The following is a 56679-nucleotide window of genomic DNA, read 5'->3' on the forward strand; positions in this document are numbered from 1 at the left end:
TTTGACAAGCCTGGACTGCATCTGAATCGGTGCGAAGACAGCGACATCAGCGACGAATCGAGCGCGGGCAGAAACACCGACTCACGCATCTACATGTTTGCGCATCGCCCGCTCGACCACATCCAGATAATGATCGATACCCGGCGTCGCGCGACTCTGTTCTTTCGCGCGGTCGTCCCATTTCCGCAAACGCAGCGCATCTTCCGCATAGGGCTTCCGTAGAAACGCCTCGGTTTCCTCCGTGCTGAAGATGCCGCCCTGCAATTCCAGACTCCGAACCGAATCGGCGGAGAGCTGCCCAAAATACGTCTCGTCGATCGCGCACAGGCAGCGCTTCGCGTCGACGTGCAAGCGGATCGGCTCCAGCACCGCATCCGGCAGCACCGGCCGCAAGAACGGCAGCGCGAAATACTGATGCAGATCGTCGATGCCCCGTTCGGTCGGCGTATCGCCTTGCAGATTGAGCAGATGCCCGAGGTCGTGCAAAAATGCGGCGGCGACCAGCTCGTCGGTGGCGCCCTCCCCCTCGGCCAGTGCACCGCTCTGCAACGCATGCTCGAGTTGCGTCACCGGTTCGCCGCTATAGGCCAGATTTCCGTACCGCTCGAACAGCGAACGGATGTCGTTCAAACTCAATGCCACGCTCTCACTCCTAAGGTAATGAAAGGGTCTTCAGATTGGCGAAGCTCTTCATCGCTTCCTGAACGCCTTCCTTGTAGCCAAGCCCTAAGGCCTTTATGCCGCCGAACGGCGTGAGCTCGATCCGATAGCCGGCACTTCCCCCAACGTTGAGCGTCCCCACGCGCAATTCGTTGATGAGGCGCGTGACCGCCGAGAAGCAAATACCGTTCAGTTGCCAGCCGAGCAGGCCGCGCACCTTGTCCTTCGTGGTGTCCACGGCCACCGCGGCGCCCGCCTCGGCGACGGCAACGGCAACGGCGATGGCGAGCAACGTGCCCGCGCGCAGGTAGCGAGGTCGTTCATCATCACCGTCGCGCCCGCGCCGCCGTTCGCCTGCGGGTCCCAGAAGTCATTACCGCAGATGCCGTGCACCGACGGCGGCACGCCACACACGATCGACAGGTGGTTCGGGTCGGTGAACGACGGGATCACACAGTCGCCCTTGAAGGCCGCGCCGCCTGCGAGCATCTTGCCGATGGACGGCGCGACGCCGGCCACGACCGCGGCGTCGAGATAAGCGAACTCGCAGCCGTCGACGCGCACCACGACCGTCGCTTGCAAAGGCAGCCGGTAGCGGCGGCCGTCGACTTCGATCGTGCGTTCGCCAGAGCTTGCCATCGTTGCCTTCCATGCGTGCGCGGCACGCGTGCTGTCGTCATCCGTTGCAGCCGCACCTGAGCAATCAGTCTTTCAATTGTTCAGAAGCGGAGCGGGCGGCAATTTCGCCGGTGCTGCGGCAACCGCTTTACTCGCCGCTCTACCGGCCATCTCGCACGCCGCATGCGCACGCTGCAAACCACCGTTCACATGCGCGCGCATCAGCGTCGCGGCAAGCTCGGCGTCACGCGACGCGAGCGCCGTCAGAATCGTGCGATGCTCGGCCAGCGAGCGCTCCATTGCGCCGGCATGCACCGCCAGCGTGGCGCGACGAAAGAGGCTCAACTCGCTCACCAGCCTGCGATACGTCTCATACAACTTCAGGTTCCCCGACGCCGCCACGAGCGCGTCGTGAAACGCCATGTTCGCGCGCGTGTACGCTTCGTGATCGCGCGCGTCGGCTGCGGCGCGCATCGCGTCGAGCCAGTCACGCAACCCCGCGAGCTGGCCCGCGTCGATGCTCGCAGCCAGCATCCGGCACGCGGCTTCTTCGAGCACCGCGCGCACCGCGTAGATCTCTCCCGCTTCCGCCAGCGACACCGTGCGCACGAACACGCCACGGTTCTTCTCGATGCGCACGAGGCCGGCCTGCTCCAGCGCGCGAAACGCCTCGCGCACCGGCCCGCGCGACACCCGCAGACGCGCAGCCCAATCGGCTTCGTTGAGCTTGTCGCCGGGCGCAAGCAGGCCTTCGACGATGTGCCGCTCGATCTCGTCGCGCACCAGGGTGGTCAGCGAGTGCCTACGCACCACTTCGATCGGATCGGCGGAAACCGTTCGCATATATTCGGTCATTTCGACAAATTTTGCCACATCGATCGATAGATGCCGACGCGCCGCCACGGCGCACCACCCAGGCATGGAGCGGGCGTCAGTCCGCCCGACGACGCGGGACGCGCGCGGCGATCAACACCAGCGCGGCCAGCGAGACCAGCAGCAGAATCAGCGACAGCGCGGAAGCCGGCAGGTAATAGCCGCGCTCCACCTGCCCGACGACGACGATCGGCACCGTCGCGAAACCCGGCGGATACACGGTGAGCGTGGCGCCGAGTTCGCCGAGCGAGAGCGCGAAACCGAGCGCGAGACTCGCGCGGATCGCCGGCACCAGTTGCGGCAGCACCACGCGGCGCAACACCATCGACGGCGGCGCACCGAGGCTCGCCGCCGCTTCGCGCAGCACCGTCAGCTCCGGGCGCAACGCAGCGGCCGCGCAGCGGTAGCAGAACGGCAGCACCAGCGCGAGCTGCACGAACACGACGATCGCCGCCGAGCTCGACAGATCCACCGGCCGCTTGTGATAGGCGATCAGCACGGCGAGACCGAGCACCACGCTCGGCACGCCGTTGGGCATCATCGCGATGGTGTCGACGATGGCGCCGAGCCCCCGCCGGTCGCGTCCTTCGAGTGCGAGCGCGAGCCACAGGCCGAGGATCGTGCCGAGCACCGCGACGCCCATGCCGACTTCGAGGCTGGTCGTCAGCGCGTCGAAGTCGCTCGAACCGAGACGCTCGAACCAGCGCATGCTGAAACCGTCGGGCAGGATCGTACCGGACCAGTGCGCGGCCACGCTCGACAGCGCGACCACCAGCACCGGCAGCACAAATAGCCAGAAGCACAGCAGCGCGGCGAAGCCGAGAAACAGGCCGCCGAGCATGCGCACCAGCAGACTGTGGCGCACCGGCCGCGCCTTCTTGTGCATGACCGGCAACACGGTCGGGTCGAGTTCAACGGCCATGGCCCGCTCCTTTCGCCTTGCGACGATTGACCTGGCGATACAACGCATATAGAGACAAAGACATCATCAGCATCACGACCGCGCCGGCGGCGGCGGTCGGCAGATCGAGGTCGACGGTAGCGGCGCTGTAGATCGCCACCGGCAGCGTGATCAGATGCGCGCTGCCGAGCACGAGCAGAATGCCGAACTCATTCAGTGTCAGCAGGAAACAGAGGATCGTGCCCGCCGCGATGCCCGGCCACGCGAGCGGCAGGATCACCTTGAACGCGACCATCAGGCCGTTCGCGCCGAGGCTGCGGGCGGCTTCGATCAGACGCCGGTCGAGCATCGCGAACGAGGCGAGCGTCGGACGCACGACGAACGGCGCGTAGAACACCACTTCCGCGAGAATCACGCCGCCGATGCCGAACAGGAAGTCGAGCGGCGGCGCCTGCAGATTGAAGAGCCGCTGCAAGCCGATGCTGACCGAGCCCTGCGAGCCGTACAGAAAGATCAGCGTGAAGGCGACCAGAAACGACGGGAACGCGACGAACAGTTCGAGAAAACGGGTGATCAGCCGCGCGCCGGGGAACGGCTTGAAGAACAGGATCGACGCGATCGCCACGCCGAGCAGCGACGCGAGACCCGCGCTCGCGAACAGGATCCACAGCGTCGTGCCGATCACGCCGCGCGTTTCGGGGTTGCCGAAGAAGCTGGCGTAAGCCTGCACACTCGGACCGTGCGCGCCGGTCAGGCTGAGCATCACCAGCCGCACGAGCGGATAGATGACCAGCGGTCCGAGCACGACTACTGCGATGAAAAGCAGATGCCATTGCGCCGCGCGCTCGCGCCGCTTCACCGCGGCCGTATGCGCGGCAGCGCTGGCGCTGCGGCGCGCGGCGGCGGCAGCGTCGGCCTCAGACGCGCCGAGCGCAGCGGACGTATCAGGGGTTGATAAGGACGACATCGTCAGCCTCGTAACGCAGGGAAACACGCGCGCCCTTCTCCGGCATCATGCCGTGGCCGCGCTGCATGGTGACGAGCACCGGCTCGTTGGGCAACGCGTCGAGCACGACCGAGACCGACAGCACCGCGCCGTACCATTCGACCGATGCGATCGCGCCATGCAACTGCCCCTCGCCGAGCGGCACGATGCGCAGCGCCTCGGGACGCAAACATGCGACGCGGTCGCGCACGTTATGGCGCACGTCGTCCATGCCGAACGCGATCTGCGGCGGCAACAGATTGGCCGCGCCCAGATAACGCGCGACGAAACCATCGGCCGGTGTGTCGTACAGCTGCTGCGGCGTGCCCAGTTGCGCGATGCGGCCGTCGCGCATCAGCAGCGTGCGGTCGGATAGCACCAGCGCGTCGTCCTGATCGTGCGTCACGCAGACGATCGTCAGATTCGGCAAACGCTCATGCAGCGACTTGAGTTCGGAGCGCACCGACGCGCGCAGATTGGCGTCGAGTGCGGACAGGGGTTCGTCGAGCAGCAGCACGTCGGGCTCGATCACGAGCGCGCGAGCGAGCGCCACCCGCTGCTGCATGCCGCCCGACAGTTGCGCGGGCATCACGTGGCCGGCATCGCCCAGTTGCACGAGCTTCAACGCGTCGGCGACGCGCCGCGCGATGTCGCGCGCCGGCGTGCGGCGCGCGCGCAACCCGAAGGCCACGTTATCGAACACCGACAGATGCGGGAACAGCGCATAACTCTGAAACAGCAAGCCGAGATTGCGCTTATGCGGCGGCACGTGCGTGAGATCCTGACCGGCCACGGTCAGCGTGCCGGCGAGGCCGTCCGCTTCGATGAACCCGGCGATGAAACGCAGCAACGTCGTCTTGCCGCAACCGCTGCGGCCGAGCACGGTAAGCAGTTCGCCGCGCTGGATGGTCAACGACAGATCGTCGAGCACCGTGCGCGACCCGAAGCGCACCGTCAGATGATCGATCTGCACGCCGCCCGGCGCGTCCGAATGGGCGGCATCGAGCGCGTCCGGTGAGGCGTCGAGCGCGCCGGGGTGAGCAAGACTGGCCGTATTCACCGGGTTGATCCTCCAACAAGATTGATGCTGACGCGGCACCTCGCGTTTTTTCCTGCAAGGCGCCGCCTGACTCTTTACGTCACGCAGCTTGCATCGCTGCGTGACGTCACTCCATGACGTGCAAACCGCCGGGTCCGACGGCTTACTTCGGCTTGACCACTTCGATCTGCTTGCCCGACGAACCGATCACCTCGTTCTTCCAGCGTGCCGTCCAGTCGGCCTTCTTCGCCATCACCTGGTTCCAGTCCACCGGAATCAGCTTCACGCCAGAAATGGCCTGCTTGACGGTTTCGCCGTTCTTGCCGGCGAGCGGCACGTCGGTGCGGCCCGGAATGCCGAAGATGTCCGGCACCTTGGCCTGCACTTCCGTCGACATCAGATAGTCGACCAGCTTCTTGCCTGCGTCCTGGTTCGGACCGTTCTTGATCAGGCCGATCGCGTACGGCAGCTGAAAGGTAGTCGGCTGGCCGCCGGGCGCGGCGGCAAGGAACACCGGCTTGAGCGACAGGCCGCCGTTGGCCGCGTCGTCCAGATCCATCTGCAGGTCGCCGTTGGCAACGGCAATTTCGTTGCGCGAGAGCAGCACGTCGAGGTAGCCGGTGCCCTTGGTGTGGAACTTGGCGCTCTGCTCGAGCTTCTTCAGATAATCGAACGCCTTGTCTTCACCCATCAGCGACGTGGTCAGGATGATCACCGCCATGCCGTCGCCCGCCGTGGCCGGGTTCGAGTACGCGACCTTGCCGCTGTAATCCGGGTGCAGCAGATCGGCGAAGGTCTTCGGCTGGTTCTTCGTGACCTCGGGGTTGATCGCGAACGAGAAGTAGTTGTTCACGAAAGTCGCCCACGCCCCGTTCGACGCCTTGGCGATCGCGGGCACATTCTTGTAGTTGGCGCTCTGGTAAGCCTGCAGCAGGCCGGCTTGATCGGCTTGCTGGATGAACGGCGGCAGCGTGACGAGCACGTCGGCCTTCGGCTGATCCTTTTCGATGGTCGCGCGGTTCACCACTTCACCACTGCCCGCCGTGACGATGTTGACCCTCACGCCTTCCTTCTTTTCGAAGGCCGGCAGCACGTCCTTGTAGAGGTTTTCCAGGCCGTCGGCGGTGTACAGCACCACGGCGCCGGCTGCGTGCGCCTGCATGGCCGCGCCGCCGAATGCCGCCGCGGCGACCAGCGCCGGCAGCAGTTTGCGAACGAGGCCGGCGCTCGCGTGAAGGGAATTCGTTTTTGTCATGTCGCTTTTCTCCGAAAGGCAAAGAACCAGACGGTCGGGAAGTCCCGATACCTGTTGTGATTGAACGGCGCCGCGCGCCGTGCCGCTTGCGTGTTGCCCGCGACCAGTTGTCGTGCCGGTCTGCGACGATTGCAGATTGCCGACAACTTTGCCGCTTCTTCCCCAGCCTGCCTTACAGCCCACCTACGAGCCCACCTACGACACTCGCGCTGCCGGCCATGCCTGAACGGGCACGGCAAGAATCACAGGTTTCAATGACAACGCCATGACTATTGTGGTGAATTCCAAAAAACGACACAATTCGCCAATAAAGTCCAAGCGCCGCGGCCGTTACCCTTGCTGACGCGGCGAACGGTCGAGGTCGAAGGAGGCTTTGCTCTGCCTTTGAACACCGCGCGATCGGGTCGAGCATCGAAGAGCCGCGCGGCGCTTCTTCGCGGACGCGCGAAGAAGCGGCATGGCCCCAGCCTGGTTCGTCGGACGCCGCGTTCGATCGCATGCTTCGGCGCCTCTGTGGCGGGCTCGCGAAATCGTACACGGTGAAAATGACGCTGTATGCATCCTGCTTCAAACGCAGCGGCATTGGCGCGCCCGGAACGGCTGCGATTGACTCGCGCCTCGCCCTGGCTGTGCGCTGGTTCTGGACGACGGCGCGTATTGTGCCCGCCCGCTGGGGATCTTGCAGCGAGTGAGGGTTCATATCGACGAGGCGCTTGGCGCAAGGAGCCAAAGCAATCCCGCATCCGCATGACAACAGCACCGTCCCACTCCGACGCCTTCAGGCAATCAGAATTTCCGGCCCATGCGCGGTAATCGCCTTGCCGAGCGCACGCTCGGGCGCGAGCTCGGTCACCAGATAGCGCGCCGATTCGATACCGTTGATCCGCACCGGCGTCACGCGGCCGAACTTCGAATGGTCGGCGACGATCACCACCATGTCGGCGGCGGCGATCATGCGGCTGCGCACCTCGGCGGCCATGCGGCTGTAGTCGCTCAGATAGCCGTCCGGTGAAATCCCGCCCGCGCCGATGAACGCGAAGTCCGCGTGGTATTGCGTGAGCTGGTGGACCGTGTCGAGCCCGAAGGTGGCGTCTTCGATATCCGACAGTTCGCCGCCGAGCAGCGTGACGCGGTTCTCGTTGCGCCGACCGAGCAGCAGCGCGATGCGCCAGTCGTTCGTATAGACCACCAGCCGATGCCGGTCGAGCAGCGCACGCGCCACCGCCTGCGTGGTGCTGCCCGAATCGATGATCAGCGATGCGCCATCCGGCACGAACTCGGCCGCACGCTCGCCGATCGCCCGCTTCGCCCCCGCGTTGGCGGCTTCGCGCGTGTCGAGGTCGGGCTCGCGCCGGTCGCTCGACAATGCGCCGCCGTGTGTCGTGACCAGCAGGCCGCGCCCGGCCAGCGCATTCAGATCGCGGCGGATGGTCTCGCGCGACACGTTCAGTTCGCGCACCAGCTCGGCGACCGAGAGCGCGCCGGTTTTGGCGACTTGCGCCAGGATGTATTGGTGACGTTGTTCTGCGAGCATCTATGGAAGGCCGGCAAGCCGGCACGCTTGAGGTTTCGCCACGGTTGGAGAAGGCCGGCGTATTGTAGTACGCGATGCGCGACGATGCGTCTGCAGGCGCGCTCATCCGCGACTTACCTGCTAACCTTGGTGCCCCGGCCGCGCGCCGGCGTCAGGCCGATGCCTGCCGATACCGCTGGTCCGTCAACCGAACTACCGATGCCGCCACTGTTTCGCCGTCTACTTCTGCTGTTCCATGCGTTGCGTTACGGCGCGCGGCTGATCTGGCTCGCCGCGCCGCCCGAACACAAACTGCACTGGATGATCCAGCTGGTCGGCCGCGTGCACGCGTCGGGACGCAGCGGCCAAAGCCTGCACAACGTGCTGCCCGCGCTCGGGCCGCTCGCGAGCCGGTTCGCGCAAACGCTCGCCGAACGGCCCGAACTCGCGGGCGCAACCCTGCATGACGCAATCGACGCGATCGATCATCTGGAAACCCCGCTGCCGCCCCACGAATCCGCCGAGGCGCTGGCGCGCGCGTTCGGTCAGCCGCTCGCCACGCTCTTCAGCGCGGTCGACCTCACGCCGATGCGCCTCGGCTTTGCCGAGCAAACGCATCTGGCGCGGCTCGTCGTGCCGGTGAAAGGTCATCGCGAAGTGGCGATCAAACTGGTGCGCGCCGATCAGTTGCAACAAATCGGCGACGAACTCGCGCTGCTGCGCTGGGTCGCGCGCTGGCTCGAAAAGCTCTCCGGCACGGCGCGCCGCCTGAAATTGCGCGTGCTTGCGCAAAGCTTCACCGACGACATCCTGCGCCGCTTCGATCTGCGCGCCGAAGCCGCCAACCTGAGCCAGACCGGCCATCATTTCGACGGCGACAAGCGCATCGTCGTGCCGGACGTGATCTGGGAACTGTGCACCGCGCACACGCTGACGATGCAGCGCATCAGCACCTTGACGACGAGCGACCTGCCGGGCCTGCACGCGCATCACATCAAGCTCGCGCCGCTCGCCGCGCATATTGTTGAAGTCGTGTCCGAGCAGGCGTTCGAGCATGGCTTCTTTCACGCCACGCTCGATGCGCGCCGCGTGCGCGTGAGCATCGAGCCGGACACGCTGGGCCGCCTCGTGCTGGCGGAGTTTTCGATCATGTCGACCCTCTCCACCGGCGAGCGCGAGTTCTTCGTGCACGGCGCGAGCGCACTGTTCGCGCAGGACTACGGCCGCCTCGCCGACCTGCACCGCGATGCCGGACACGTGCCGCCCGATACGCGCGCGGAAATGCTCGAAGCCGAGCTGCGCACGCGCGCCGAAGCGCACTTCGCGGCGGCGCCGGAAGACCGTTCGGCGGGTTCGCTGTTTCATTATCTGCTGCATGCGGTGCAGCCGTTCGCCGGCGCGGTGCCCGCGCGCCTCGCCACCGCGCAGCGCTCGTTCCATCAGGCGGAGATGCTGGCGCGCGCGTTGCATCCCGGTGTCGATACGTGGAATATCACGCGCGGCGTGATCGCGGACATCGCGCGGCGCGACGTCGATCATCGCGGCTGGATCAAGCGCATCTCGCGCGAACTGCCGCATCTCGCGCATATGCTGCCGCGCATGCCGCAACTGGCGGTCCGCTATCTTCAGCATGAGCATGCCCGCGCGCGCACGCCGCAGCAGAACGCGCAGCTGATCGCGGATATCGGGCGCGAATACCGGCACACGCGAGTGCTGCTGTGGGCGTGCGTGCTGTGCGGCGGAGCGCTCGGCGCCGGAACGATCCTGCTGATGTGGTGATGAGGCCGAGACGCGACATCCGCGTGAGACGTGCAACACGCGGCCGGATCGCCCGAACCGATTGCAGCTTCGAACAAGACACGCCGTCCGTTTGCCGACAAGATGACGGCTTTTCCCCCTAGCCGTTGCCATGCTCGCTTCCTTCATTGCCGCTGTGTTCGTCGTGCTGTGGTCGACCGGTTTCGTGGTCGCCCGCGCGATCACGCCGTATGCCGACCCCAATCTCTTTCTGCTCGCGCGCTTCGGCGGCACCGCGCTGATCTTCGCGCTCGCCGCCGTGCTCGCGCGCGCGGCATGGCCGACCGGCCGCGACTTCGGCAAGCATCTGGCAGCGGGCGCACTGCTGCAAGGCGTCTATCTCGGCGCCGGTTATTGGGCTGTCGCGCAAGGTCTGAGCGCCGGCGTGATGGCCTTGCTCGGTGCGCTGCAGCCGCTCGCGACGGCCGCCGTCGCGGCGCCGCTGTTCGGCGAGCGGCTGTCGCGGCGCGGCTGGAGCGGCATGGCGCTGGGGCTCGCCGGCGTCGTGCTGGTGCTCGAACCGAAGCTCGCATCGGCCACGCCGCCAACGCATGGCAATGCGCCTGGGTGGCTCGTCGTATTCATCTCGATCGTTGCGGTCGCCGCGATCACGGCGGGCACGCTGTTTCAGAAAACCTCGCTGGCAAAGGCCGATATTCGCAGCGCGAGCGCGGTGCAGAATCTCGGCGCAGCGTTCGTCGCGGTGATGCTGGCGCTCGCGCTCGGCGAGCATCGCTGGATTGCGTCGACCACCTTATGGGTCTCTCTGGCTTGGGGCATCGTGATGCTCTCGGGCATCAGCGTCACCTTGCTGGTGTGGATGGTCAGACGCGGCGACGCGGCACGCGCCACCGCGCTGATGTTCCTCGCTCCGCCGCTCGCTGCGCTCGAAGGGTTTGTCGGCTTTGGGGAGACGTTGATGCCGTTGCAGATCGCCGGATTTGCCGTCGCGTTGGTGGGAGTATTGCTGGCGCGCTCGTGAAGGTGGTTTGGGGTGTTGGGGCGCTAGGGCGGCGGGCCTTGTGCTGGGGGGGGGCGGGGCTGGTGGGTCGGGGCTGGTGGGTCGGTGCCGGTGGGTCGGTGCCGGTGGGTCGGTGCCGGCGGGTTGGGGCTGGTGGGTCGGTGCTGAAGGTTGGTGCTGGTGCTCCTGCGCTGGCGGCACTTATGTCGATGCTCTTGCGTAGACGCCGTTGCCTTGCCCCTCGTCGAGCACTCGCCGGCACGCCTCAGTCAGCCGTGTCCACGCCCACCGGCACTTTGGCGCGCGCCTTCTCCCCTGGCAAGGGGGCCCACGCCGGTCGGCTCTTGCGCGCGGAATCCACCACGACGATGTAGCGCCCGGCCCAGGGCGTGATCTGCCGGTCGCTTTTCAACACCCACAGCGATTTACCCGAGTCGATCAGCGCCGCGTATTCGGCATCGAGAACGCCATAGTGGTCGAGAAATGCATTGAGCGACGCGGGCATCCGCACGCAGCCCTTCGAATGGCGAATTCCGAGCAACGGTTCGAGCCGGTCGGGATCGGTGGAATGCATCTGGAAGCGCATCTGCGACACGCCGCCCTTGCCCCACCCACGCTCGCCCTGCGCCCAGCCGAGGTCGAAGATCCGCATATCCCGCCTGCCGTAGCCACGGATGTGGTTTTCGTTCTGCGTGCCCTCGGAGCGGAAATCCATGTTGGCGGGCGTATGTTCGAACACGCCGAGCGGCGTGATGAAATGGTCGAATTCGCCGGGCCGGCCGGTCGCAACCGGCGACGCGCCAATCATCTGCCAGGCGTCGGCCGGGACCGCGCGAAAGTAGATCAGCAGCGCCTGAATATTGGCGTTGCGATCGACCAGCACGACGTACTCGCCCGACAGATTGCCCAACGTGTTCGCTTCGAGCGCTGTTTCCAGGCGGTCGGCATAAGCGCGCTGCTCGGCGGCAGGCACCTTCAGGCGGCGTGTCACATTACGCGCGAACACGTCGCGCAGCAGAAACGCCCGGCGTGGATCGACGACGCCGGCGGCATCGGGTGCGGCAAGCGCGGCCGCATTGATGTCGAGTGACGGACCGTTTGCCTCGATCGGTGCCGGCGCCGAGGCCAATGTCAGTGCCGCTGGCGATACCGTCCCGTGAACCGGCGCAGCCATCGCGGCGACACACGACAGTGCGCACACGACGGCACCCAATGTGCGCGTCAGAATCCGGCAGGCTTGCGTGACGGAAACAACGTGGGAAATCACGTAAGAAATAACGTGAGAAGCGACGTGAGAAAAGACCTGAGAAGCAGGCGTGCCGCGGTTGATGCACGCCGCGAACCCCGTGCGCGCCGCACGCGGCATACCACGCCGATGCACGACCGACGCGAAAGTCAGGCGGTCCAATACAGGCTGGCCAGGCCGATCTGGATGGTTCATCGCGTATTAGGGCAAACCTGATTATTATTGACTGCTCGCCGGGTCACGCGGCGCTCGGAACGAGGATGTTACTCAGCACATTGCATTTTGTCGATGAAGATACCGTCAATTCTTCAATTCAATCGAAATAGGCCGAGCCTCTTTAACAAGCTGCGCGACAGTTTAGAAATAAACGCAATAGGGATTTAAAGCCAAAATCAGCGATAAAACCGAGACCGATCCATCACTTCATTGCAGCAGCAACTGTGCCACGGTCGCCCGTTCGTCGTTTCGTTATTTATCTTACTGGCGCGCGAGCGTTCATGGCCGACACCATGTCAGCACGGAAGGAACCCGGAAAATCATGACACAAGACGACAAGAAGGCCCGCCAGGCGGGCATCACAGCCGAACTGCACGTCCCTGCCGAGTTTGACGCCGAGCAGGAAATCGAGCGCCGGGTCGCTTTTCTGGCGAACTACCTGAGCAGCAGCCGCCTGAAAACTTATGTACTCGGCATTAGCGGCGGCGTCGATTCGACTACTGCCGGTCGCCTTGCACAACTCGCAGTCGAACGATTACGCGCCGATCATTACGACGCGCATTTCGTCGCAATACGTTTGCCTTACGGCGAGCAGAAAGATGAAGCCGACGCGCAACAGGCATTGCGCTTCATTCGTGCGGAGGAAAATCTCACCATCGACATCAAACCCGCGGCCGATGCCATGCTTGCCGCACTGGATAAAGGCGGCGTGCCATTTAATGACGAATCGCACCAGGATTTCGTGCACGGCAATATCAAAGCCCGCCAACGCATGATTGCGCAATACGCGGTGGCCGGCGCGCGCTCCGGCGTGGTGATCGGCACGGACCACGCAGCCGAGTCGGTGATGGGCTTCTTCACCAAGTTCGGCGACGGCGGCGCCGACGTGCTGCCGCTCGCCGGGCTGAGCAAGCGCCGGGTGCGGGCGGTGGCCAAGGCGCTGGGCGCGCCCGAAGCGTTGGCGCACAAGGTGCCGACCGCCGACCTCGAAATGTTGCGGCCGCTGCGCCCCGACGAAGACGCATACGGCATCCCCTACGACACGATCGACGACTTCCTGGAAGGCAAACCCGTCAGCGATGCGGCGCGCGACATCATCCTGCGATTCTACGACGCGACGCTTCACAAGCGCGCGTTGCCGTACACGCCGTTCGACTGGCCGGCACAGGGTGGTGGGCAATAAAAGCGGGGGGAAGTGACGGCGGGAAACCGCGGCGTCAACCTGAACCGGCGCGCGTTCCTGCCGCGCGCCGCATTCAAAAGTTCAACCGCGGAGGATTACTGCGCGGGCGGCTCGTCAGTGAACAGGTCGGCACTCGCTTCGAGCGTCTGGCCGCCCAACTGCTTGCCGTGAATCTGCCGCGCGATCACATCGCCGACATAGGGCACGTTCGCGTCAAGTTCGACCGTGGCGTACGCGCCGGGTGTGCCGGCGTCGGTCACCTCGACGTTTTTCGCATAGTGCCCAAGTTCGCGCGTGAGGAATTCCCGCACTTCCTGCTCGCTGCACGATTGGGCAATGTTGCGCACGATCAGATTCATACGGCCTACCCGCGACGCGCCTGACGCTCGGTATGTCGATCCGCGTCCCGTATGCGCACGGGGCGCAGCGCAGCGCGCTGTTTCGCCTGAGCGGCGGCGAATTCGCGGATCACTGCAACACCGGCGGCGCCCAGGGCGACCAATGACAGATAGAAGGCAATCATTTAAATCTCCTCTGCGAAATTCGTCCTGCAATCTGGATAGCCACAGTCGATAGTCGAAAACACGGCGATGCGACACGGTACTTAAAAAACGGACTGAAACTCTCCGTCAATGCACTGTACCTGAATAAGCAGACTCGGAAATAGCAAAACATCTGTTCATTTGACGCAGTGCGGGGTCGGGACGACGCCTCGGCACCAACGCGGCGACCGCAAAAAACGGGCCGCGGCATCCTGCGGGGGACGTGCGCGAGAGGCGGACTGATCGCGGGAATCAGTCCGCCGCTTCCACATTGGCCGCACTCACCCACCAGGCGTTCTTGCCCTGCGGCAGTTGAACCAGCACCGCGGACGGGTCGTCGACACCGTCGTCGGCAATCTCACAAACGGGCAGGCCATCGGGCAGGTGCTTCACTTCGCCGGCCGCCTGGAACAACGCGATGCGCTGCGCGCTCAGCGGCCGCAGTTGGCGGTACACATCGAAGCTGATTGCCGCGGGTACATCGCCGCGAATCTGCAACGCGTCGGCTTTGCCACAGTGGATCGGCTCGGCCGCGAGCGCGGCGGCGCTGCCGGCGAGGCAGCCGAAAGCGAGCGCCACTGCGGCAAGACGTGAATGGGTCATGGTGATTCTCCGAAAAAATGAGGACAGCAGGCTGCGGGAGCGGCAAGCAGCACGCCTGAATAGCGCGAATGAACAACGAACGCAATTGGGCCGCAGAGGTCGAGGTGCGGCCTCAGCGCGCGCCGTCGTGTTCGGCGCCCTGCCCGTCGTCGCCACCGGCGGCGACGTCGAGCCGGCTCACGTCGCAGGAGGTCTGGCCGAAGCCAGAATAAACCATCGACCAGTTACCGACGATCGTGGCTTGCGCCTGGGCGAGACTCAGCTTGCCTTCGCAGACGCAACGCTTGAGCATGACCGCCGCGCGCGCCTTGCGACGTTCGCCCTCGCGGCCCGCCCACGGCAGAAGATCGAGGTTGGCTGGAGCGTCCGGCGAACCGCCGAGTACGAGCGGCACACGCCGGTCGAGCGCGAAAGCGACGCCGTCGTCCGTATCGATGCCACGCTCGGCCAGCATCTGATCCTTGCGCGCCATCCATTCGTCGAAAGGCGGCGCGACGGCGTCCGCATAGCCGGGCCGGCAGATCGTTTCGCGGATCGATTGCTGTGTCACGCGTTCATCGAGCATCTCGCTGTCCTGCGCGTAGGCATGCGTGATACGCAGAGCTAACGTCGTGGCGAGGCCCAGCAGAAGCACCGCGCGCCGAGTTTTGCGAACGGGACGCGTCCAGCCGCGCTGGTCCACGCGTGCCGGCGGCGTCGCCCCATTCGCACTGCGGGTTGGGTGGCCGAAAAAGTGAGTAAAACGCGTGTGTGTAAGGCCTGCGTTCATTCGTCGGCGCGCCGGCTGCGGCGCGCAATAGTTCAATTCGCAGACCAATTAAAACACATTCAATATACGTATGTACAAAAGCGCCGCCATGGCAGGCGGGTCGCGCGAGGCTTCCGGGGCGGGTCGTGGAGGTCGCTGGGAGCGCATCGTCGTAGTTGCGTGAGGTACGTCGGGCGAGATCGCAGCCGTCTTGCCCGACTCCCCGCACCGCTTCACCCCGGCGGACGCGACACTTTGTCCCGCTACGACTTCGCCACCCGCGCCTGCAGAGCGCGAATCCGTCCAAGCGCCTGCTCATTGGACACCGTTGCGTCATACATCTGCGCGAGGTCCGCCTTTAGCGCGGTGCGCGAGCCGCCGTCTAGATAAATCATGTGCCCCGACGGATAGAACCGCGCCGACAGATTCTGCCGGACCTGCTGACTGAGCAGCGGCATCTGCTGCAGATCGAGCACGGTCTGATAGAACGGCGTCACGTAATCGAAGAAACCGTTCGCCGACAGCACCTTCAGATCGGGATTGAGCGCCATCACCGCGGCAAGATCGCCGGCGGTGTACAGAACGATGTTGCCCTTCGAGTCGAGCCCCTTCTGCGCGCCGGTTGGATCGATGTGGCCGAAATCCCAATACTTGAAGGCCTGATCGTTCAGGTCGGTGAACGACGAATTCGACGTGTACTTCAACTGCTCGTTCAGATACACGTTCCACATCGTCGTATAGACGCCGGTGACCGCCGTCATGGTCGGATCGTTGCCGCCGGAGTTCGGATCGATCTTGCCCGCAATGCCCGTGTCGATCGCCGTCACGCGGCCGTCGTACTCACCGAGTGCAAGCCCTTGCGACTTCAGCAGCGTGGTCAGGAAAAGCGAATTGCCCCGGCTGTCATACGCGGCGATATCCAGGCTCCACGCGAGCAGCGTCGTTTTGTCGATGCCGGTGTATTCACTCAGTTTCTCGACCGTCGCCGTGTCAGTGGTCGGAAACTTGCGCAATGCGGCCAGGTAATCGGTGCGCGCGAATTGCGCGACTTCCTCGGCGAACACGCCGAGATCGGTCGGCCGCGGCGCGAGCCCGAGCTTCTTGTGGTACCACGCGTCCGCGGCGGCCGTGGGCAGCGTGCCGACCGGATTGCCGGATTGCGTGTAATCGAGAATCGACGATTGCAGCGTGATGCCGTTCAGATCCACGCCGTCTTCGTGCAAGCGGTACGCCAGCACGCAACTGCGTGCCGTGCCATAGGATTCGCCGAACAGGTACTTCGGCGAATTCCAGCGGTTGTTCTTCGTCAGAAAACGCTTGATGAACTGCTTGATCGAGTCCGCGTCCTGATCGACGCCCCAGAAGTCGCGGTTCTTCTTCGGCGCGATCGCCGCCGAATAGCCGGTGCCGACCGGATTGATGAACACGAGGTCGCTACGGTCCAGCAGACTGTCCGGATTGTCTTCCATCGAGTACGGCGCGGGCGGCGTGAAATTCGGCATCGACGTCTTGATGCGGCGCGGCGCGAACGAGCCCAGCAGCACGAATACGGACGACGACCCCGGCCCGCCGTTATAGAAGAACGTCAGCGGACGGGCTTCTTCCTTCTGGTGGTCCTGCGTGAACGCCACGTAGAACATCCGGGCTTCCGGCTGCGAACTGCTCGGGTCGACGATCACCAGATGACCCGCCGTCGCCGTGTAGTTGATCTTGCGCCCGCCGAGCGTCACCGAGTGATGCGTCACCGCCGCGGTTTCGGCGACTTCGGTGACGGAATCGTCCGGCCCGTTGCCATAGGCGACCGGATCGAAGAACGGCTGATCGCCGGTTTTGCGCGCGGCGGCGGACGCCGAGGTGGTCGAAGCAGAAGAATTGTGCGGCGACTGCGGACTAACGGAAGCTGACTCTGTGTTCGTCATGATCGCTCCATGGGTTCGTTCACGCCTGGTTATACGTCGCCCTTTGACGGGCGCTTTCTTCGGGACGTCTCTACAGGGACTTCCTTTCAGCGGCCCTCGACGACGAAGCATCCTCCGGGTGCGTTCCCTGAGGATGCTTCATCATGTGTCCCGAAGCGGACTGCCTCCGAGCCCCCGAGGGACGCGCAAGGGGCCATTCATCGGGACCCAGCAATTTGCAGACTATAGTGCGGCCGCCACCTTCTGACCATTGGGACTGCCGAGGCCCGTGCAGGCATCCCAGCCGGTGGCCGCCGCAAAGCTGCCGTTGTTGCCTTGCGTGATGTCGTTGCATGCACCCGGCGCCTTATACAGCTTCGGATTGACGAAGCCGGCCGGCTGCCCTTTCGCCGCGTTGATCCGCGCAATCAGCGCAGCCCACAGCGGCGCGACCGCGCTGGTGCCGCCAACCACCGTCTGCGTGCCGTCGATCAACACGCTGTAGCCCGTGACCGGCGACGCGTCGCCCGCCACGTCGGGCACGCCGCGCCCGCTGAGCGGCTTACTCCCGCCGCCAGAAGACTTCGCCGACAAACCCTTCTGCCACACCGGGACCGGGAACGCCCGGCTCACCCCGCCGCCGCCCGCGCCGCCTTGCGCGCCGTCGTTCCACACCACCTCGTGCGAGATCGACGTGCCCGCCGCGGTCAGGCTCGTGCCGCCGCAGGCCAGCACATAGGGGCTCGACGCCGGGAAGTCGACCTGATCGCCGCCGCTCGCGCCGTCGCTCGAGCCGCTGTCGCCGGAGGCCGCGCAGACCGTCACACCGAGCGCCGCCGCATTCTGCAGCACGCTGTTGAACGCCTTCAGGGACTGGCTGGTCCAGATCGATTCCGGGCCGCCCCAACTGATCGAGATCACCGACGGCTTGTTGGCCGTGTCGTGCACCGCGCGGCTCACGGCGTCGATGAAACCCGCGTCGCTGTTCTGCGTGAAATACACGGCGATGGTCGCGCCAGGTACGATCGCGCCGACGATTTCGATATCGAGCGTGACCTCGCCGTCCGGCCCATTCGGGTCGCCGCTCGGATGATTGCCGCCTTGATCGACACCGACCGATTTCACCGTGGGCGAAGCCACGCCGAGGCTCGCGAAATAAGTGTTGAGATCGGTGGTGTTATAGCCTCCGCCGAGTTCGATGATGCCGACGCACTGCCCTGCGCCATCGCCTTGCGGAAACTGATAAAGCGATGCGAGTTGCGGCGGCGTGAAAGACGCCTGGTGCGCCTTGGCCGGCACGAATGGCGGCCGGATGCGAAAGTGCGGCCGCGCCTGCGGCCGGTTGTCGAGCCCGAGCACCGCTTCGACCACGCCATGCAGATCGTCCGGCAAGCTGATCGCGCCGGTGCGCCCGCGGAACTGGCCGGCCGTGTGGTGTGCGTAATGTTCCAGCTTGACCTCGAACGCGCTCTGGAATTGCGCGATCGTGCCGCTCAACAGAACCGAGCGCGCCGCCGGATCCTCGCGCACGACCGTCAAGCCGTGCGCGGTGGCGAAAGTCTTCACCTTCGCGACGTCGTCCGGCGCAGCGCCGTAATCTTTGGCGAGCGTCTCGCGCGACAGCGGCTGGACGCCGGGGTCGCCGGCTTCGATCCGGCTCATCAGCGCATCGAACTGCGCCTGCTGCTGACGGCGCAGCATCACGAAAACCTCGATCCGCTCCGCCGGATCGCATTGCCCAACGACCTTCGAACCGAGTTCTTCTGTTCGCTCGCTTCCCGGCAACGGGTGCTTGTTGACCATGATGTCGACTCTCCTGTAAGCGTGACGGCCCGGGCCGCAAAGTGGACCCGAGCACGGCGCGCGCCTGCCCGGCTCGATGGCATGGCGCTCGGCGGCCGCTTGCTGATTCAACGGCTTCCTCAAACCGTCCGACCCGAGCATTCGAACACAGTTCCGGCGCGAACGGCAGTTATCCGGATGGCCAATGCGCGCTGCGGCAATGCGCATCCCGCGCCGCTCGCGCTATGATGCTGCATCGGCGATCCAGCCGTTGCATTGCCTCGCGCGCCGTCCGCGCGCCCGATCGAAGAATCAGAGGAACCCCATGTCAATTTCGATGTATCAAGCATCCCTGCCCGTGCTGATTCGCGGCCTGACGAACCTGCAAGGCATCCTGGGCAAAGCCGAAGTGCACGCTGCCGAGAAGCAGATCGAACCTTCGGTGTTCACGAACGCCCGGCTCGCGCCGGACATGCTGCCGCTGGTGCGTCAGGTCTATATCGCGAGCGATACCGCCAAGGGTTGCGCCGCGCGTCTGGCCGGCGTCGAAGCGCCGAAATACGAAGACGTCGAACAGACCTTCGACGAGCTGCAAGCCCGCCTTCAGAAGACGATCGATTACCTGAAGGAATTCACTGCGGCGCAGATCGACGGCTCGGAAGAGCGTCCCATCACGCTGAAGATGCGCACGGGTCCGATCGAGTTCACGGGGCTGTCGTATCTGCTCGGGTTCGTGCTGCCGAACTTCTATTTTCACGTGACGACCGCGTACGACATTCTTCGTCACAACGGTGTCGAACTCGGCAAGCTGGATTACCTGGGCGGCATCAAGTAAAGCGAGCACCGGCGTGCGGCGCGGCACGCGTTTGACGCGACTCCCGCGATGCGTCATGCCGCGATGCTAGATGCGTGGCTGGAACGCGATGACCGCCATGCCGGCCAGCGTCAGCGCAACGCCGGCCGCGTCCCACGGCGTGGGCCGCACCTTGTCGACGCACCACAGCCACACAATCGCCACCGCCACGTACACACCGCCGTAAGCCGCATACACGCGGCCTGCAGCGGTGCCGTGCAGCGTCAGCAGCCACGCGAACAGAGCGAGGCTCAGCGCGCCGGGCAATAGCAGCCACGCGGAGCCGCCCTCTTTGAGCCAGCGCCACGGCAAATAACAACCGACAATCTCGGCAACGGCGGTCACGGCATACAGCAGGAAAGTTTTCATCGAAGGTGGCAAGCGGGTGGTCGTGTCGCCGCGTACGGATGCGCGGCGCCCTATCGGCTTTATTAACACAATCACCTGGCGAAGCGGGCATGCCGCGTGCGACAGTTCTCGCTCCCAGTTCCCTGTGGGCTATCGGTCATGAGCGTCGCGTCACCCTGTATCGACATCTGCAAGTTCGACAGCAAAACCGGCTTTTGTATCGGCTGCCTGCGCACGCGCGACGAATGCAAGACCTGGAAGAAGATGAAGGACAAGCATCGCCGGAAGATCATCGAAGACCGTCCGCGCCGCGAGCATAAGCTGAAGAAGTGAGCGCCTCGCGGGACCATTGCAACGAACCGTTCGAGGCATCGCCGAGCGGGTCTCGTCAGTCGATTGAAAGCCGTAGCGCGAAGCCGATCAATGCCGATGAAAATGCCCAGCGCTGCAAGGTCTGCGCAAGCGGATGGGCGCGCATCCAACCGGCAATCCGTGCTGCGCCGATTGCGTAAAGCACATCGAAACACGCGCCGATGGCCAGTAGCACCGCTCCCAGTTCGATCATCTGCCAGACGACCGGCCCCGCTTCCGGACGCACGAATTGCGGCAACAGCACCGAGCAGAACAGCAACGCTTTCGGGTTCAGCAGATTCGTCAGCAAGCCTTTGATAAACGCGGCCCGCAGCGGATGCGCCACGGCATTCGCGCTCTGCGCAGCGCTGCCGTCATGGCCGCCCTCGGGCAGAGCGAACACCGGCGAGCGGAAAATCTGAATCCCCACCCAGGCGAGATACACCGCGCCGCCATAGCGCACGACGTCATACAGCCACGGCGCGCTGCGCAATAGCGCCGCGACGCCGCACGCCGAGAGCGTCACGTGTGTGGCGCGCGCCAAACCCAGCCCGGCGGCGGCCGCGAAACCGCTGCGCACGCCGCGTCCAATGCTGGTTTGCAGGACCAGCGCCATGTCCGGCCCTGGCACCGCGTAGACCACGACCAACGCTGCGATATAGACCGCCAGCAGGTGTGCGGAAATCATCTGAGCCTCCTGTTTTCAAGGGCTCTATCTTGCTATCGGCGGCGGAGGGTTTGCTGGCGAATTTCTGTCTTCCTGGTCACGTCTTTGGAGGATTGCGCTAATATTGCGTCTTCAAGCCCAGCTTTCCCCTATTTCAGCGCAGCCCCGCTCCAAGCCATGACCTCCGAGCTCGACAAGACAGACCGCGCGATCCTCGCCGCGCTGCAGAATGACGGCCGCATGTCGAATGCGCGGCTCGCCGAAACGGTCGGGCTGAGCGAGACGCCCTGCGCGCGCCGTCTCAAGCGCCTCGAGAGCGACGGCTATATCGAACAGTACCGCGCGATGCTCTCGCGCTCCGCGCTCGGCTTCGGCGTCGTCGCGTTCGTCTATGTGCGCTTCGCGGTGCACGACCGCGCGGTGGCGACCCGCTTCGAGCGCGAGGTGCAGGCCATCCCGCGCATTCTCACGTGCCACAACGTGTCGGGCAGTGCCGATTACATCCTGCAAGTGGTGGCGCGCGACCTCGACGATTACGGCAGCTTCATGCGCGACGAGATGCGCAGCCTGCCAGGCGTGACATCGGTGGAGTCGGCGTTGTCGTTGCGGGAAGTAAAGGCCAACGGCGGTTTGCCGCTGTCCTGAGCACGAACGTGGCATAGTCACCCCTTTGAAACGGCGTGAGCCGACCAGACGAACACGGAGTTTTCATGGACCACGAAAAGGCGCGAGCCGAAGAATCAGCCGCGATGGAGCGTGTATTGACCGCGACCCAACGGGTGCAGTCGGCCTTTGCGTCGCTGCAATCACAATTCCCGCCCGCTGGCAGCGGCAAGCCTTCACAGTTCGCGTTGCAAACGTTCGACGCCGCGTTGCAGGAACTCGAAGACGCCCAGGCGGCATTCGACGAATTGCTCGGCGATCTGCTCGACGGCAATCGCTGAACGGGAAAACCAGCCGCCTGTTTCGCCGTGGGCGCAGCGCTCATCGAGCGGCGCGTTGCTCGTGCGTTTCCATCGCGGCCCTTTGCGCCAGCGTCGACGAAAAAATGCTTCGTTTAACGAAGCATTCCGATGTCTGACTGCGCATGCACCGCGCTATCGCGGCTTACGGAACAGCACAGCGTGAGTTGCACATACCCGCGTTAACGCGCGTGCGTTTCGACAACCGGCTCACAAAGAATCGGGAAGTTGACCGAATTCGCGATATAGCACTTCTCGTGCGCCACGTGATGCAAATGCGTGGCCTGTTCGATATCGCCCCCCGCCCGAATCACGACGTGCGGCCGCAGAACGATTTCTGAAAAGCGGCCTTGCTGCGCGCTGTCGAGCATGGTGCCTTCGGCGTCGTCGCGATACTCGAGCACCACGATGCCGGCATCCGCGCAAAGATGCAGATACCAGAGTTTGTGACACGCGCAAGCCGAAGCGACCAGCAGGTCCTCCGGATTCCATCGGTTGGCGTCGCCGAGAAAAGCCGCATCCGACGACCCCGGGATGGCCGGCTTGCCGCCCGCCGTAATCAGATGATCGCGGCCGTAATCGCGGTACCCCGAGGTGCCGCTGCCGCGGTTGCCCGTCCATTGCACCGTTACTTTGTATTTGTGCTGGCCGTATGCCATGCCTTGCTCCTTGTCGTCGGAAAACCGCTTGCCGGATGGGCATTTTATACGCGGTATTCACAACAATCGGCGCGACCTCCGCGAACGTGACGAAACCGGTCTAGCGAAGCGGCGCCGCCTTGCCGGTCACGTTCGGCGCGCGCGGGTCGGGGTTCATATCGAGGCTCGTGCCGTTTGCCCGCATATTGTTGAGCGCCGGACCCGAACTGCTACGGCCTGTTACGCCCGCGGACATTCCAACGCCCGGCGTCGGGCTCAGGCCCGTTCCTGCGCCCGCCCCTATCCCCGCGGCGGCGCCCGTGTTGTTCGTGCCGCCCGGCTGCGCACCGCTCATACCGGCGCTGGCGTTACCTGACTGCTGCGCATCGGCGGCGCCCGCGATACCGACCAACAGCGCTGTCAACGTCACCGCAATACTGCCCGTTACGATCTTCATAGCTCACTCCGTCACATCATCGAATTGTCGCGAGCGCAATGCCGCGCAAAACGGCGCGCTCGATACGTATGACGACGCGCGCGCTGCTTCGTTCAAGTGCGCACAATCACGGGCCAACCCGCGATGCGCGATAATCGACACCTTTTTTCACCCGCCACGCCGATGACGACCCCCGCCTTCGCCCCCTTCCAGGATCTGGCCCGCACCCTGCTGCCGCACGCCTTCGACAAGGACAACGGCGACGGCTCGCACGACACCTCGCATCTGCAGCGGGTCTGGAAGAACGCGGCGGCGATCCACGCCGAGGAAGGCGGCGACGCGCAGGTGCTGTTCGCATCGACGTTGCTGCACGACTGCGTCGCCGTGGAGAAGAGTTCGCCGTTGCGCGCCCAGGCGTCGCGCCTGTCCGCCGACAAGGCAGCCGGCGTGCTGAGGTCGCTCGGCTGGCCGGACGCGAAAGTCGAGGCCGCCGCGCATGCCATCGCGGCGCACAGTTTTTCTGCGGGCATCGCGCCGGCTACGCTCGAAGCGAAGACGTTGCAGGATGCCGACCGGCTCGACGCGATCGGCATGTTGGGCGTGGCGCGCTGCTTCTACGTGGCGGGGCGGCTGGGCCGCGCGCTGTACGACCCGGGCGATCCGCTCGCGCTGCAACGTCCGCTGGACGACGCGCGCTATACCCTCGACCATTTCCATACCAAACTGCTGAAGCTCGCGTCCGGTTTCCAGACAGCGACCGGCGCACGCATGGCTGCCGTTCGCCACGCACGGCTAAAGCGTTTCGTAGACGAATTCACGGAAGAGATCTGAGCGTGAAAGGCCGCGTGGGCAACGGATGAACCGTTTCGCTGCGCGGACCCTGAGGGCTCCCAGGCCTGCGGCAAACCAGGCATCGGCAAGATCGTCCGGCAAGTCGCATGAAAGGGCAAAGTTCCCGCGACCTGGAACGCGCAAGCATCCAGTCCCGCGACCACGAGCGCCCCTCGCCGTCGCCCCCCTCGCCGAGCGCTTCAGGCATCTCCATCCGCCTTTCACGTACCGCCCGCCGAAAAGCAATAACGCCATCCTCCCGAGCGTTATGATCGATCGTTACGCCAGCACGGCCGATCGCGCACGATGGAGCATGCCTACATCCACCTTCTGCACCAGCTAGCCGGCCACTCGGCCTGGATGCTCACGGTCGTCTTTCTCGCGGCCTTTCTCGAAGCCCTCGCCGTCGTCGGCACGTTCGTCCCCGGCAGTACCGCGATGTTTCTCGCCGGCGCGCTGACCGGCACCGGTTCGCTGAGCCTCGGCTGGGTATTCGTGTGGGCATTGGCCGGCGCGATTGCCGGCGACGGCATGAGCTTCTGGCTCGGCAGCCGCTACAAGGAACGGATCGTCCGGCTGTGGCCGTTCCGCAGACACCCCGAACTGCTCGACGCGGGCCACCGCTTCTTTCGCAAGCATGGCGCGAAAAGCGTCGTGCTCGCGCGCTTCATCGGGCCGTTGCGGGCCATCGTGCCGGTCGTCGCGGGCATGCTCGGCATGCCGCCGCTGCGCTTCTACGCGATGAACGTGCTATCCGCGTTGCTGTGGGCACCCGCCCATATCCTGCCGGGCGTGGTGTTCGGCGCATCGGTGCTGCTGGCCGGCGCGGTGTCGTTCCGGCTCGTCGTGATTCTCGCGCTGCTCGTGTGCATCGTCTGGCTCAGCTTTCGCGGCGCGGGCTTCCTGCTCTCGCACGCGAATGCATGGTCGAGCGCGGCGGGCCGCCATCTCGGCGACTGGGCGTGCCGGCATCCGGGGCCGCTCGGCCGCGTCGCGCGCAAGATGCTCGATCCCCGCACGCCGGACGCGACCTACATCCTCGTGACCTCGCTGATCGTGCTGGTGGCCGGCGCGCTTTTTATCGGCGTGCTGGGCGACGTCGTCAGCGGCGATCCGCTGACGACCGTCGATCTGTCCGTCTATCACTTTCTGCAATCGGTGCGCACGCCATGGAGCGACAGCGTTCTCGCCGGTCTCGAGACGCTCGGCAGCGGCGTCACGCTGATGGCGCTGATCGCGATGGTCGTGGTGTGGATGCTGTGGGAGCGGCGCTGGCACACCATCGGCTACTGGCTCGCGGCGGTGGTGTTTTCCCAATTGCTGATCTTTGGGCTGCAGTTCGCGATGCATCGCGCGCCGCCCAATGAACTGATGACCGCTCACTACGTGTTTCCGAGCAACCACGTCGCCGCGACGGTCATCGTGTATGGCTTTCTCGCGTTCCTGCTGGCGCGGCGGGTCGGCATGCTGACGGGCGTGCTGGTGGCCGCCGGCAGCACGATCGTGGTGATCGTGGTCGCGCTCGCCGGCGTGTACTTCGGCCGCTACTGGCTCTCCGATGCGATCGGCGGCGCCGCGCTCGCGTACGCGTGGGTGGCGCTCGTCGCGCTGACGGCGATGTGGCGGCATCCGCAGGCGCCGCCGCCGCGCACCTTCATGCCCGCGGTGGTGCTGGCGGTCATACTGCTCAGCGTGGGGGTGCAGTTCGGCATCAATCCGCCGGCGCCGCCTGCCAGTGCGCAGCACGCGGCGCCCGTGCTGGTCACGCAGTCCGAGTGGACGCTCTCCCTGTGGAAGCGCCTGCCGTGTTATCGCTCGGATATGGGCGGCGACCGCAAGGAGCCGCTCACGCTGCAGTGGGTGTCGGACCTCGATTCGATCCGTGGACAACTGCGCGCCCGGGGATGGGTCGAGGGCACCGACGTGTCCGCGCACAGCCTGCTCTCGCTCGCATCGCCCGATGTCGCCGCGGTCTCGCTGCCGGTCTTGCCCAAGCTCAACAACGGGGTGCCTTCGTCGCTGGTCTTCATGCGGCCCGGCGATACGCGCGCCGAACGCGACGTGCTGCGCTTGTGGCCGAGCGGTTATGCCGTGACGAGCGGCAACACCGCCACGCCGCTGTGGGTCGGCGCGCTGGCGCACGAGCGGCTTTCGCGGCCGACGTGGCCCATCAACATTCTGCGGGTGGACAGGCAGGCGGCCGCTTTCGATGCGCGCGGGAAACCGGGCGCCGGATTCGGCGCCGCGATTCTGGCCAAGGTGGATTGTCACGGCGTGCCGGTGTCGTTGCTGGCGTCGCCCGTGGAATGAGCCGCGGGAGGGCGGCCGTTTGGTGCGGGCGCGCACAGTGCGCACGTTCGTTGGACCACCTGACAATTCGTCTTGCGCTCAAGGAGTTAGAGCGATTGGCCAGGACTTGTCCACAAGGATATGAACATTTTCTGTGGATAAGCCTGGCAGTGCGGATGGCATTCTTCCGTGGCGTCGTTTTGTGCCCTTGCCCTATGTCTCCATGGTCTGCAGCATGCCGAAGCGTTCGGACTGCGCACGTCCCGCACGCTCCACAAGGCCCCCACCGAAGTCCATTCCTGTCGAATGGCTGTCAATCGCGAGCCCCTCGCCAAACCCGCCCGACCAGCCGACCGTCGAGCCATCCCGCGTCAGCTTCACGCCACCGTCGACCGGTATGCCGGGACCCGTGCGATTCCGAGGAGCGAGACGTGGCGTCGTTCCCGCTGTTCCTCGTTGGCTCGCCCAGGTCAGGCACGACCTGTCTGTGCGGCGTCCTCAATGTGCGCCCGCTGAGTCAACCGACCAACGAGTGCCGGGTCTTTGCACGGCTCAAAGACACACTGAAAATTGGCAGCAACCGGCCGGGCCTGCTGAGTTCGCGTGCCGTGAGCGCTTTGCCCGGTTCAGCCGGCGCATGCTGCTGGCGCTCGCGGAAAGCGCTGCGACGCATCTGGGGTATGCGGCCGCGTAAACCTGGTATGCCTACGGATCGGTCAGCATCAGCCTCCCCTCGGACACCCGCCGTCCCCTCCTCTCGCAAAGCGGAAAACGTTCACACCTGTCATCCACCTGTCGCTCGCATCGTCGGGAGAAGCTAAGATAAGCGCTGGCCTATCGGGCCCGACGACGATATCAAGGAGACGACGGTGGAACGCTTCACGGCCGGACAACTCGATGAATACGCCGCGACATTCGAGCGTGACGGCATGGTCATCCTGCGGCGCCACTTCGCGAAGGCGACCCTCCACGCGTGGCGCGCGGCGTTCGCCCCGCTACTCGAAGAACGCATTGCATCGAATGCGACCGCCGTGCGCGGCGCGAACCGGCACTACATCACGCTGCCGTTCAGCGGCGTGTTCGCCGATGAAAGCATCTTCTGCGATCCGGACGTGCTCGGCATTGTCGAGCGAGTCGCGGGCGACGACCCGGTGATGTGCCAGCTCGCCACCGACACGCCGCTGAACGGCTCGACGTATCAGGATATCCATCGCGATACGCCGGCCCTCTTCGACGGGATGCCGGAAACGCCTTCCTTCCAATTGGCTGTCAATTTCCCGCTGTGCGACGTCACGCCGGAAAACGGTCCGTTCGAGACCACGCTCGGCACCCATCGTATGCGCGCCGAGGACGCGATGAATGCCTGGCGCGAAGGCCGCCTGCCCTTGCACGCAATTCCGATGGAGCTTGGCGACGTGATGATCCGCGACGTGCGCGCTCTGCATCGCGGCACGCCGAACGGGACCGACGCGCCTCGTCCGATGGTGGTGATCGGCTACAGCAGGAGCTGGTACTTCCGTCCCGAGGTGCACATCGACGTGCCCGTCGCGGTAGATGAACAGTTGAGTCCGCGCGCGAAGCGGCTGCTTCGCCACATGCCGCGGGTCGATCAGGCGGACGGCGCGTCGGCGCCCGAGCAGTACCGGAAATTCGCCTACTGATCGCACTGGAGTACCGTCCCGGCCTGCCGTTCAAAGCGGCGAGAGTGCCGGGCGAGATTGTGACAGCCCCCCCTCTGGAGAAGCGTGTATGCCCTCACGCCCGGACCCGCTCTTCGCCGTCGCCGAGCGGCTGATATTGAGCCTGTACGACGGCGGTGTATTGTCGCCCGCCGTGCTGGAACGTGTGATTGCCTCGCTCGCCGGGACCCGGTGGGAGACTCGTCCCGGCTCGCACGCGAACGACCAACGCTCATTGCCGGAAGTCGTGGTCTCGGTCATGATGCCCGGCAACGCACTCGACAATGTCGAGCAGGATTACGCGGCTGTGATCGACCATATCGTCGGCGCGGCGAAGGAAGCCGCGCGGCCGGCCAGGAGCGGCGACAGGCGCGCTCCCGGCAAGCCGCGCAAAAGCTCCGCGGCCCCGCCAATCGAGAACGACGATGACCCGGACTCCGAACTGCTTGAACAACTGGCAGGGACACGCGCTACGTCGAACAAAAAGCCGAAGCCGTCTCGCACCGGTCGCAATACTCGGGCGGGTTCCGGCTTCAACCCTCTGCAAAACGCGGCCCCCCCGAGGAAGCGCTAACGATGTCGACCGAAGCTCTTGTCGACGCGACGCTCGCACTGACGAACCTCAACGGACATCCCACCATTCGTTCGTTGCAGAAATGCAACGGCGATCAGATTCTTCGCGCACCCTTGCGGTTCGAGTAGAAGAAGTTCTGCGCAAATCTTTTTTTCACTTGCGCAATTCATCGGACTGGCTGGCAGAATCAGCTAGTACCCACGCCCGGAGAAGATACCGGTCAATCAATCGATCGACGCTGAAGAAACGCGGTCGCCGCACAAGAACCTCGGGAGTACCGGTATTTGAAAGCAGGAGAGCCGATCATCGACATGTATTGGCGCTTCTGTCGTTGATAACACATGCCCCTAATTTTTTTACCCAACGGCCCGCTTTAACGCTATCGTTTCACTGCAACCCGAATTCGTAGATCAATGGGAGTTCCGTGTGTGGAATCGATTGATGTTTCGAGTAAAGAAAGGCGGCAAATTTATTGTCGGCGGCAAACACTCATATGTGTCGGGGTTATCTCTAGGAATAAGCGCGTTGGTGTTGTGCTATCCGGCGTTCAGCTTTGCCGGCGTTGCCGTCCTGCGTCCGCCGCGCGAGGCACTGTCGAGCGCCCCACTCGAAGTCACGATTCTCTATTCCGGCGATCAGCCGGACGGCTCGGAATACAACGTTCCCGCCCAATTGAAAGTCGCCGTTAGCAACATCGACGTCATACCGACTCCATTGATGCTCACTCGCGATAGCGGCACGCCCAATCACATCAAGCTGGCAACGGGCGATCTCAAAGCGGTCCGCTATCGCGGCACGTGGCCCAAATGGGCTCGCGGCGCGATGAAGATCGATATTCCCGAGCTCGATGCTTCCCCCTCTTTCGTGATGCTCACCCGTCCGCCCAACGCCGGCAAAACGACGGAACTGGCTGCATCGGAAGGCGCACCGGGCACGCCGGCTCAGGTGTCGACTATCGCGGAACAGCCCGCGAGCACCTTCCCTGTTTCACCCGCGCCGGCACCCGCCCGCGCCGATGTACCCTCACCGGAGGTGAATAGCTTCCTGAGCCGTTTCTCCGCATTCGAACCCATGTATTTCGCCGATGGCTCGAATGGAGAGAACCTCGCGAGGTTTCAGTTGAGTTTCAAGTTCCGCGTGGTCATCCCGGACGACCCGCGCTCGAAACGTTTCGTCGACAACCTGTACTTTGGGTATACGCAAACTTCGCTGTGGGATCTCGGCGAGTACTCCGCGCCCTTCCGCGACACGAGCTACATGCCTCAATTGTTCTATTCTCTGGACGACACGGGCTGGAAGAGTTCGCTATTCAGCAAGATGAGTCTGATGGCGGGCTACGGTCACGAATCGAATGGCCGCGACGGTCCGGAATCGCGTGGCATCGATATTTTATTCGTGCGCCCCACGTGGGAGTTCGGCGACCTGAATGCCAACCATCTGACCGTGTCGCCGAAGTTCTATTACTACGTGCATATCGCGGGCGAGAACCACGATATCGCGGACTACCGCGGCTACGTGGATCTATTGCTCAAGTACGGCAGTACCGATGGCTGGCAACTGGCCACCACGTTGAGAAAAGGCACGAAGTCCACCAAGGGCAGTATCGATACACAGTTCACCTATCCGTTGGCAAAGCTGGTCAACAGCGCGTGGGGCGGCTATCTGTGGGTCGGGTTCTTTACGGGTTATGGCGAGGATATTCTCGACTACAACCAGCATCGATGGATTGCGCGAATCGGGTATAGCATCACGCGGTAGTGAGTGGGTGAGAGAGCATTCTGGCAAATACCCGCCACGGCCAGTTTCGGATGCGACGACACGCGGATAAGGACCCGAAAGAAGGGCCGCCCGACGAAGCGGCCCTTCGCATTGATAGGCATGCCAACCAAAATAACATGATCGGCGGCTCACCACGTCGGTCGCCGCGGCGTTCGCGGCACCTGCCGTCACGGCTTGCGCGTTGACCGGAGCCGCCAGCGCCGACCGCTTGCGCGGCCAATGTGGAAACCGTCAGCTGGAGTGCGAGGCGGCGCGAATCGGAATGTGGGACAGTTGATCGTAGCGGCGGTTAGGGTGATCAGCGACAGTATGGACGCCCCCCCCAAGCCGCGCTACGCCAAGGCCCCCGCGCGGCCTCGGGCTCCGGCGTCCAGGCTCGCACGGCGGGACATCCGCGTTATCGTTCGGTCATTTGTTCCGCTCCCGCGCGATGCCATTTGCATCGACGGCAGGGCGCTATTGCCCCACGAGCCTGTCAAAAAAGCCGGACGCCCAGACGCCTCTCACCCTATTCGTAGTCAATTCATCTCCGCTTGCCGGTTCACCGACAATAACTCCGACGCGCTGACTCGCTGAACGCCGGACTCAATGCTCTGTGAACGAACAGACGGGCACACAACAGCACTTTTCTCTAGAGTTGAAGGGTCGCCCGTCAATCCTGACCGGCAACATTCCGCTGATTTAGCAGCGTAATTCCAACATTAGGGAAATCCAATGAAAACTTCTGTTCTCAAGGAAGTGTCGACCCATTCCGAACCGCACGCCGGGCTGAATTTGCATCTGAATAGTGCACCGCTGGCACTCAAAAACACCATTCACCCTGAACAGATCCGGGATAACCTGCCCGCGGGTCACGGCGGAGTCGGCTTTTTATTTCACGCTACGGATTGGGATACGCTTTCATTTTCTTTTCACAATGTCAAGCATCGAAACGCATCATTTGAAGAGGAGCTTTGGAATACCAAACCTTTTATTGCATCGCCGATCTATTCGGGATCCCAGGTCATCGGAGCGAATATCGCCTGTCCGGTGCCGCTCGAAATGTGGCTCGGCAGTCCACGCGGCATCAAGCGGTTCCGGGAGACGCAATTTTTCCCGGCTCTGGAACTGGCGAGGCAAGCGGGTCTGAACATGCTGGCGATGGGCGCGTCCACGCCGTACGCGTGCAACTACGGCGCCCTGCCGCGCCATACGAAACCGCCCCACATCACGACGGGCCACGCGGCCACGGCGGCGATGCTCAAGGACTGGGCGGTCCATTGCTGCAACGAGCTCGACCTCGAATTCGGCAACACCAGGCTCGCCCTTTTCGGGGCGGCCGGACGGCTCGGCGCGACGGTGGCCAAGTATCTGCTCTACAAGGATGCCCCGCAAGAGCTGGTGCTGATCGACCTGCCCGACAAACTCAATCTGCTCACCGAACAGGCCAAAGAACTGCTGGCATCGGACCTGCTGGGCAAGTCGCGGGTATCGGTGCATACGTTCAGCCCCGATACGCCGCTGCCGCGGTTCGACGGCGCGATCCTCGCGAGCAGCACCAGCGTGCCCTACCTCACCGCGTCCGACCTCGGACGCGCGCAGTTCTGGATCGACGACTCCCATCCCCGGGCGGCGAGCGTCGAGGCCGAACTCGCGTCACGCGGCCAGACGCTATATATTGAGTGTTTCGCCCGTGGTCCCGCCGGACTCGACACCACCTTCCCGTTCAGGCTGCCGTCCACGCGCGACTGCTATACCTGCTTCGCCGAGGGCTACTCCGCCTGGCAGGAAGGCATTGCGTCCGATTTCATCATCGGCAGTCCGCCCGTGTGGTCTGTCTCTTATACTCACGGTCTCTTGAAGAAGTACGGGTTTTCGGTCGGCCCTTTCCACGGGAAAAACGGCTCGCCGATCAGCCTCGAAACACAACAACGCAGCAACCCTGAATTGATGGGGTCGTAATATCAACGGAGGCCTGATGGCGATATCGCGCGAAAACATGCGGGATATGCTTGAACGAAGCAGGTTTGCAATTCGATGGGGGGGCGCACTTGGCCTCCTGTGCCACCCCATCTATTACGTCGTGTGGACCTATATCCTGCCGCAGCCATACGACAATCTTCTGCTCCGGTTGAGCGCGGCGTTCATCTGTATTCCATTGCTTTTTCAAGCGTACTGGCCAAAGCGGTTTAACCATTACCTGCTGATTTACTGGCATTGCGCGCTGATCTACGTATTGCCATTCGTTTGCACATTCCTTACGGTCAGGAATTCATTCTCCACGATGTGGATGATGACCGAAGTCATGATGGTCTTCATTCTGGCGCTCTGTATCGACAACCCACTTTTGCTGATCGCGTGTATCGGCATTGGCGCACTGTCCGGCACGCTGGCGGCGGTCGTGTCGTCGCCGGAGCCGATCGTGCTCGCCGCGGACGACAAGTCGAATCTCGCAGTGATGCCGGTGGTCGTTCTGTGCAGCATGGCCTTCAGTCACGCGATCAGCAAAGGACGCATCTTCGTCGAAAAGAACCGTGCGCTGCAGGCACTCGCGGGTTCCATCGCGCATGAAATGCGCAATCCTCTGAGTCAGTTGCGGCACGTTCTGGATCGCGTGGAAGAAGCGCTGCCCGTCACCACGGAATCCAGCCGCCCGCCCGCTTTGTCGCACGAGAATGCGGCCTCGTTGTACGGTCATCTCGCCCACGGACAGTTGTCGATCGAGCGCGGCCTGCGCATCATCGCCATGACGCTCGACGAAGTCAGCGCGAAGTCCATCCGCTCGGACCGGCTGATCTATCTGAATGCGGCGGCCGCCACGCGTAAGGCGCTGGAAGAATACGGCTTCGACGACGATAAGGCGCGCGCCAAGGTCAGCCTCGTGGTGAAGGAGGATTTCGTCTTCAAGGTCGACGAAACGGTCTATCTCTTCACGCTGTTCAATCTGATCAAGAACGCGCTCTATCACATCGCCACGCATCCGCTCGCCACGCTCACGCTCACCGTCGACAAGCAGTCTGTGATCGTTCGCGACACGGGCGCCGGTATCGCGCCCGAGATCCTGCCGCATCTGTTCGAGCCGTTTCGCACGGCGGGCAATTCGGGCGGCACGGGGCTGGGACTCGCGTATTGCCAGCGCGCCATGCACGCGTTCGGCGGCACGATCGCCTGCCGGTCGGAACTCGGCAGGTTCACAGAGTTCGTGCTGCGCTTTCCGGTCGTCTCGAAGGACGAAGCCGACGATTACGAGCGCAGGATTTTCGAACGCGCGGCGCCGGTCTTCCAGGGCAAGCGCATTCTCATCGTCGATGACGACGCCGGTCAGCGGGCAAGAACCCGTCGCGCGTTGACGAAGGCAGGCGCCTATGTGAGCGAGGCGGAAAACGGCGAGATCGCGTTGACGACACTGCGGCGCTCGTCGCCCTACGATCTCGTGCTGATGGACATCAGCATGCCGGTGCTGGACGGCTACGCCGCCACCGAGCGGATTCGCGCCGACCACGAGTGTCCGAATCGCAGCGTGCTGATTGCCGCCTATACGGCCGAGCCCGGCAACGCGGTGCGCGTCCATGCGCGGCGAGCCGGCATGGATGAAATCATCAGCAAATCGGCCAGCGTGCAGGAATTGATCAGCGCGTTGCAGGCGCTCTTCGAGAACGGCGCCCGCCACCATCTGAGCCAGCGATCCGACGGCTTCGCCGGCAAATCGATTCTGATTGCCGACGACGACACGTACAGTCGACTGATCTCCAAAGCCTATCTGGAACGCTGCGGGGCGACCGTCCTCGAGGCGGAACATGGTCAGGCCGTGCTGGCCCGTCTGCAGGAGGACGGGGTGATCGACGCGATCCTGATGGACATCAACATGCCGGGCATGAGCGGCGTCGAAACCACCGCGTCGATTCGCGCGCGCACCGACGCCTATGCGCAGGTGCCGATCATTGCGTTGACGGGCCAATCCGACATCGAGTCCGTGCAGGCGTGCCTCGCCGCCGGCATGAATGAAGTCATGATCAAACCCGTGCAGGCGGGCTCGCTTCACGCGTGCCTGACGAGACAGTTCGCGCCGCAAAGCGCATCGGACTCGCCGGACGCATCGGCACAACAGGATTTGCCGGCAACACCGGAGTCTGCCGGCCAGCTTGCGCCAATCCCCGATGACGATCTGCTCGACGAGGAACACCTCGAAGAACTGGTCGCGCTCGATCTGCTCGACGAAACGTTCCTCAACGGCATCGAGCAGATTCGCTCGCTGATCGCGCGGCTCACCACCAGCGTCGCGGCGCTCGACATCAAAGCGACGCACAGCGCATTGCACGTCCTGCTTGGCGTCAGCGGCAATATCGGCGCCAAGGCGCTGCATCGATTCGCGCGGCAGATCTATCCGCGCGTGATTGACGGCGAATGGCCCACGGAGCCCGACTGGCTCGCGCACATCGGCACGTTGGGTGGGCGTTCGGCCGACGCACTGCAGAAGTATTACGCGTCGGCCAAAGCACGCCACGATCATCGGGATGCGTTGAGCGATTAACAGTGCGGCGCGAACGGAAAGCTTATCGCGTGCGCCGCCTCACTAGCCGCCGTCTTGCAGTCGGCCTTTCGGTTGGGGAAAGCCCATCGTGACCGTGGTCCCCTCACCGAGCGTGGACTCGATCCGCAGGCAGCCGCCAAAAGACTGCATGATGCGGTTGCAGAAGATCATGCCCATGCCGTGACCGCCCGCGCCGGCGTAAGTCGTGACCGGGTCCAGCAGCAACCGCGCCTTGATCTCCGGTGCAATGCCGGGGCCGTTGTCGCACATGCGGATCTCGGGCTCGGGGCTGTCCACCACTTCGAGGCGCAGTGCGGGAGCCGCCGTGCCTTCGAGCGCGCGCAGCGCATTGGACAGCAGCGAAGACAGCACGAGCGCCACGCAATTGGGCATCGCACGCACCACGAAATCGCCGCGCACATCGACCTGTATCCCGTCGCGCTGCGACCCGACGAACGGATAGGTGTCGAGCAACGTGGCGATCAGGCGCGTCGCCCTGACCTCGCGAATGCCGCCCTCCTGCGCGGACTGCTGGCCGCCGCTTTTGTGCACCGTCTCCCAGAACGACGAGATCAGCGTGAGGCAATACTGCGCATTGTTCAGCATCGATCTGGCCGCGTGACCGATCTCCTGCTGGCGTTGCGGATCGTACTGCTCGGCCACGTCGGTTTCGACGGAGCGCGCAAACAGCGAGATCGTGGCGAGCGGCGTATTCAGTTCGTGCGCGAGGAACGCCAGCGTTTCGTCCATCGCCAGGAGCCGCTGCTGCCGGGTTTCCCGCTCGGCGTAGCGCGCAATGGCCAGTTGCAGGACTTCCCGAACCTTTTCCGTGCGCAGCGGTTTTTCGAGGATACGGAACACCTCGCCGTTATTGACCGTCTGCAACAGCATGTCCTTGTCGGCGTACGCGGTCACGAGAATCCGCACGATCTGCGGATATTCCTGCGCCACCTGGCGCAGCAGGTCGTCGCCGTCGCGCCCGGGCATGCGGTAGTCGGTCACGAGGACGGCGATCTCGGCGCCGTGCTCGCTCAGCACGGCGATCGCCTCGTCCGCGCTCTGCGCGACGTGCACGCAGTAGTCCGCGCGGATCGCGCGGGCGAAGTGATTGCGCGACAACTCCTCGTCATCGACGAAGAGGATGGAAAACGGGGGCTGCGTGGTATCGCTCATTGCATTCTCGGCGGATCGCGGCAGGTAAAAATTGAAGCGGGCAACCTGGCGGGTGATGAAAACGAAGTTCGCCAGGATCATAGCGAAAGCTTGAGCGCCTGAGGGTTTCCGTTGCTGATTCGCACGGTCCGGTTTGGGCTGCAATCCTGCGCATTGTGCCTGAACTGCCATGCGGGGCGCCTCGTGCTCTCGCCCGGTGAAATACGCGAGCTTCAACCGGGCGCTATTGCGCCGCTCGATGCGTCTATGCGTAGTGGGTTGCGTGATGACCAGGAACGCGGCGCACTGTGCGACCGGTTCGGAATGGCTGCGGCTCGTGAGTCCGCGAGCAGGCGCGAAGCGCGTGCTGCGACCGCCGGCGTCGGCGGTTCATGCGCGGCTTTCAATGCTCAGGCTGTGGCCTGTTTGCGTTCACGCTGGAGTGAACGGCGCGGTACGGGGTTGTCGAGGTGTTCCTGCGCGCCCTATCCGCCCGGCGTCGCGGACGCGGATGCCGTAGTCGAAGCGCCCGCCGCCTCGGCCCGCTTCGTCGTGAAGTTCCAGCGCAGCGCCGTGGCCGTATCGACCGGCGCGGGCAGAAGACCCGCGCGGTAGAACGTGTCGGCGATCTTTTGCTGCTCGCCGAAATTCGCCACATCCACGGCGCGCACGGCATAGCTGCGGCGTCCGTTCGCACGTTCGATCGTGGCCGCGTCCAGCCCCCAGACCGGCGCGAGCAGCTTCGCGGCATCGTCGGGATGGGCGCGAACCCATACGCCCGCCGACGTCAACTGCGCAAAAACTGTGCTGATCACATCCGGGTGCGCCGCGGCGAAACTGCTCGACGCGAGGTAGTACCGTTGATACGACGCGAGGCCTTCGCCATCGGCGAGAATGCGCACGTCGGGCGCCTTGTCGACCGACGCGACGTACGGGTCCCACGTAATCCACGCGTCCACGCTGCCGCGTTCGAACGCGGCCCGTCCGTCGGCGGGCGTCAGATAGCTGATGCGCACGTCGGCCGGCGTCAGGCCCGCTTTGGCGAGCGCGGCCAGCAGCAGATAATGGCTGCCCGCCGCCTTGGTCACCGCTATGCGCCGGTCCTTCAGATCGGCCAGCGTATGCAGCGGCCCGTCCCGCTTCACGATGATGGCCTGCGCGCCCGGCGAAGGCGCTTCCTGCGCGACATACACGAACCGTGCATGCGCGGCCTGAGCGAACACCGGCACGGTATCGGCGACATCGGCACTGAAGTCGACCGCGTCCGCATTGAGCGCTTCGGTCAGCGGCAAGCCGCTCGCGAACTCGTTCCAGCTAATGGTCACGCCGAGCGGCGCCAGCGCCTGTTCGAGCGAGCCGCGCGCTTTGAGGATCGTGATGAGCGTCGACGACTTCTGGTAGCCGATCCGCAGTTTCACCGGCGTCGGCGGATGAGCGGCGGTTTGTGCGTGGGCGGCGCTCATGAGGAGCGCCGAAGTCAACGTCGCGCGGGCGAGCAAACGAAAGAGTGAAAATGTCACGGCTCGAAATTCCGGTGGGGTCAATCCGACAAGACCTCGATCGTAGCAATGCCGGATCGCACGGATAAGCGAGCGTTTTTTCTATGCTTAGCAGGTAAAGGCATAACGACGCCGGCCTGCTTCGCACGCATGAAATCAGAAGAACAGCAGTGCGCGCAGTTCGATGCTTCGGCGCGGGGGTGCATCCGCCGCCGACGTCGGATCGTCGAATGCCGAATGCGCGGTGAGCCGCGCAATCGAATCGCCCGCGGAATCGTAGATTTTCAGCAGCAGGAATTCGTCGGGCGTCATGTGCGGGAAGTAATACCAGCGGTGCCGCGGATTGAACACCAGCGCATAGGTCTCGCCGACCTTGTCCGGATAGACGAGGTCCGACGCAACCAGATCGTTCAGCGCGATGCTGCGCGAATCGCACAGCGCAAGCGGCGACGATTGCACGGTTTCGCCGATGGGCCGCCACAGGTTGACGATCGCCACGCGCCCTTGCAGCAGACGCTGCGCTTCGCCCGCCGGCAGATGATCGCGCACGCGGCGCGGCCCGGACACGAAGGTCTGGTCGTTATGGATGTATTTGACCGGCTCGCGCACGCCTTCGGCACGCCGAGGCTTGCCGTCACGCAGCGTGTGATCGAACACCACCACGCGCCGCGCGCCGGTGGCCTGCTTGAGCAGCGCCTCTGCTTCGAGGTAGTAGATGGATTCGATCCGCGCCGCGTCGGAGAAATCGCTCAGCGCGCTCGCATGCCGATGCAGTTCGAAGCCGTTACGGTCGAGCGACAACCCGCCTGGCGGCGGCGCTACGCGCGCATTCGCAATCCGCACCCGATGCGACCGGTATACCCCGCTGCGCTTCGGCACACCCGGCGGCGGCTCGTACTGGTACGACACGGGTTTCTCGCCGGTGAATTCGAGGTAGTTCAGCTCGGCTTCGATCGCCGCGGCCGACGCAGGCGCATCGATGACGATATCGCTCATGTTCACGTCCCCATCACGCTAAAACGATTCATTGAAGGGCCGCAGATCGATTTCCTGCGACCACGCACTGCGTCCCTGACGATGCAGATACCAGTAAGCCTCCGCGATATCCGCCGGATCGAGCAGGCCATCCGGGCCGCGCTCGGCAACCCGCTGCGGCGCGGAAGCGCGCAGACGCTCGCCGTCGATGCCGCCATCCACCACCACATGCGCAACGTGGATATTGCGCGGACCGAATTCACGCGCAAGACTCTGCGTGAGAGAACGCAAGCCGGCCTTGGCCGAGGCGAACGCCGCAAACGGTGGACGTCCCCGCAGCGATGCGGTCGCGCCGGTAAAAAACAGCGAGCCGCGCCCGCTCTCCAGCAACGGTTGCAGCGCCGCGCGGGCAAACAGGAACGCGCCGAACGTCGTGACACGCCAAGCGGCTTCGAACTGCGCCGGCGTGAGTTCGAGCGTAGGGGCGCGCGTCGCGCCGGCGGCGTTGAAAATGGCGACTTCGAGCGTGCCGGCATCGGCGAGTTGCCGGGTGATCGCGGCCAGATCGTTTTCGCTGCTGACATCGCCGGGCAATGCAAGCGCGTGGCCGCCTGCGCCGCGAATTTCGCCGGCCAGCGCGTCGAGCCGCTCGCGCGAACGCCCGGTCACGCCGACCGTGAAGCCCTCGCGGGCGAAGCGGCGCGCGAGCGCGGCGCCGAGTCCGGCGCTCGCGCCGACTCCGGCTATCCACGCGAGACGCGTGGCGTCATGTTTGAACTCAAGGGGCTCGGTCATCGGAATCTCCATCGCATCGGGCCGCGGCACGCGGCGCGTGGCGGCAATGGGCATGCAACGCCCTTCGTCTCAGCGTAGGCGATCGCCGTGCGCGAGGGAAATAACGAATCGTGAAAACGAATCGCGGGAAATGCATCGCCGACAATGACACGTCAGAATCGGACCGTCATTCGGGCGGAATGTCGAGCGGCACCACGAACATGCCGGCCGTGTACTCCATATGAAAGTAGCCGCAGCGCGCATAAGCCGCGATGCGCTCAAGCCGCTCAGGCGAATTGCATCCTCGCACCGACGCCACCCTCACCTCGTACGAGCGCAAGCGCGCCGCCGACGCGTGTCTGACCCAATCCCGCAGAAAAGTGCGCGGGTGCCGGAATCCCTCCCAGATGACTGCCGCCGAACTGGCCATGATGCTCGCTCCGTCGATTCGATACGCTGCAAACGAATCTAGTCATCAGGAGCGCGAATCGCAAACAAGCTTTTGTGGAATGGTTTCGCGGAATCGGGCAGATAGCCTGAAAACGCCGTGGCGATCGCGCAAAGAACAAACGCCGATAACGATCCGAGGATTCGTTATTGGAGCGCGCCGCGGCACGTTCCTATACTCGATTCCGGTCAGCACTGCGCTGCGGCGAGTGCCCGATTTCCGACAACCGGCGAAACAACCATCGACTTCGACTCATGAGCCCACGCCCACTGCACGACCGTCCGATCGTCAAACGACCTGATCAGGAAACCTGACTAAAGTCGGGAATCGTCATTTCAGAAAGCCCCGCGGAAAAATCTGTTCAGGCGAAACGATCGTCATCAGCCCCGGCTTCGACTTCTGACCTTCCTGCCTGCACTGGCGCGCTCGCCCGTTTGAATGCGCCGGCCGACCTCGTTCACCATGGAAACCATGCGCTATTTCAAGCTACTGAAGTCCCTCGCCGTCTTCGCCGCCCTCGCTACCGCGACGCTGCACGCGTATGCCGACAAGCCGTCCGTCATCCGCATCGGCGTCGCTCAGCAAGGCGCGGGCGATCCGCCCACGTTCGGCGGTTCGCCCGCCGCGACCGTGCAACTGCAGCAGTTGCTCGAAAAGGAATTCGCCGCAGACGGCATCAAGGTGCAATGGCTCTTCTTCAAAGGCGCCGGCCCGGCGGTCAACGAAGCGATTGCCGACAAGTCGCTCGACTTCGCGTTTCAAGGCGATCTGCCCTCGGTGCTCGGACGGGCCAACGGCCTGAAGACACACATCCTGCTCGAATCCGGCGTGCGCGTCGGCATCAAGATCGCCGTGCCGCAGGACTCGGACATCCGTACGATCAAGGACCTCAAAGGGCGCCGCGTCGCCCTCTTTCGCGGCACCAATCTGCAACTCGTCGCCGACAACGCGCTCGCGGCGAACCAGCTCGACGAACGCGATCTGCGCGTGATCAATCTCGATACGGCAAGCTCGCTCGCGGCGCTGGCGTCCAAAGGAATCGACGCGTCGGTCAACGATTACCACGTTTATAAGCTGCGCGACCAGGGGCTGGCCAAGGTCGTCTACGAATCGCAGACCGACGGCCCGCAGTTCACGCGGCAATCGCATCTGCTCGTGCTCGACGATTTCGAGCACGCCCATCCCGACCTCGTGCAGCGCGTAGTCAACGCGTTCGTCAAAGGCGCACAGTGGTCGTCCGATGAAGCCAACCGCGATGCGCTCTTCAAGTTATGGGCGCAAAGCGGCGTGAGCTACGCGTCGTGGCAGGCCGAGTTTGCGCACCAGCCGCTGAAGGACCGCAACACGCCGCTGATCGATGCGTTCATCGTCGCGCGCTACAAGGCGGTCGCTCAGGACGCGCTCCGGTTGAAGCTGATCCGCCAGCCGGTCGAAGTCGACGGCTGGTTCGAGCCACGCTATCTCGACAATGCGTTGCGTACGCAAAAGCTCGATCACTACTGGACCCGCTACGACGCGGCCGGTAAGCCGCTCAGCTAACGGAGCCCGACGATGAGCGACACAGCGATCCCCCTCGCGACAGCCACCGCTGACGATGCGCACCGTCAGCGCAAAGGGCGCAGAACCAGCGAACGGCTGCGTCTCCTGGCCTGGCGTCTGGCACCGTGGCTGCTGCCGGCCGTCCTGCTCGCGCTCTGGACCATCGGCTGCGAGCGCGGCTGGATCGCCCCGCAGATTCTGCCGCCACCCTCGCGGGTCTACGAGACCTTCGTGGAACTCGCGCAGAGCGGCGACCTCGCCCGTCATACGTTGGTCAGCCTGCAGCGGGTGCTGGTCGGCTTCGGCATCGGCACGCTGGCAGGTCTCGCGATCGGCGCGGCACTCGGTCTGTCGCGCACGCTGGAAGCCTACGTGTTGCCCGGCTTCAACGCGCTCGTGCAGATTCCCGTGCTTGGCTGGCTGCCGTTTCTGCTACTGCTCGTCGGCGTCGGCGAGCCGCTCAAGTACATCCTGATCGCACACGCGGCGCTGGTGCCCGTCACCCTCAGCACCTTGCAGGGTTTTCGCCAGTCGCCTCACGAGCTGGAAGAAGTAGCGCGCGGGTACGGCTATAGCCAGTGGCAGCAGATCGTCCACGTGGTGCTGCCCGCAGCCGTGCCCACGCTCGCGACCGGTGTGCGGCTCGCCTTTACAAAGGCCTGGCTTGCGCTGGTCGTCGTCGAACTGGTCGCGTCGTCCGAAGGGCTCGGCTATCTGATCGTGTATGGGCGCCAACTGTTTCAGCTCGATCTGGTGATGGCGGCGGTCGTCGTGGTCGGCGCCATCGGCTTTATCGTCAACCGCCTGCTCGACTCTCTCGAAGCGCGTCTGCGGCGCGGACGGCCGTCCGCGTTCCGCGAGTGAAGCCGCCCCGACGCCCAAGTCGCAAAGGAACCCTAATGAGTTTTCTGTCGACACTCCCCTCCCGCATCGCTGCGGCACGCGCCAAACGAAAAGGACCGCCGCCCTGCAGTTGCGCATTGCCGCCACCACGCAAGAAGGGCGCAAGCGCCGTCGCGCGACTCAGCGGCGCATGGCGTGGCGCGGTGCTGCCGATTGCGGCCATCGCGATCTGGGCCGTCGTATCGGCGTTGCATCTCGTGAAGAGCGGCTTGCTCGTCAGCCCGCTCGCGGTCCTGCAAACCGGCTGGCAGCAAACCTTGAGCGGCGCGTTGTTGCGCGCGCTCTCGGCGTCGCTCGCACGCGAGGCGAGCGGCTTCGTCATCGGCACGGTGGGCGGCCTGCTGCTCGGCAGTCTGCTCGGCTTTTCGCGGATTGCACGCCGGGTGGTCGGACCGAGCTTCGACACGTTCAAGCAGATTTCGCTGTTCGCATGGATACCGCTGATTTCCGTGTGGTTCGGGCTGGGCGATGCGGCCAAGGTGGTGTTCCTGTCGCTGGCCGCGCTGCTGCCGGTGACCGCGCACACCTGCGACGGCATTCATGCGGTGCCGCGCAGCTACATCGAAGTGGCGCGCGCGTTCCGCTATTCCCGCCTGCAGCTGATCACCCATGTGATCTTGCCCGCGGCGCTGCCGTCGATCTTCACCGGCATCTACCTGGCGCTGATCTATTCGTGGCTCGCGACGCTCGGCGCGGAATATCTGCTGGTGTCGGGCAGCGGCATCGGCAATCTGCTGATCGACGGCAGCGAGCAGTTCCGCATGGACCTGGTGCTGTTCGGCATCATCGTGGTGGGCTTGACCGGCTGGGCCCTCAATGCGCTGGCTCGTGCGATCGAACGGGCCGTTTTCGCACGCCGTCCGGCGCGCGCGTCGTAGCCCACGCCCACTTTCACAGGATTGTTTTCATGACCCTCGCGACATCGGAAGGACTCGACATTCGTCACGTGCGCAAGCGCTATGTTCAACAAGACACGGCGCTCGATGTGCTCGACGACATCAGCCTACGCGTGCGCCCCGGCGAATTCGTCAGCGTGCTCGGCGCGAGCGGCTGCGGCAAATCCACTTTGCTGCGGCTGATCGCGGGGCTCGACACCGACTATAGCGGCGAGATTCTCGTCGCCGGCGAGCAGGTGCGCGACACCTCCTTGCAACGCGGCATCGTGTTTCAGGACCATCGGCTGTTCCCGTGGCTCACCGCGTCGCAGAACATTCTGGCGGCGCTGCGCAACGCGCCGCTCACGACGAAACAGAAACGAGATGCCGTTGCCGAACACATCGCCCTCGTCGGCCTTACGGGCTTCGAAAACGCGTACCCGAATCAGTTATCGGGCGGCATGGCGCAGCGCGTGGCGATAGCGCGCGGGCTGGTCAACCGGCCGCGCGTGCTGTTGCTCGACGAACCGTTCGGCGCGCTCGACGCACTGACCCGCGGCCGCCTGCAAAACGAATTGCAGCGCATCTGGGAACAGGAGCGCATCACGATGATTCTCGTCACTCACGACGTGGACGAGGCCGTTTATCTCGGCGATCGCGTCGTGACGATGGCGCCACGTCCAGGCCGCATCAAAAAGATCGTCGACGTCGCGTTGCCCCGCCCGCGCGATCGGGCCGATGTGCGCTTTATCCGTCTGCGCGACGAGATCGTGGCCGACTTCGGTGAGCCTGGCGAAACGCGTCACGACTCGAACAGTTCGCACGATGGACACGACGGGTTGCCGTCTGCGCCGGTCGTGCATCCACCGATCACCGAGTGGCGTCTCGCGTGGTGACGCGCGGCGCAAAACCAGAAACCAGCGTGAAAACAGCGTAAAAACAGCGACATTCGACGGAGCAAACGATGAGCGAGAGTAAACGGCAGATCAGGCTAGGCGCCTTTCTGATGGAGACCGGCCACCATATCGCCGCATGGCGGCACCCCGACACGCACGCGAGCGGCGGACTCGACTTCCAGCACTACGCACAACTCGCGCAGATCGCGGAGCGCGCGAAATTCGACGCGATCTTCTTCGCCGACAGCGTCAGCGTGCGGGACACCAACCTGCCCTCGCTATCGCGTACCGCGCGCGCCGATCACTTCGAACCGTTGACGCTGCTGTCGGCGCTATCGGTGGTCACGCAAAACATCGGGCTGATCGCGACGGTGTCGACCACGTTCAACGAGCCCTACAATCTGGCGCGCAAATTTGCATCGCTCGATCATCTGAGTGGGGGCCGCTCGGGCTGGAATCTCGTAACGTCGAGCACGGAATCCGAGGCGCTGAACTTCAGCTTCGAGCGGCATCCGGAGCACAGCGAACGCTATGAGCGCGCGAAAGAGTTCTACGACGTGGTCGCCGGACTCTGGGATAGCTGGGAAGACGACGCGTTCCTGCGCGACAAGGAAAGCGGCGTGTACTTCGATCAGGACAAGCTGCACGTGCTCAACCATCGCGGCAAGCACTTCCAGGTGCGCGGGCCGTTGAACGTCGCGCGCTCGCCGCAAGGCTGGCCGGTCGTGGTGCAGGCCGGCGCGTCGGAGGCCGGCAAGGAACTCGCCGCGCAGACCGCTGAAGTCATCTTCGTCGCGCATCAAACGCTGGAAGAAGCGCAGACGTTCTACCGCGATATCAAGAGCCGGCTCGCGCGTTATGGCCGCCAGCCGGAGCACCTGAAGATCATGCCGGGCATTTTTCCGGTGATCGGCCGCACCGAGGAGGAAGCGCGCGAGAAATTCGACGCGCTGCAGGATCTGATTCATCCGACCGTGGGTTTGTCGTTGCTCACCAACATGTCGGGGGGCGTCGACCTGTCGCAATACCCTGTGGACGGACCGTTCCCCGAGCTGCCGGAAACCAATGGCGGCAAGAGCCGGCAACGTCTGCTGCTCGATCTCGCGCGGCGCGAGAATCTGACGATCCGCGATCTGTATCTGCGTATCGCGGGGGCGCGCGGACATCAGCAGGTGATCGGCACGCCAAAGAGTATCGCGGATCAGTTGCAGCAATGGTTCGAGGAAGAAGGCGCGGACGGCTTCAACATCATGTCGCCGTGGCTGCCTGGCGGGCTGAGCGAATTCGCCGATCTGGTCGTGCCGGAATTGCAGCGGCGTGGACTGTTCCGAAGCGAGTACGAAGGACGCACGCTGCGTGAAAATCTTGGACTGCCGCGACCGGTGAATCGCCATGTTCTGGTGAAAGAGGAACGGCAAGCGGTGGCGGCACGCTAGTGCGCATGGGCTCGGCGTAGTCCTACCTGGCAGGCACAGCGCGGCTACAGCGACGCCTGCCAGGACGACTATCAGCAGCGTGCCCAAGATGATGCCGGCGAGCGAGGCAGCCAGAGCATGTCGGGGTATGCCGCCGCTGCCGTCGCGCACCGTGATGCCGTATTCGAATCTGGCCGATCAACAGGCGCGCCGTTCGCTGCGCACGCTTTCGGCGGCGATCCGATCGACAGCGGGCTGACCGGTGCTTCGCCGTAATGGCCCGCCGCCATGTGCGCGCGGGCAAGTTGAAAATGCATGCAGCCTTCAATGCCGCCGCATCACGCGCGAACACGCGACACGACAACATCTATCGCCTCGCCGCGCGCTTAGCGACGCACCTCGGGACTCGCACCGAACGCGCCAGCCAGCAGACGCGTGACACCCCACTGAAAAGCGCCGCACAACACGAGATACACCAGCCCGACGAACAGAAAGATCTGCGCCGGATAGACCATCAACCGGCTATTCACCTGATTGGCGAGAAACGTGAACTCCGGCACGCCGACGATATAGGCAAGCGACGTGTCCTTGATCAACGAGACCCACTGGTTGACGAACGACGGCGTCATCGTGCGGATCGCCTGAGGCAGCAGCACGTGGCGCAGCGCCTCGCCGCGCGTCATGCCGAGCGACAGCGCCGCCTGCCATTGCCCCTCCCCCACCGCGACGATGCCCGCCTGAACCGAATGCGACAGATACGCGCCGCCGATCAACGCCAGTGCGCAGACGACGGTCGCCAGTCCCGGGATATCGATATGCAGCAGCACCGGCATCAGGAAGAACGTCCAGAAGATCAGCATCAGCACCGGAATCGCGCGGAAGAAGCCGACGACGGCGAGCAACAGCACATGCAGTGCGCCCCGCGTCATCACCAGCGCGATGCCGCCCGCCACGCCGAGCAGCGCCGAGAGCACGGCCGAACTGAGCGTCAACGTCACGGTCAGCGCAACCCCGCCGAGCGGACCGTTGGGAAACGCGCCGGTCAGCAGATAGCGCAGGACCGGCAGCCAGTCCGCAGCACTCATGACCGGCCTCCGTGTGAAATCCGCGCGCCGCTCGCGCCCGATGCACCATACGTGCCGCGGCGCTGCCAGATCAGCAACGCGACTTCGATCGCGGCAATCGCCGCGATGTAAAGCACGGTCGCCATACCGAAAGACTGGAACGTCCTGAGCGTCTCCGTCTCGACCTGGCGCGACGAGTAAGACAGTTCGGCGAGACCGATCGCCATCGTCAGCGACGAGTTCTTGATGACATTCATGTATTGCCCTGCAAGCGGCGGCGTCGCGATCCGCACCGCTTGCGGCAGGATCACGTGGCGGAAGGTCGCGAAGCGCGTCAGACCGAGTGCGGCGGCCGCCTGATACTGCCCATCGCCCACGCCGCGCATCCCCGCACGGAATTCCTCGCCAATGAAGGTTGTCGTATAGCACGTGAGGCCGAACCACCCCGCCACGAATTCGAACGTCGGCCAACTCAGCGTGAGCGGTCCCACCGCGGCCACGTGCGGCGTGTTGAGCCAGGTCATCAGAGCGTCCGGCAACAGCACGGCCGCGCCGAAATACCAGAAAAGCAGTTGCACGAGCAACGGCGAGTTGCGGAACACCAGCACGTAGCCGGCTGCCGCGCGGCGCCACGCGGCATGGGAGGCGCTGCGCGCGAGCGCCAGCACAAAACCCAGCAGCGTCGCGCCAATGATCACGAAGACCGACAGCGTCAGCGTCATCGCGAAGCCATGCCATATCCACGCGACATAGCGAGGTTCGAGCCACGCGTTCATCGTCATCATCCTGAAGCTATTGCAGTTGCTGGAAACAAAACAAACCGGCCCGCCGTCACATGGACGGCAGGCCGGTCAGTGAGCGTGAAAAAGGCTCAGCTCTTTTGCGGATCGCCAATCTTGAACAGACGCGGCAGCGGCGCCTTACTGGCCGGACCGAACCACTGGTCGTAGATCTTCGCGGCGTTGCCGTTTGCTTCGAGCCCCGTCAGCGTTTCGTTGACGGCGCCAAGCAGCCGCGCCTCGTTCTTCGGCACGCCGACACCTTCATAGTCGTTCGAAATCGTGAACGGCGGGATCTCGTACTTCTCCTTGTCGGGCACGTTGGCGAGCAAGGCGACCAGCTTCGGGCCGTCCTGCGTGATCGCCTGTACGTTGCCCGCACGCAGCGCGGCGAATGCGAACGGCGTGTCGTCATAAGCGACGATGGTCGCGGACGGGAACTGCGCGCGGACCTGCTGCTCGTTCGTCGTGCCCTTGTCCGCGCCGATCCGCAAGCTGCCCAGTTGCTGCGGCGCTTTCAACACGCCCTTCTTCGCGATGAACTGGGTGCCCGACGCGAAATACGGCGTGCTGAAATCGATTTCCTTTTTGCGCTCGTCGGTGATCGTGAAGTTCGCGAAGACCAGATCGACCTTGTTCGACTTCAGGAAGGCAATCCGGTTGGCGGGATTGGTCGTCTGAATCTCCAGTCTGACGCCGAGCTTCGCTGCGACGGCGCGTGCATAGTCGACATCGAGGCCGACGACCTGATTCGTCTTCGGGTCGACGAAGCCAAAGGGAGGATTGCTGTCGAAGGTCGCAACACGTAATACGCCGGCTTTTTTGATGTCGTCGAGTCGATCGGCATGCGCGACGCCCGACACGGTCAGCAGCAGCCCGAGGACAGCGGCGCTGCGAGTCCAGATTTTCATATGCGAATCCCGTGGTTATCGGTTCAATGCTTTTGTGTTGTTTCGGGCAGCCCCGTGCCCTTGGCGCAGACTGTAGCAGCGCGCCATATCGAACCGAACCAACGATTTGTCAGGTGCTAAGTCGTCGCCGTCATAACGGCGACGTCACGGTTGTGCGCAGCGAGGATTCTCGACGGGCAAAAGCGAAGGCGAAGGCCGCCGTGCGCGGCCGTATCGCCCCCGGGTCCTCCGCTATCTACAGAACCCTGTTCTTGTCGAGCTTCTTACCAGCCGCGGCGTTGTAGCGCTCGACATAGTCGCCAAGCAAGGTCCGAATGGCGTGGCCTATCTTCCGATAGTCGGACTCGTTCAGGTTGGCGAGCGATACCCGCCCGGACGGATGCGCCGTGCCGAAGCCGCGCCCCGGCAACAACACCACGCGCGCTTCCCGCGCGAGCCTGAAAAGCAGCTCGGACGGCTCGGTATTCTTCAGGAGCCAGTCGACGAAATCGCGTCCATACGCCCGTTCGCCGAGGAACTCCAGGTCGAGAATCGTGTAGTAATCGACCTGATTCGTGTCGGTGTCCTCGAATGAAATGCCCACCTCGTCGTATAGCGCACGCTTGCGGCTGCGGATCAGGCGCTTCAACGCGTTCTTGTAGGCGTCCGGTGTGTCCATCAGCGAGAACAGCGAAAACAGCACCATTTGCACCTGCTGCGGCGTCGACAAACCCGCTGTATGGTTCAGCGCGACAGTACGGCTGTCGGCCACGAGACGGTCGATGAACTTGAGCTTGTCCGGCTCGGTCGTGATCGACTCGTAACGCTCGTGCAACTGCTTCTTCGCGTCTTTCGGCAACTCGGCGATCAGCTTGTCGAGCACGTTGTCGCGATGCGTCGCGATCGTCCCCAGACGCCAGCCGGTTGCGCCGAAGTACTTCGAATACGAGTACACGAGGATGGTGTTCTTCGGCGCGAGCGCGAACAGCGACACGAAGTTGTCGGCGAACGTGCCATACACGTCGTCGGTGAGCAGGATCAGGTCGGGCCGCTCTTTCACGATGTCGGCAATGTATTTGAGGCTCTCGTCGCTGATCCGCACGGAAGGCGGGTTGCTCGGATTCACCAGAAAGAACGCCTTCACCTTCGGGTCGCGCAGCTTGTCGAGTTCTTCGTTGGAGTATTGCCAGTTGTTCTCGACGCCGGCATTAAGATTGACGACGTTCAGTTGATAGTCGTTCAGACGCGGAATCTCGATGTAGGGCGTGAAGATCGGCATGCCGAGTGCGATCGTGTCGCCTGGTTTGATCAGGTGATTCTCGCGCATCGTGTTGAAGATGTACGTCATCGCGGCCGTCCCGCCTTCCACCGCGAAGATGTCGAACTCGCCGATGAATGGATGATCGCCGATCATCTCGCGGCGCAGATACTGTCCGACGATCAGTTCGGACAGCTTGAGCATGCGGTCGGGCACCGGATAGTTCGATGCGAGGATCCCCTCGCACATTTCATACAGGAAGTCGCCGGCCGAGTACCCCAGCTGATCGCGCACATACGACACCGCACCGCGCAGGAAGTCGATACCCGCGACGCCCTTGTTCTCGCGCAGAAACAGATCGAAGCGTTCCGTCAGGCCTTCGCGCTTCGGAAACCCGCCGATGCCTTCCGGCATATACGCAAACGAACGCTCCGATTCGCGCATCGCAAAGAGGCCGAGTTGCCAGAAGCCGTGGCGCGGAATGGTCGCGAGAAAGTTCGGATTGCCGCGCCCGGCGTTGAGCATCGACAGGTTCGCCCCTCGCTCGACCGCGCCGCCACCCGCCGCCTTGATCAATTCGTCTTTCAGTTCGAACGGACTGAGTGCGGCCAGTTTCGCCGCCTTGCCGGCATCCTGCTTGTCCCGCTTGCTCATTTGTGCTCTCCAGAATGAAGTCGCCCGGATCGACGTCGCCCCTTGCCACGCCCCAGGCTCAAGCCAGAATCATGATGATGATCATCCCCCAGATCGTCAGGAGCGTATTGCCCACCGCGTAGGTCACGGTGTAGCCCAATCCCGGGATCTGGCTTTTCGCCGCGTCGCAGATCATCCCCAGCGCCGCGGTCGTGGTTCTTGCGCCGGCACACACGCCAAGCAGAATGGCCGGATGAAAATGAAACACATAGCGCGCGATGAACATGCCGAGGATCAGCGGCACGGTGGTCGCAAAGATCCCCCACAGGAACAGCCCCACGCCGAGGCTCTGCAGTCCGGAAACGAACCCCGGCCCTGCCGTCAGACCGATCACCGCGATGAACACGTTCAGGCCGACCGAGTTCATGAACCAGACGGTGGGCTCGGGAATCCGGCCAAAGGTCGGGTGAATGGCGCGCAGCCAGCCGAACACGAGACCGGCGATCAGTGCGCCGCCGGCCGTCGACAGCGTGAGCGGTATTCCCGCGACATTGATGACGATCGCCCCCACCATTGCGCCGACGGTGATCGCAAGCGACACGAAGGCCACGTCCGTCATGTTGGTCGGCCGGTCCAGCACGCCGAGCACTTTGGCGGCGGCGCTCGTGTCCTGAGTCCGTCCGACGATCGTGAGCGTGTCACCGCGATACAGTTTCGTGTTGGGCAGCACGGGAATCTGCGTTTCCGTGGGCCCCCGCTTGATCTTCCGAAGATAGACGCCGCGCGCGAGCGGCAAGCCGGCAAGCTCCTGCAAGGTCTTGCCGTCCACCGCCTTGCTCGTGACATAGACGTCCACACCTTCCGCCGGTACGGACAGCAGTTCGGCGTCGTCCACTTCCACCGCGCGCCCCGTGCGAACCGGGATCACAGGATCGTCCGCAGCACGCCCGCTCGTGCTGCTGGCCCCGAGCACCGCGACCAGTTGATCGCGAGGCCCCGCTATCGCGACGACGTCGTCCGCCTCCAGAACCAGATCGAGGGTCGCCTCCTGAATCGTGCCGCCGCGCCTGACGCGCTCGATAAACAACCGCGTATTCTCCGGCTGCAGTGCTTCGACCTGACTGACCGTCTGGCCGGATATCCGGCTGTCCGACGCGATCCGGTACGCGCGCAGTTCATAGCGGTGCCAGGCCTGGCCCGCGCCCCCCAGTTCCGTGGTGCCGCCAAGGCTCGCTTCGTATTCCTTGCATGCCGCAACCAGGTCGATGCGCAGAAGCCTGGGCCCAAGTGTCGCGAGGATCAGCGCGGAGCCGACCGTGCCGAAGATGTACGTGATGGCATAGGCGGTCGGCATCGCATCGAGCAGCGTTTTGGCCTGATCGGGCGGCAACGCGAGCCGGTTGATGGCATCCGTCGCGAGCCCCATCGAAGCCGAGATGGTCTGCGATCCGGCGAAGAGTCCGGCCGCGGAACCGATGTCATAACCCGCCATTTTCGCCGCGAGAACCGCCGCGCCTAAAGACAGCAGACATTGCACGACGGAAAACAGCGCCTGCGGCAAGCCGTCCTTGGCGATGCCGCGCACGAACTGCGGCCCGACCCCATACCCCACGGCAAACAGAAACAGCAGGAAGAACACCGATTTGACGTTGGGCGAGACGGTGATATGAAGCTGCCCGATTGCGATCGCAGCCAGCAACGTTGCGGTGACCGCGCCGAGACTGAAACCCTTGAAGCTCTTTCCGCCGACCCAATAGCCGATGCCAAGTGAAAGGAATATCGCGATCTCGGGATAATGTTGTAGGGTTGCAACTATCCATGCCATCGTAGCCCTCGTCTGCGGTTCACCCGTTGACACCGATGGGCATACGGGTGTGTTGTCGATGAATCGTGGCCGCCGCCTTTCGTCCGGAGATGTGCAGTCTCCCGAATCGGTCGCTCTCCGCCGTTACGATGGTTCTTTTCGCGGCCTCGGACAATACGACCTTGGTCCCACAAACCGCGTGAAAGCCGCCCTGACCGTTACTCATTGCTTGAGGATCTTCCAGGGTCCGTTGCCCTGCTTGCAGACAGTCGGCGTCCAGCTTTGGGTCTGGCCTTTGGCCATCGCGACCAGCGTTGCGGTGCGGCAGGTTTTATCGCCCTTCTTCGTCGTGCCGTGCGGCGTTATCGTGCCGGTGATCGAAACGGAGTTGCCGGTGCCGGCATTGCTCCACGCCAACGATTCGTCATCCTTCTTTGTTTCGAGCGCAATTTGCGCCGCATCGTTAAGCGCTTTACGGTCAGCGTCCCTCATATAGCTGACGGGTGTGTCCTTCAGGAAATTCAGGTTCGTGGCATGGCTGAAGCTCGCGCCGGCCAGCAGCGCGGCGCCCACGATCCATTGCGGGAACCGGTGTACGGCCATGCGCACTGGGGCTGGCATAGGTCATCTCCGTCAATAGCCGATGCGGCCACACGCTACGTCGTAGCCCTGGGCGCCGCATCGGGATTATCGGCAACGTTCCGGTTCGCCTGGAACTCGTCGATGAGCTCCGCCACCGAACTGCGTCGGCCGATATGGCCAAAGCGCTCTTCGAGACCTTCCGCGCGCAGGATGTCCCGCACCTCCGCGTGGGCGGCCACCACTTTTATGGCCGTGCCGGAGGCCTGGAGCGCGTCGTGTAACGCCTTGAGCATCCGCGCCCCCGCGAGGTCGACAACCGGCGACGCGGACAGGTCGCAGATCACCAGCCGGACCGGCTCGGGCGCCGCGCGAATCTGCCGCCAGATCGTCTCGCGCACGTGCTCGACATTGAAGTACAGCAGCGATGCCTCGACACGCACCGTCAGTACATGCGCAATCGCTTCGTTCTCGGCGTGCCGCTCGATGTCCGAAAAAAAGCGCGTGCCCGGAATGCGCCCAAGAATCGCCACGTGCGGGTGCGCGGCGCGCCGGATGATCAGCAGCATCGATACCAGCACCGCGACGATGACGCCGTTCAGGATTCCCAACATGAGCACCGCCGCGAACGCGACCATGGAGATCGCGAATTCAAAGCGGCTCACTCGCCAGACATGGCGCAATTCGGGGAGATCGACGAGTCCCTTCACGGCCACCAGCACGATGGCCGCCAGCACGACGTTGGGCAGATTGGCCAGCAACCCGGCCAGGAACATCAGGCACAGTCCGATCGCAATCGACGCGAATACGAGTGCAAGCGGGGTCTTCGCCCCGGCCTTGTCGTTCACCGACGATTGGGAAAGTCCGCCTGCGACCGGGTAGGACTGGAACAGTCCCGCAGCCAGATTCGCCGCACCCAGACCGAGCAGTTCCTGGCGGGCGTCGATTTCGTAGCCGTTTTGCTGGGCGAGCGCGCGCGCCGCCGAGACGCTCTCGACATACGCCAGCAGCAGACACGCAAAGGCGAGCGGGATCACACCATCGACATCGCGCAACCGCAGCCCCGGCAGGTGGAACTCGGGCAAGCCTTGCGGCAGCGCGCCCACGACCTTGAATCCGGCGCCCGCCAGCGGCGTGATGGACAACACGACGATTGAAGCCACGACGACGACCAGCGCAACCGGGCGCCCCGGCAGGAATTTCTCGCCGAGCAGCAACAAGGCAACGCAGGTGAGCCCAAAGGCGAGCACGGCGAGGTTGGTCTGCGAAAGCTGGCCGCCAAGCACGGTGATCCGCTCGAAGAACGACTCGCCCCCTCCCTTTACTCCGAACAGTTTGGGCAGTTGTGTCATCGCGATGGTGAGCGCCGCCCCTGCCTTGAAGCCGAGCAGGATCGTCTCGCTGATGAAATTGACCAGCGAACTCAGGCGCAGCAGCCAGGCCACCAGACACATGCCGGCGATCAGCACGGCCGTGAGCGCCGCGATCGAAGCCCAGCGCACCGGATCGCCGCCGGCCATCCCTGCGACCGTCACGCCGACCAGCATCGAGATCGCCGAAGTCGGACCGATCGCCAGTTGTCGCGACGAGCCGAACAGCGCGTAGAAAAGGCCGCCGACCAGATACCCGTAGGTCCCATATTCCGGCGGCAAGCCGGCCAGCGACGCATAGGCGAGCGATACCGGAATGCCGTAGGCCGCGAGCGTCACGCCGGCGATCGCGTCGTGCGCGAGCCATCGGGGCTCGTAGCTGCGCAGCCACTGCGCGGGAGGAAACGTTTGGCGCCACCCGTGTGCGGGCGGGTCGGCCGTCACCGGTTCGGTGACGCTGGATTCCCTGGTCAACGTAGCGCCTCGCGTACAGAAGCCGGCTCGATGGAAAGACGGGCGTACTTTAGTCAGGTGCTCGAAGGCATGACGACGTCCGCGCGGCCCGTTCCCTTTCTCAAGCGTAGCCGGTGCGCCGCGCAATCCACATAGGACCTTGGTCCTAGGTGATTTCGTGCACGCATCGGCGCTGTCCGGTTCAGAACGGGTTCGTCGTTCCCAGCGGACTCAGAACGGTTCCTTGATGCGCTGCCACGTGCCGTCCGGGTCGAACACCGTGACAGGCGCCGCATGCTCGCCGCGATTTTTCTGGTAGATCACGCCGTTGTTGTTGACCACGAAAGTCATCACCCCGCTCGTGCCATATCGGGCCGGGTACGCAACCATCGCGAAGCCGGCGATCATGTGCCCGTTGATGACATAGCTAAAGGCCCCGCCCGGGGCGCTCTTGCCTTGCCTCGTCAGGATGCGGAAGTGATAGCCGCGATAAGCGTCACCAGCCTTGTGCCCTTTCAGGTACGCCGAGCTCGCCGCGATCAGCGGTCCGAATGGACTGGCCTCCTCGTCACTGCCCTCGCCCGTGCGCCAGTAGAGGCCATCCTGCTTGCCGGGCGTACTGGCCAGCTTCTGCGCGTACTCGAGCAGGCCATCGTTGTTTCGATCACGCGACGCGTATTCGCGCTGCGCGTCGAGATAGGCGCGCAGCACCGCGATCGCTTCGCGCTCGTTCGCGCCGATGCGGCGGTTCGTGATTTCTTCTTCGCCCTGTTCAGTGGCAAAGCGCCAGGTGCCGTTCTCCTTCACGACGGGAATCGGCATCGGCCAGGCCTCGTCGCCGACCAGCAGAATCCGGCGGTTCGGTCCGGCGTCCTGCAGCACGTGAAAGGCGTCGAGCTCCGCACTCGCCTTGGCCCAGTTCGCGGCGTTCTCCGCCTGATCCGGCGACACCACGAGGCTCTTGTGGGTGTCGCCGAATATCGCCACGAGCGTCGCTTCATCGCGATCCTTCAACGCTGCGGACAGCGCCGCCACGGCCGCCTCTGGTGTGGCAAATGTTCGTTGCGCCGCGCCGAGCGCGCCCAACGGAATCGACAGCGCGACGATCACCGCGCACAACCCGCACCGTGCAACGAGGCGGCGGCGCCAGTCGGCGCGTGGGTTCTTGCCAGTCATGCTGCGGGCAATCATCGTCATCCCCCTAGCGCCGTCCACCACCGCGACCGCCACCACCGCGGCCTGAAAAACTGCCACCGCCGCCGCGACCGCCACCGCCCGACAATCCGCCGCCGGAATGCGCCGCCGCCGGTGCGGTCCGTGCGGGCGTCTGGGAGATCGACTGACGGCTCGCCGCGCCTCTCGAACTATTCGCCTGGGCGTCACGCGCCGAACCGTAGCCGCTGAATGCGTCGCCCCCGGGCGATTGCGAGGCCCGCGCGCCCGAGTCCCGCGCACCGGCTTCGCGGGTGGCCGACTCCCGCGCACCCGCTTCCCGTGTCGCCGGCGTGGCGGGACGCTGAGCGGCCAGGTCCCGCCCGCCGGCCGCCGCATTGCCGCCTCCCGCGCTGCCGCGGGCCGGGGGATCGCCGACTCGCGGCGTGCTCGTGGAGCGGCCCGTCGTACCGCTCACCTGGCCGGGCTTCTTGTCGGATCGCCATGCGGACGATTGCCCTGTCTCCGATCGCGAGCGGTTGACGTCGCCCGTATTGATGTTGCCTCGTTCGACATTGCGTTCCCGGTTGATGTTGATGTTGTTGTTGCCGCCGCCTCCGTAATGCGCTTCATAGTGTCCGCCGTGCCAGACGGCGGCCATCGCCGCGCCCCAGACCAGCCCCGTCGCGAGCGCCGCCCCCGGCGGGTACGGATAGTAGTAGACCGGATAGGGAGCAGGCAGGTAGCCATAGGACGGCGGTGCGCCGCTGACCACGACGGTCGTCGGGTTGTATTGCGGCACGTAGATCACCTGCGGATCGGCCGGGACGATCTTGATCACCTCTTTTTCGACCACCACGACCTGCTTGTCGTCGGACTTGAGCTGGCCCGCCGACTGCGTTTGACGCCGGAAGCGCTGAACCGCCTCGAGCACCGCGCCCTGATCGGTGACGACGGCTTCGCCGAGACCGATCGTCCAGTCGAGATCGGCGCTCATTTTCCTGGCGACTTCGGGGTAATTCAGCAGCGCCTTCACCGGGTCGTGCCAGCTTTCGTTAATCGCGAGCGTCTTGTCGCTCTTTCTCTGTTCGAGGAAGCGATCCGCCTGCACGATCTCCACCGGGTAAGTCGCTGCGGGAAGGATGATGGCGATGAGGTCGTCCGGATATAACGCAATGGGACCCACGAGTTTGTCGAGGGTCGCAGCGGGAATCGCGGCGGGTGCGCCGCCTTCCGCGGCCGGAGCTTGCGCTATCGAGGACGTCGCGCAAAACATGGCGCAGACCGCCAGCATCGCGGCAATCAGCGCATGGTTCGCTACCCGGGCGCGCGTCGAAACGTGAACCATCGCAGCGCGCCGCCAGCGCTCGACCGCCCATGCAAACGGGATGAGCCGTTCAAAAGCACGCGTAATGCGGTCCATTGATACTTCCCCTCACGCTTCGCCATTCGACCCGGACGGCGGTCTTTAAAAAGACAGTTAT

51 protein-coding genes and 2 pseudogenes are annotated in these 56679 nt (G+C 64.1%); 19 read left to right on the top strand and 34 right to left on the bottom strand.

From position 1 onward, the window contains the following. Nucleotides 1-81 precede the first annotated feature (81 nt). From PQQ53_RS09900 to PQQ53_RS09940, 9 genes and pseudogenes are all read right to left on the bottom strand, one after another. Nucleotides 82-642: a phosphonate degradation HD-domain oxygenase gene (locus tag PQQ53_RS09900; protein ID WP_408149749.1), complete on the bottom strand. Its 561-nt coding sequence runs from the start codon at nucleotides 640-642 to the stop codon at nucleotides 82-84. 10 nt (nucleotides 643-652) lie between these two features. Further along, nucleotides 653-826, bottom strand: a pseudogene (locus PQQ53_RS09905) (aldehyde dehydrogenase family protein); the annotation flags it as partial. A gap of 3 nt (nucleotides 827-829) precedes the next feature. After that, nucleotides 830-1299, bottom strand: a pseudogene (locus tag PQQ53_RS09910) (alkaline phosphatase family protein); the annotation flags it as partial. A gap of 72 nt (nucleotides 1300-1371) precedes the next feature. Beyond that, nucleotides 1372-2133, bottom strand: a complete 762-nt coding sequence (locus PQQ53_RS09915; RefSeq protein ID WP_408153183.1) for a phosphonate utilization associated transcriptional regulator — start codon at nucleotides 2131-2133, stop codon at nucleotides 1372-1374. Between the two features lie 76 nt (nucleotides 2134-2209). After that, nucleotides 2210-3073 (bottom strand): 2-aminoethylphosphonate ABC transport system, membrane component PhnV, encoded by an 864-nt coding sequence (gene phnV, locus PQQ53_RS09920; protein WP_408149745.1) that lies wholly within the window; start codon nucleotides 3071-3073, stop codon nucleotides 2210-2212. Then, the gene (phnU, locus tag PQQ53_RS09925; RefSeq protein WP_408323905.1) at nucleotides 3063-4019 is read right to left on the bottom strand and encodes a 2-aminoethylphosphonate ABC transporter permease subunit; all 957 of its coding nucleotides are present in this window, start codon (nucleotides 4017-4019) and stop codon (nucleotides 3063-3065) included. Before phnU ends, phnV begins: the two co-directional genes overlap by 11 nt. Then, nucleotides 3997-5097 (bottom strand): 2-aminoethylphosphonate ABC transport system ATP-binding subunit PhnT, encoded by a 1101-nt coding sequence (gene phnT / locus PQQ53_RS09930; protein WP_408323907.1) that lies wholly within the window; start codon nucleotides 5095-5097, stop codon nucleotides 3997-3999. Before phnT ends, phnU begins: the two co-directional genes overlap by 23 nt. A gap of 142 nt (nucleotides 5098-5239) precedes the next feature. Beyond that, on the bottom strand, nucleotides 5240-6331 hold the full coding sequence (phnS, locus tag PQQ53_RS09935) for a 2-aminoethylphosphonate ABC transporter substrate-binding protein (protein WP_408149739.1): 1092 nt from the start codon (nucleotides 6329-6331) through the stop codon (nucleotides 5240-5242). A 778-nt stretch (nucleotides 6332-7109) separates the two neighbouring features. Further along, complete coding sequence (locus tag PQQ53_RS09940; protein WP_121321486.1) at nucleotides 7110-7865, bottom strand: DeoR/GlpR family DNA-binding transcription regulator; 756 nt, start codon at nucleotides 7863-7865, stop codon at nucleotides 7110-7112. A 198-nt stretch (nucleotides 7866-8063) separates the two neighbouring features. On the opposite strand from PQQ53_RS09940, the gene PQQ53_RS09945 reads away from it, so the two are divergent. Next, nucleotides 8064-9623 (top strand): ABC1 kinase family protein, encoded by a 1560-nt coding sequence (locus tag PQQ53_RS09945; protein WP_408323909.1) that lies wholly within the window; start codon nucleotides 8064-8066, stop codon nucleotides 9621-9623. Nucleotides 9624-9753: 130 nt separating this feature from the next. Continuing rightward, nucleotides 9754-10623, top strand: coding sequence for a DMT family transporter (locus PQQ53_RS09950; RefSeq protein WP_408152985.1), 870 nt, complete (start codon nucleotides 9754-9756; stop codon nucleotides 10621-10623). A gap of 244 nt (nucleotides 10624-10867) precedes the next feature. Here PQQ53_RS09950 and PQQ53_RS09955 read toward each other — a convergent pair whose 3' ends face one another. Then, nucleotides 10868-11776 (bottom strand): L,D-transpeptidase, encoded by a 909-nt coding sequence (locus tag PQQ53_RS09955; RefSeq protein WP_408324113.1) that lies wholly within the window; start codon nucleotides 11774-11776, stop codon nucleotides 10868-10870. A gap of 610 nt (nucleotides 11777-12386) precedes the next feature. Between PQQ53_RS09955 and nadE the strand changes: the two genes are divergently transcribed. Further along, nucleotides 12387-13247: an NAD(+) synthase gene (gene nadE / locus PQQ53_RS09960; RefSeq protein WP_408323911.1), complete on the top strand. Its 861-nt coding sequence runs from the start codon at nucleotides 12387-12389 to the stop codon at nucleotides 13245-13247. Nucleotides 13248-13342: 95 nt separating this feature from the next. Here the strand turns inward: nadE and PQQ53_RS09965 are convergent, their stop codons facing one another. The 6 genes from PQQ53_RS09965 to PQQ53_RS09990 form a co-directional block, all read right to left on the bottom strand. Next, nucleotides 13343-13606 carry an RNA-binding protein gene (locus PQQ53_RS09965; RefSeq protein ID WP_408149731.1) on the bottom strand — a complete coding sequence of 88 codons (264 nt, stop codon included), beginning with the start codon at nucleotides 13604-13606 and terminating at the stop codon, nucleotides 13343-13345. Nucleotides 13607-13611: 5 nt separating this feature from the next. Further along, on the bottom strand, nucleotides 13612-13770 hold the full coding sequence (locus tag PQQ53_RS09970; RefSeq protein WP_408149730.1) for a hypothetical protein: 159 nt from the start codon (nucleotides 13768-13770) through the stop codon (nucleotides 13612-13614). A gap of 271 nt (nucleotides 13771-14041) precedes the next feature. Beyond that, entirely contained in the window at nucleotides 14042-14392 is a 351-nt protein-coding gene (locus tag PQQ53_RS09975; protein WP_408149728.1) for a hypothetical protein, read from the bottom strand. A 112-nt stretch (nucleotides 14393-14504) separates the two neighbouring features. Next, entirely contained in the window at nucleotides 14505-15161 is a 657-nt protein-coding gene (locus tag PQQ53_RS09980) for a hypothetical protein (RefSeq protein ID WP_408152990.1), read from the bottom strand. 242 nt (nucleotides 15162-15403) lie between these two features. Next, nucleotides 15404-17059, bottom strand: coding sequence for a S10 family peptidase (locus PQQ53_RS09985; protein ID WP_408149724.1), 1656 nt, complete (start codon nucleotides 17057-17059; stop codon nucleotides 15404-15406). A gap of 222 nt (nucleotides 17060-17281) precedes the next feature. Next, the gene (locus PQQ53_RS09990) at nucleotides 17282-18841 is read right to left on the bottom strand and encodes a S53 family peptidase (protein WP_408149722.1); all 1560 of its coding nucleotides are present in this window, start codon (nucleotides 18839-18841) and stop codon (nucleotides 17282-17284) included. Nucleotides 18842-19145: 304 nt separating this feature from the next. Between PQQ53_RS09990 and PQQ53_RS09995 the strand changes: the two genes are divergently transcribed. Then, nucleotides 19146-19655, top strand: a complete 510-nt coding sequence (locus tag PQQ53_RS09995; RefSeq protein ID WP_408152994.1) for a DUF1993 domain-containing protein — start codon at nucleotides 19146-19148, stop codon at nucleotides 19653-19655. Nucleotides 19656-19721: 66 nt separating this feature from the next. Here PQQ53_RS09995 and PQQ53_RS10000 read toward each other — a convergent pair whose 3' ends face one another. Beyond that, nucleotides 19722-20042 (bottom strand): YnfA family protein, encoded by a 321-nt coding sequence (locus PQQ53_RS10000; protein WP_408149718.1) that lies wholly within the window; start codon nucleotides 20040-20042, stop codon nucleotides 19722-19724. Nucleotides 20043-20180: 138 nt separating this feature from the next. Here PQQ53_RS10000 and PQQ53_RS10005 point away from each other — a divergent pair, with 138 nt between their 5' ends. Next, on the top strand, nucleotides 20181-20354 hold the full coding sequence (locus PQQ53_RS10005; protein ID WP_408149716.1) for a DUF1289 domain-containing protein: 174 nt from the start codon (nucleotides 20181-20183) through the stop codon (nucleotides 20352-20354). Between the two features lie 55 nt (nucleotides 20355-20409). Here the strand turns inward: PQQ53_RS10005 and PQQ53_RS10010 are convergent, their stop codons facing one another. Beyond that, nucleotides 20410-21060: a LysE family translocator gene (locus PQQ53_RS10010; protein WP_408149714.1), complete on the bottom strand. Its 651-nt coding sequence runs from the start codon at nucleotides 21058-21060 to the stop codon at nucleotides 20410-20412. Between the two features lie 156 nt (nucleotides 21061-21216). Between PQQ53_RS10010 and PQQ53_RS10015 the strand changes: the two genes are divergently transcribed. After that, complete coding sequence (locus tag PQQ53_RS10015; RefSeq protein WP_408149712.1) at nucleotides 21217-21684, top strand: Lrp/AsnC family transcriptional regulator; 468 nt, start codon at nucleotides 21217-21219, stop codon at nucleotides 21682-21684. Between the two features lie 65 nt (nucleotides 21685-21749). After that, the gene (locus tag PQQ53_RS10020) at nucleotides 21750-21983 is read left to right on the top strand and encodes a hypothetical protein (protein WP_121321459.1); all 234 of its coding nucleotides are present in this window, start codon (nucleotides 21750-21752) and stop codon (nucleotides 21981-21983) included. 200 nt (nucleotides 21984-22183) lie between these two features. Here the strand turns inward: PQQ53_RS10020 and PQQ53_RS10025 are convergent, their stop codons facing one another. Both PQQ53_RS10025 and PQQ53_RS10030 read right to left on the bottom strand, forming a co-directional pair. Beyond that, nucleotides 22184-22660, bottom strand: coding sequence for an OsmC family protein (locus PQQ53_RS10025; protein ID WP_408149709.1), 477 nt, complete (start codon nucleotides 22658-22660; stop codon nucleotides 22184-22186). A 100-nt stretch (nucleotides 22661-22760) separates the two neighbouring features. Then, complete coding sequence (locus PQQ53_RS10030; RefSeq protein ID WP_408149707.1) at nucleotides 22761-23096, bottom strand: hypothetical protein; 336 nt, start codon at nucleotides 23094-23096, stop codon at nucleotides 22761-22763. A 162-nt stretch (nucleotides 23097-23258) separates the two neighbouring features. On the opposite strand from PQQ53_RS10030, the gene PQQ53_RS10035 reads away from it, so the two are divergent. The 7 genes from PQQ53_RS10035 (at nucleotide 23259) to PQQ53_RS10065 (ending at nucleotide 34737) form a co-directional block, all read left to right on the top strand. Further along, on the top strand, nucleotides 23259-23906 hold the full coding sequence (locus PQQ53_RS10035; RefSeq protein ID WP_408323912.1) for an HD domain-containing protein: 648 nt from the start codon (nucleotides 23259-23261) through the stop codon (nucleotides 23904-23906). Nucleotides 23907-24212: 306 nt separating this feature from the next. After that, entirely contained in the window at nucleotides 24213-26216 is a 2004-nt protein-coding gene (locus PQQ53_RS10040) for a bifunctional DedA family/phosphatase PAP2 family protein (protein WP_408323913.1), read from the top strand. Nucleotides 26217-27064: 848 nt separating this feature from the next. Further along, complete coding sequence (locus PQQ53_RS10045; RefSeq protein WP_408149701.1) at nucleotides 27065-27856, top strand: phytanoyl-CoA dioxygenase family protein; 792 nt, start codon at nucleotides 27065-27067, stop codon at nucleotides 27854-27856. 88 nt (nucleotides 27857-27944) lie between these two features. Beyond that, on the top strand, nucleotides 27945-28448 hold the full coding sequence (locus PQQ53_RS10050; protein ID WP_408153002.1) for a hypothetical protein: 504 nt from the start codon (nucleotides 27945-27947) through the stop codon (nucleotides 28446-28448). A gap of 441 nt (nucleotides 28449-28889) precedes the next feature. After that, a complete protein-coding gene (locus PQQ53_RS10055; protein WP_408323915.1) occupies nucleotides 28890-30206 on the top strand; it encodes a phospholipase A in 1317 nt (438 codons plus the stop codon). 735 nt (nucleotides 30207-30941) lie between these two features. Continuing rightward, nucleotides 30942-32168 carry a hypothetical protein gene (locus tag PQQ53_RS10060; RefSeq protein ID WP_408323916.1) on the top strand — a complete coding sequence of 409 codons (1227 nt, stop codon included), beginning with the start codon at nucleotides 30942-30944 and terminating at the stop codon, nucleotides 32166-32168. Nucleotides 32169-32184: 16 nt separating this feature from the next. Beyond that, nucleotides 32185-34737, top strand: a complete 2553-nt coding sequence (locus tag PQQ53_RS10065) for a hybrid sensor histidine kinase/response regulator (RefSeq protein WP_408323918.1) — start codon at nucleotides 32185-32187, stop codon at nucleotides 34735-34737. Nucleotides 34738-34779: 42 nt separating this feature from the next. Here the strand turns inward: PQQ53_RS10065 and PQQ53_RS10070 are convergent, their stop codons facing one another. The 5 genes from PQQ53_RS10070 to PQQ53_RS10090 all read right to left on the bottom strand — a co-directional run bounded on the left by PQQ53_RS10070 (nucleotide 34780) and on the right by PQQ53_RS10090 (nucleotide 39567). Next, complete coding sequence (locus tag PQQ53_RS10070; RefSeq protein ID WP_408149691.1) at nucleotides 34780-35910, bottom strand: hybrid sensor histidine kinase/response regulator; 1131 nt, start codon at nucleotides 35908-35910, stop codon at nucleotides 34780-34782. Between the two features lie 464 nt (nucleotides 35911-36374). Then, nucleotides 36375-37352 carry an aliphatic sulfonate ABC transporter substrate-binding protein gene (locus PQQ53_RS10075; protein WP_408323919.1) on the bottom strand — a complete coding sequence of 326 codons (978 nt, stop codon included), beginning with the start codon at nucleotides 37350-37352 and terminating at the stop codon, nucleotides 36375-36377. Nucleotides 37353-37544: 192 nt separating this feature from the next. Further along, a complete protein-coding gene (locus PQQ53_RS10080; RefSeq protein ID WP_408149687.1) occupies nucleotides 37545-38384 on the bottom strand; it encodes a CmcJ/NvfI family oxidoreductase in 840 nt (279 codons plus the stop codon). Nucleotides 38385-38402: 18 nt separating this feature from the next. Then, nucleotides 38403-39158: an SDR family NAD(P)-dependent oxidoreductase gene (locus PQQ53_RS10085; protein WP_408149686.1), complete on the bottom strand. Its 756-nt coding sequence runs from the start codon at nucleotides 39156-39158 to the stop codon at nucleotides 38403-38405. A gap of 166 nt (nucleotides 39159-39324) precedes the next feature. Beyond that, nucleotides 39325-39567 carry a hypothetical protein gene (locus tag PQQ53_RS10090; RefSeq protein ID WP_408149684.1) on the bottom strand — a complete coding sequence of 81 codons (243 nt, stop codon included), beginning with the start codon at nucleotides 39565-39567 and terminating at the stop codon, nucleotides 39325-39327. A gap of 489 nt (nucleotides 39568-40056) precedes the next feature. On the opposite strand from PQQ53_RS10090, the gene PQQ53_RS10095 reads away from it, so the two are divergent. The 5 genes from PQQ53_RS10095 (at nucleotide 40057) to PQQ53_RS10115 (ending at nucleotide 45234) form a co-directional block, all read left to right on the top strand. Then, nucleotides 40057-41124 (top strand): ABC transporter substrate-binding protein, encoded by a 1068-nt coding sequence (locus tag PQQ53_RS10095; protein WP_408323921.1) that lies wholly within the window; start codon nucleotides 40057-40059, stop codon nucleotides 41122-41124. Nucleotides 41125-41136: 12 nt separating this feature from the next. Further along, nucleotides 41137-41988, top strand: a complete 852-nt coding sequence (locus PQQ53_RS10100; RefSeq protein ID WP_408323923.1) for an ABC transporter permease — start codon at nucleotides 41137-41139, stop codon at nucleotides 41986-41988. Nucleotides 41989-42023: 35 nt separating this feature from the next. Continuing rightward, on the top strand, nucleotides 42024-42905 hold the full coding sequence (locus PQQ53_RS10105) for an ABC transporter permease (RefSeq protein WP_408153012.1): 882 nt from the start codon (nucleotides 42024-42026) through the stop codon (nucleotides 42903-42905). Between the two features lie 29 nt (nucleotides 42906-42934). After that, nucleotides 42935-43798, top strand: coding sequence for an ABC transporter ATP-binding protein (locus PQQ53_RS10110; RefSeq protein WP_408323925.1), 864 nt, complete (start codon nucleotides 42935-42937; stop codon nucleotides 43796-43798). Between the two features lie 68 nt (nucleotides 43799-43866). Continuing rightward, nucleotides 43867-45234, top strand: coding sequence for an LLM class flavin-dependent oxidoreductase (locus tag PQQ53_RS10115; protein WP_408153014.1), 1368 nt, complete (start codon nucleotides 43867-43869; stop codon nucleotides 45232-45234). A 365-nt stretch (nucleotides 45235-45599) separates the two neighbouring features. On the opposite strand, the gene PQQ53_RS10120 is transcribed toward PQQ53_RS10115, so the two are convergent. From PQQ53_RS10120 to PQQ53_RS10160, 9 genes are all read right to left on the bottom strand, one after another. Then, the gene (locus PQQ53_RS10120) at nucleotides 45600-46298 is read right to left on the bottom strand and encodes an amino acid ABC transporter permease (RefSeq protein WP_408149673.1); all 699 of its coding nucleotides are present in this window, start codon (nucleotides 46296-46298) and stop codon (nucleotides 45600-45602) included. Further along, nucleotides 46295-47053 carry an amino acid ABC transporter permease gene (locus PQQ53_RS10125; protein ID WP_408323927.1) on the bottom strand — a complete coding sequence of 253 codons (759 nt, stop codon included), beginning with the start codon at nucleotides 47051-47053 and terminating at the stop codon, nucleotides 46295-46297. Before PQQ53_RS10125 ends, PQQ53_RS10120 begins: the two co-directional genes overlap by 4 nt. 95 nt (nucleotides 47054-47148) lie before the next feature. Beyond that, nucleotides 47149-47967 (bottom strand): ABC transporter substrate-binding protein, encoded by an 819-nt coding sequence (locus tag PQQ53_RS10130; RefSeq protein ID WP_408149669.1) that lies wholly within the window; start codon nucleotides 47965-47967, stop codon nucleotides 47149-47151. Nucleotides 47968-48202: 235 nt separating this feature from the next. Continuing rightward, nucleotides 48203-49858: a bifunctional aspartate transaminase/aspartate 4-decarboxylase gene (locus tag PQQ53_RS10135; protein WP_408149667.1), complete on the bottom strand. Its 1656-nt coding sequence runs from the start codon at nucleotides 49856-49858 to the stop codon at nucleotides 48203-48205. A gap of 58 nt (nucleotides 49859-49916) precedes the next feature. Then, the gene (gene aspT / locus PQQ53_RS10140) at nucleotides 49917-51662 is read right to left on the bottom strand and encodes an aspartate-alanine antiporter (protein ID WP_408323929.1); all 1746 of its coding nucleotides are present in this window, start codon (nucleotides 51660-51662) and stop codon (nucleotides 49917-49919) included. A 201-nt stretch (nucleotides 51663-51863) separates the two neighbouring features. Then, nucleotides 51864-52214, bottom strand: coding sequence for an RT0821/Lpp0805 family surface protein (locus tag PQQ53_RS10145; RefSeq protein WP_408149663.1), 351 nt, complete (start codon nucleotides 52212-52214; stop codon nucleotides 51864-51866). A gap of 83 nt (nucleotides 52215-52297) precedes the next feature. Next, nucleotides 52298-54064, bottom strand: a complete 1767-nt coding sequence (locus PQQ53_RS10150) for a SulP family inorganic anion transporter (RefSeq protein ID WP_408323931.1) — start codon at nucleotides 54062-54064, stop codon at nucleotides 52298-52300. A gap of 210 nt (nucleotides 54065-54274) precedes the next feature. Then, nucleotides 54275-55297, bottom strand: a complete 1023-nt coding sequence (locus PQQ53_RS10155; protein ID WP_408323933.1) for a DUF2950 domain-containing protein — start codon at nucleotides 55295-55297, stop codon at nucleotides 54275-54277. Beyond that, nucleotides 55245-56618 carry a DUF3300 domain-containing protein gene (locus PQQ53_RS10160; protein ID WP_408323935.1) on the bottom strand — a complete coding sequence of 458 codons (1374 nt, stop codon included), beginning with the start codon at nucleotides 56616-56618 and terminating at the stop codon, nucleotides 55245-55247. Before PQQ53_RS10160 ends, PQQ53_RS10155 begins: the two co-directional genes overlap by 53 nt. Between the last annotated feature and the right edge of the window lie 61 nt (nucleotides 56619-56679).

Origin of the sequence: Paraburkholderia strydomiana, from assembly GCF_046030495.1 — a bacterium.
Classification (GTDB): domain Bacteria; phylum Pseudomonadota; class Gammaproteobacteria; order Burkholderiales; family Burkholderiaceae; genus Paraburkholderia; species Paraburkholderia strydomiana_A.

Bases quoted from the DNA above. Each gene is read 5' to 3' on its own strand.
- PQQ53_RS10035 (WP_408323912.1), top strand. From the start codon at position 23,259: ATGACGACCCCCGCCTTCGCCCCCTTCCAGGATCTGGCCCGCACCCTG.
- PQQ53_RS10065 (WP_408323918.1), top strand. From the start codon at position 32,185: ATGGCGATATCGCGCGAAAACATGCGGGATATGCTTGAACGAAGCAGG.
- PQQ53_RS10030 (WP_408149707.1), bottom strand. From the start codon at position 23,096: ATGAAGATCGTAACGGGCAGTATTGCGGTGACGTTGACAGCGCTGTTG.
- PQQ53_RS09945 (WP_408323909.1), top strand. From the start codon at position 8,064: ATGCCGCCACTGTTTCGCCGTCTACTTCTGCTGTTCCATGCGTTGCGT.
- PQQ53_RS10085 (WP_408149686.1), bottom strand. From the start codon at position 39,158: ATGACCGAGCCCCTTGAGTTCAAACATGACGCCACGCGTCTCGCGTGG.
- PQQ53_RS10115 (WP_408153014.1), top strand. From the start codon at position 43,867: ATGAGCGAGAGTAAACGGCAGATCAGGCTAGGCGCCTTTCTGATGGAG.
- nadE (WP_408323911.1), top strand. From the start codon at position 12,387: ATGACACAAGACGACAAGAAGGCCCGCCAGGCGGGCATCACAGCCGAA.
- PQQ53_RS09915 (WP_408153183.1), bottom strand. From the start codon at position 2,133: ATGACCGAATATATGCGAACGGTTTCCGCCGATCCGATCGAAGTGGTG.
- PQQ53_RS09980 (WP_408152990.1), bottom strand. From the start codon at position 15,161: ATGAACGCAGGCCTTACACACACGCGTTTTACTCACTTTTTCGGCCAC.
- PQQ53_RS10120 (WP_408149673.1), bottom strand. From the start codon at position 46,298: ATGAGTGCTGCGGACTGGCTGCCGGTCCTGCGCTATCTGCTGACCGGC.
- PQQ53_RS10100 (WP_408323923.1), top strand. From the start codon at position 41,137: ATGAGCGACACAGCGATCCCCCTCGCGACAGCCACCGCTGACGATGCG.
- PQQ53_RS09965 (WP_408149731.1), bottom strand. From the start codon at position 13,606: ATGAATCTGATCGTGCGCAACATTGCCCAATCGTGCAGCGAGCAGGAA.
- PQQ53_RS09940 (WP_121321486.1), bottom strand. From the start codon at position 7,865: ATGCTCGCAGAACAACGTCACCAATACATCCTGGCGCAAGTCGCCAAA.
- PQQ53_RS10095 (WP_408323921.1), top strand. From the start codon at position 40,057: ATGCGCTATTTCAAGCTACTGAAGTCCCTCGCCGTCTTCGCCGCCCTC.
- PQQ53_RS10020 (WP_121321459.1), top strand. From the start codon at position 21,750: ATGGACCACGAAAAGGCGCGAGCCGAAGAATCAGCCGCGATGGAGCGT.
- PQQ53_RS10025 (WP_408149709.1), bottom strand. From the start codon at position 22,660: ATGGCATACGGCCAGCACAAATACAAAGTAACGGTGCAATGGACGGGC.
- PQQ53_RS10105 (WP_408153012.1), top strand. From the start codon at position 42,024: ATGAGTTTTCTGTCGACACTCCCCTCCCGCATCGCTGCGGCACGCGCC.
- PQQ53_RS10010 (WP_408149714.1), bottom strand. From the start codon at position 21,060: ATGATTTCCGCACACCTGCTGGCGGTCTATATCGCAGCGTTGGTCGTG.
- phnV (WP_408149745.1), bottom strand. From the start codon at position 3,073: ATGGCCGTTGAACTCGACCCGACCGTGTTGCCGGTCATGCACAAGAAG.
- PQQ53_RS10080 (WP_408149687.1), bottom strand. From the start codon at position 38,384: ATGAGCGATATCGTCATCGATGCGCCTGCGTCGGCCGCGGCGATCGAA.
- PQQ53_RS09950 (WP_408152985.1), top strand. From the start codon at position 9,754: ATGCTCGCTTCCTTCATTGCCGCTGTGTTCGTCGTGCTGTGGTCGACC.
- PQQ53_RS09985 (WP_408149724.1), bottom strand. From the start codon at position 17,059: ATGACGAACACAGAGTCAGCTTCCGTTAGTCCGCAGTCGCCGCACAAT.
- PQQ53_RS10135 (WP_408149667.1), bottom strand. From the start codon at position 49,858: ATGAGCAAGCGGGACAAGCAGGATGCCGGCAAGGCGGCGAAACTGGCC.
- PQQ53_RS10160 (WP_408323935.1), bottom strand. From the start codon at position 56,618: ATGGACCGCATTACGCGTGCTTTTGAACGGCTCATCCCGTTTGCATGG.
- PQQ53_RS10060 (WP_408323916.1), top strand. From the start codon at position 30,942: ATGAAAACTTCTGTTCTCAAGGAAGTGTCGACCCATTCCGAACCGCAC.
- PQQ53_RS09970 (WP_408149730.1), bottom strand. From the start codon at position 13,770: ATGATTGCCTTCTATCTGTCATTGGTCGCCCTGGGCGCCGCCGGTGTT.
- PQQ53_RS10090 (WP_408149684.1), bottom strand. From the start codon at position 39,567: ATGGCCAGTTCGGCGGCAGTCATCTGGGAGGGATTCCGGCACCCGCGC.
- PQQ53_RS10050 (WP_408153002.1), top strand. From the start codon at position 27,945: ATGCCCTCACGCCCGGACCCGCTCTTCGCCGTCGCCGAGCGGCTGATA.
- PQQ53_RS09975 (WP_408149728.1), bottom strand. From the start codon at position 14,392: ATGACCCATTCACGTCTTGCCGCAGTGGCGCTCGCTTTCGGCTGCCTC.
- phnS (WP_408149739.1), bottom strand. From the start codon at position 6,331: ATGACAAAAACGAATTCCCTTCACGCGAGCGCCGGCCTCGTTCGCAAA.
- PQQ53_RS10110 (WP_408323925.1), top strand. From the start codon at position 42,935: ATGACCCTCGCGACATCGGAAGGACTCGACATTCGTCACGTGCGCAAG.
- PQQ53_RS09955 (WP_408324113.1), bottom strand. From the start codon at position 11,776: ATGGCTGCGCCGGTTCACGGGACGGTATCGCCAGCGGCACTGACATTG.
- phnU (WP_408323905.1), bottom strand. From the start codon at position 4,019: ATGTCGTCCTTATCAACCCCTGATACGTCCGCTGCGCTCGGCGCGTCT.
- PQQ53_RS10055 (WP_408323915.1), top strand. From the start codon at position 28,890: ATGTTTCGAGTAAAGAAAGGCGGCAAATTTATTGTCGGCGGCAAACAC.
- PQQ53_RS10125 (WP_408323927.1), bottom strand. From the start codon at position 47,053: ATGAACGCGTGGCTCGAACCTCGCTATGTCGCGTGGATATGGCATGGC.
- PQQ53_RS10130 (WP_408149669.1), bottom strand. From the start codon at position 47,967: ATGAAAATCTGGACTCGCAGCGCCGCTGTCCTCGGGCTGCTGCTGACC.
- PQQ53_RS10005 (WP_408149716.1), top strand. From the start codon at position 20,181: ATGAGCGTCGCGTCACCCTGTATCGACATCTGCAAGTTCGACAGCAAA.
- PQQ53_RS10075 (WP_408323919.1), bottom strand. From the start codon at position 37,352: ATGAGCGCCGCCCACGCACAAACCGCCGCTCATCCGCCGACGCCGGTG.
- PQQ53_RS10040 (WP_408323913.1), top strand. From the start codon at position 24,213: ATGGAGCATGCCTACATCCACCTTCTGCACCAGCTAGCCGGCCACTCG.
- PQQ53_RS10070 (WP_408149691.1), bottom strand. From the start codon at position 35,910: ATGAGCGATACCACGCAGCCCCCGTTTTCCATCCTCTTCGTCGATGAC.
- aspT (WP_408323929.1), bottom strand. From the start codon at position 51,662: ATGGCATGGATAGTTGCAACCCTACAACATTATCCCGAGATCGCGATA.
- PQQ53_RS10015 (WP_408149712.1), top strand. From the start codon at position 21,217: ATGACCTCCGAGCTCGACAAGACAGACCGCGCGATCCTCGCCGCGCTG.
- PQQ53_RS09990 (WP_408149722.1), bottom strand. From the start codon at position 18,841: ATGGTCAACAAGCACCCGTTGCCGGGAAGCGAGCGAACAGAAGAACTC.
- PQQ53_RS10000 (WP_408149718.1), bottom strand. From the start codon at position 20,042: ATGAAAACTTTCCTGCTGTATGCCGTGACCGCCGTTGCCGAGATTGTC.
- PQQ53_RS09995 (WP_408152994.1), top strand. From the start codon at position 19,146: ATGTCAATTTCGATGTATCAAGCATCCCTGCCCGTGCTGATTCGCGGC.